Source organism: Halomonas sp. JS92-SW72 (genome assembly GCF_003547075.1).
Classification (GTDB): Bacteria; Pseudomonadota; Gammaproteobacteria; order Pseudomonadales; family Halomonadaceae; genus Halomonas; species Halomonas alkalicola.
Genome location: NZ_CP032147.1, coordinates 3,257,457 through 3,312,674, shown reverse-complemented (window position 1 = coordinate 3,312,674; position 55,218 = coordinate 3,257,457). Strand labels below are relative to the sequence as shown.

General features: G+C 70.6%; 54 protein-coding genes and 1 pseudogene (2 of these 55 running past the window's edge). 42 read left to right on the top strand and 13 right to left on the bottom strand.

The features are described 5' to 3' along the window. A protein-coding gene (locus D1793_RS15560) for a DUF2062 domain-containing protein (RefSeq protein WP_119022954.1) crosses the window boundary here: on the bottom strand, positions 1-241 show its 5' portion. Its footprint begins 302 nt before the window's first position; 241 of the gene's 543 nt are visible here — the first part of the coding sequence; its start codon is at positions 239-241; its stop codon lies off the left edge, out of view. A 135-nt stretch (positions 242-376) separates the two neighbouring features. Here D1793_RS15560 and D1793_RS15555 point away from each other — a divergent pair, with 135 nt between their 5' ends. From D1793_RS15555 to murB, 9 genes are all read left to right on the top strand, one after another. After that, on the top strand, positions 377-2,653 hold the full coding sequence (locus D1793_RS15555) for a DNA internalization-related competence protein ComEC/Rec2 (protein ID WP_240407692.1): 2,277 nt from the start codon (positions 377-379) through the stop codon (positions 2,651-2,653). A gap of 42 nt (positions 2,654-2,695) precedes the next feature. Beyond that, complete coding sequence (locus tag D1793_RS15550; RefSeq protein ID WP_169957976.1) at positions 2,696-3,394, top strand: MotA/TolQ/ExbB proton channel family protein; 699 nt, start codon at positions 2,696-2,698, stop codon at positions 3,392-3,394. Then, on the top strand, positions 3,391-3,828 hold the full coding sequence (locus tag D1793_RS15545; RefSeq protein WP_119022952.1) for a biopolymer transporter ExbD: 438 nt from the start codon (positions 3,391-3,393) through the stop codon (positions 3,826-3,828). Before D1793_RS15550 ends, D1793_RS15545 begins: the two co-directional genes overlap by 4 nt. Next, complete coding sequence (gene msbA / locus D1793_RS15540; RefSeq protein WP_119022951.1) at positions 3,825-5,585, top strand: lipid A export permease/ATP-binding protein MsbA; 1,761 nt, start codon at positions 3,825-3,827, stop codon at positions 5,583-5,585. Before D1793_RS15545 ends, msbA begins: the two co-directional genes overlap by 4 nt. 79 nt (positions 5,586-5,664) lie before the next feature. Then, positions 5,665-6,720 (top strand): tetraacyldisaccharide 4'-kinase, encoded by a 1,056-nt coding sequence (gene lpxK, locus D1793_RS15535; RefSeq protein ID WP_119022950.1) that lies wholly within the window; start codon positions 5,665-5,667, stop codon positions 6,718-6,720. Between the two features lie 10 nt (positions 6,721-6,730). Then, positions 6,731-6,940, top strand: a complete 210-nt coding sequence (locus tag D1793_RS15530; protein ID WP_119023720.1) for a Trm112 family protein — start codon at positions 6,731-6,733, stop codon at positions 6,938-6,940. Further along, on the top strand, positions 6,940-7,725 hold the full coding sequence (kdsB, locus tag D1793_RS15525) for a 3-deoxy-manno-octulosonate cytidylyltransferase (RefSeq protein WP_119022949.1): 786 nt from the start codon (positions 6,940-6,942) through the stop codon (positions 7,723-7,725). The genes D1793_RS15530 and kdsB overlap by 1 nt, the downstream gene beginning before the upstream one ends. After that, complete coding sequence (locus tag D1793_RS15520) at positions 7,725-8,201, top strand: low molecular weight protein-tyrosine-phosphatase (RefSeq protein WP_119022948.1); 477 nt, start codon at positions 7,725-7,727, stop codon at positions 8,199-8,201. The genes kdsB and D1793_RS15520 overlap by 1 nt, the downstream gene beginning before the upstream one ends. A gap of 5 nt (positions 8,202-8,206) precedes the next feature. Next, a complete protein-coding gene (murB, locus tag D1793_RS15515; protein ID WP_119023719.1) occupies positions 8,207-9,217 on the top strand; it encodes a UDP-N-acetylmuramate dehydrogenase in 1,011 nt (336 codons plus the stop codon). Between the two features lie 87 nt (positions 9,218-9,304). Here murB and rne read toward each other — a convergent pair whose 3' ends face one another. Beyond that, positions 9,305-12,766, bottom strand: a complete 3,462-nt coding sequence (gene rne, locus D1793_RS15510; protein ID WP_119022947.1) for a ribonuclease E — start codon at positions 12,764-12,766, stop codon at positions 9,305-9,307. Between the two features lie 553 nt (positions 12,767-13,319). On the opposite strand from rne, the gene D1793_RS15505 reads away from it, so the two are divergent. From D1793_RS15505 to sppA, 3 genes are all read left to right on the top strand, one after another. Then, positions 13,320-14,267, top strand: a complete 948-nt coding sequence (locus D1793_RS15505) for an RluA family pseudouridine synthase (RefSeq protein WP_119022946.1) — start codon at positions 13,320-13,322, stop codon at positions 14,265-14,267. A gap of 66 nt (positions 14,268-14,333) precedes the next feature. Continuing rightward, entirely contained in the window at positions 14,334-14,987 is a 654-nt protein-coding gene (locus D1793_RS15500) for an HAD-IA family hydrolase (RefSeq protein ID WP_119022945.1), read from the top strand. Between the two features lie 3 nt (positions 14,988-14,990). Beyond that, positions 14,991-16,097 carry a signal peptide peptidase SppA gene (gene sppA, locus D1793_RS15495; protein ID WP_119022944.1) on the top strand — a complete coding sequence of 369 codons (1,107 nt, stop codon included), beginning with the start codon at positions 14,991-14,993 and terminating at the stop codon, positions 16,095-16,097. Here the strand turns inward: sppA and D1793_RS15490 are convergent. After that, positions 16,089-16,670 carry a nucleoside triphosphate pyrophosphatase gene (locus D1793_RS15490; RefSeq protein ID WP_119022943.1) on the bottom strand — a complete coding sequence of 194 codons (582 nt, stop codon included), beginning with the start codon at positions 16,668-16,670 and terminating at the stop codon, positions 16,089-16,091. The two genes, sppA and D1793_RS15490, sit on opposite strands and share 9 nt — an antisense overlap. Before the next feature lie 102 nt (positions 16,671-16,772). Here D1793_RS15490 and D1793_RS15485 point away from each other — a divergent pair, with 102 nt between their 5' ends. The 17 genes from D1793_RS15485 to D1793_RS15405 all read left to right on the top strand — a co-directional run bounded on the left by D1793_RS15485 (position 16,773) and on the right by D1793_RS15405 (position 32,237). Further along, positions 16,773-17,300, top strand: a complete 528-nt coding sequence (locus D1793_RS15485; RefSeq protein ID WP_119022942.1) for a YceD family protein — start codon at positions 16,773-16,775, stop codon at positions 17,298-17,300. A gap of 32 nt (positions 17,301-17,332) precedes the next feature. Next, entirely contained in the window at positions 17,333-17,503 is a 171-nt protein-coding gene (gene rpmF / locus D1793_RS15480; RefSeq protein ID WP_023005526.1) for a 50S ribosomal protein L32, read from the top strand. A 43-nt stretch (positions 17,504-17,546) separates the two neighbouring features. Continuing rightward, entirely contained in the window at positions 17,547-18,662 is a 1,116-nt protein-coding gene (gene plsX / locus D1793_RS15475; RefSeq protein WP_119022941.1) for a phosphate acyltransferase PlsX, read from the top strand. A 5-nt stretch (positions 18,663-18,667) separates the two neighbouring features. Further along, a complete protein-coding gene (fabD, locus tag D1793_RS15470; RefSeq protein ID WP_119023718.1) occupies positions 18,668-19,636 on the top strand; it encodes an ACP S-malonyltransferase in 969 nt (322 codons plus the stop codon). A gap of 30 nt (positions 19,637-19,666) precedes the next feature. Then, complete coding sequence (fabG, locus tag D1793_RS15465; RefSeq protein WP_119022940.1) at positions 19,667-20,410, top strand: 3-oxoacyl-ACP reductase FabG; 744 nt, start codon at positions 19,667-19,669, stop codon at positions 20,408-20,410. Positions 20,411-20,541: 131 nt separating this feature from the next. After that, a complete protein-coding gene (gene acpP / locus D1793_RS15460) occupies positions 20,542-20,775 on the top strand; it encodes an acyl carrier protein (RefSeq protein ID WP_008956801.1) in 234 nt (77 codons plus the stop codon). A 197-nt stretch (positions 20,776-20,972) separates the two neighbouring features. Further along, positions 20,973-22,211, top strand: coding sequence for a beta-ketoacyl-ACP synthase II (gene fabF / locus D1793_RS15455; RefSeq protein ID WP_119022939.1), 1,239 nt, complete (start codon positions 20,973-20,975; stop codon positions 22,209-22,211). A 19-nt stretch (positions 22,212-22,230) separates the two neighbouring features. Next, a complete protein-coding gene (gene pabC, locus D1793_RS15450; RefSeq protein ID WP_119022938.1) occupies positions 22,231-23,046 on the top strand; it encodes an aminodeoxychorismate lyase in 816 nt (271 codons plus the stop codon). Positions 23,047-23,067: 21 nt separating this feature from the next. After that, entirely contained in the window at positions 23,068-24,075 is a 1,008-nt protein-coding gene (mltG, locus tag D1793_RS15445; RefSeq protein ID WP_119022937.1) for an endolytic transglycosylase MltG, read from the top strand. A gap of 10 nt (positions 24,076-24,085) precedes the next feature. Next, on the top strand, positions 24,086-24,727 hold the full coding sequence (tmk, locus tag D1793_RS15440) for a dTMP kinase (RefSeq protein ID WP_119022936.1): 642 nt from the start codon (positions 24,086-24,088) through the stop codon (positions 24,725-24,727). Beyond that, complete coding sequence (locus D1793_RS15435) at positions 24,718-25,716, top strand: DNA polymerase III subunit delta' (RefSeq protein WP_119022935.1); 999 nt, start codon at positions 24,718-24,720, stop codon at positions 25,714-25,716. The genes tmk and D1793_RS15435 overlap by 10 nt, the downstream gene beginning before the upstream one ends. A 14-nt stretch (positions 25,717-25,730) precedes the next feature. Beyond that, a complete protein-coding gene (locus D1793_RS15430) occupies positions 25,731-26,066 on the top strand; it encodes a PilZ domain-containing protein (protein ID WP_119022934.1) in 336 nt (111 codons plus the stop codon). A 12-nt stretch (positions 26,067-26,078) separates the two neighbouring features. Next, positions 26,079-26,927, top strand: a complete 849-nt coding sequence (locus D1793_RS15425) for a TatD family hydrolase (RefSeq protein ID WP_119022933.1) — start codon at positions 26,079-26,081, stop codon at positions 26,925-26,927. A 23-nt stretch (positions 26,928-26,950) separates the two neighbouring features. After that, a complete protein-coding gene (locus tag D1793_RS15420; RefSeq protein ID WP_119022932.1) occupies positions 26,951-27,508 on the top strand; it encodes a DUF1285 domain-containing protein in 558 nt (185 codons plus the stop codon). Beyond that, on the top strand, positions 27,505-29,721 hold the full coding sequence (locus D1793_RS15415; RefSeq protein WP_119022931.1) for an ATP-dependent helicase: 2,217 nt from the start codon (positions 27,505-27,507) through the stop codon (positions 29,719-29,721). Before D1793_RS15420 ends, D1793_RS15415 begins: the two co-directional genes overlap by 4 nt. Continuing rightward, complete coding sequence (locus D1793_RS15410) at positions 29,718-30,542, top strand: sulfurtransferase (RefSeq protein ID WP_119022930.1); 825 nt, start codon at positions 29,718-29,720, stop codon at positions 30,540-30,542. The genes D1793_RS15415 and D1793_RS15410 overlap by 4 nt, the downstream gene beginning before the upstream one ends. A 285-nt stretch (positions 30,543-30,827) precedes the next feature. After that, entirely contained in the window at positions 30,828-32,237 is a 1,410-nt protein-coding gene (locus D1793_RS15405; protein ID WP_240407691.1) for an extracellular solute-binding protein, read from the top strand. A 25-nt stretch (positions 32,238-32,262) separates the two neighbouring features. Here the strand turns inward: D1793_RS15405 and D1793_RS15400 are convergent, their stop codons facing one another. Beyond that, positions 32,263-33,069, bottom strand: a complete 807-nt coding sequence (locus tag D1793_RS15400; protein WP_119022929.1) for an SDR family oxidoreductase — start codon at positions 33,067-33,069, stop codon at positions 32,263-32,265. A 408-nt stretch (positions 33,070-33,477) separates the two neighbouring features. On the opposite strand from D1793_RS15400, the gene aroQ reads away from it, so the two are divergent. Further along, the gene (gene aroQ, locus D1793_RS15395; protein ID WP_119022928.1) at positions 33,478-33,921 is read left to right on the top strand and encodes a type II 3-dehydroquinate dehydratase; all 444 of its coding nucleotides are present in this window, start codon (positions 33,478-33,480) and stop codon (positions 33,919-33,921) included. A gap of 9 nt (positions 33,922-33,930) precedes the next feature. On the opposite strand, the gene D1793_RS15390 is transcribed toward aroQ, so the two are convergent. The 4 genes from D1793_RS15390 to D1793_RS15375 form a co-directional block, all read right to left on the bottom strand. After that, on the bottom strand, positions 33,931-34,374 hold the full coding sequence (locus tag D1793_RS15390) for a hypothetical protein (RefSeq protein WP_119022927.1): 444 nt from the start codon (positions 34,372-34,374) through the stop codon (positions 33,931-33,933). Positions 34,375-34,474: 100 nt separating this feature from the next. After that, a complete protein-coding gene (locus tag D1793_RS15385) occupies positions 34,475-34,789 on the bottom strand; it encodes an AzlD domain-containing protein (RefSeq protein WP_119023717.1) in 315 nt (104 codons plus the stop codon). After that, the gene (locus tag D1793_RS15380) at positions 34,789-35,499 is read right to left on the bottom strand and encodes an AzlC family ABC transporter permease (protein ID WP_119022926.1); all 711 of its coding nucleotides are present in this window, start codon (positions 35,497-35,499) and stop codon (positions 34,789-34,791) included. The genes D1793_RS15385 and D1793_RS15380 overlap by 1 nt, the downstream gene beginning before the upstream one ends. Further along, complete coding sequence (locus tag D1793_RS15375; protein WP_119022925.1) at positions 35,496-36,491, bottom strand: LLM class flavin-dependent oxidoreductase; 996 nt, start codon at positions 36,489-36,491, stop codon at positions 35,496-35,498. The genes D1793_RS15380 and D1793_RS15375 overlap by 4 nt, the downstream gene beginning before the upstream one ends. A gap of 195 nt (positions 36,492-36,686) precedes the next feature. Between D1793_RS15375 and D1793_RS15370 the strand changes: the two genes are divergently transcribed. From D1793_RS15370 to D1793_RS15350, 5 genes are all read left to right on the top strand, one after another. Continuing rightward, the gene (locus D1793_RS15370; protein ID WP_119022924.1) at positions 36,687-38,321 is read left to right on the top strand and encodes a BCCT family transporter; all 1,635 of its coding nucleotides are present in this window, start codon (positions 36,687-36,689) and stop codon (positions 38,319-38,321) included. Between the two features lie 105 nt (positions 38,322-38,426). After that, positions 38,427-38,627, top strand: coding sequence for a hypothetical protein (locus tag D1793_RS15365; RefSeq protein ID WP_240407690.1), 201 nt, complete (start codon positions 38,427-38,429; stop codon positions 38,625-38,627). 3 nt (positions 38,628-38,630) lie between these two features. Continuing rightward, the gene (locus D1793_RS15360; protein ID WP_119022923.1) at positions 38,631-39,329 is read left to right on the top strand and encodes an extensin family protein; all 699 of its coding nucleotides are present in this window, start codon (positions 38,631-38,633) and stop codon (positions 39,327-39,329) included. Between the two features lie 87 nt (positions 39,330-39,416). Next, positions 39,417-40,772, top strand: coding sequence for an MFS transporter (locus D1793_RS15355; RefSeq protein ID WP_119022922.1), 1,356 nt, complete (start codon positions 39,417-39,419; stop codon positions 40,770-40,772). Positions 40,773-40,784: 12 nt separating this feature from the next. Beyond that, positions 40,785-41,531, top strand: a complete 747-nt coding sequence (locus D1793_RS15350; protein WP_240407689.1) for a sulfite exporter TauE/SafE family protein — start codon at positions 40,785-40,787, stop codon at positions 41,529-41,531. A gap of 39 nt (positions 41,532-41,570) precedes the next feature. On the opposite strand, the gene D1793_RS15345 is transcribed toward D1793_RS15350, so the two are convergent. Next, positions 41,571-42,830: a homoserine O-acetyltransferase gene (locus tag D1793_RS15345; protein WP_240407688.1), complete on the bottom strand. Its 1,260-nt coding sequence runs from the start codon at positions 42,828-42,830 to the stop codon at positions 41,571-41,573. A gap of 118 nt (positions 42,831-42,948) precedes the next feature. On the opposite strand from D1793_RS15345, the gene D1793_RS15340 reads away from it, so the two are divergent. From D1793_RS15340 to D1793_RS15310, 7 genes and pseudogenes are all read left to right on the top strand, one after another. After that, entirely contained in the window at positions 42,949-43,473 is a 525-nt protein-coding gene (locus D1793_RS15340) for a TIGR02281 family clan AA aspartic protease (protein WP_119022920.1), read from the top strand. Between the two features lie 7 nt (positions 43,474-43,480). Continuing rightward, positions 43,481-44,509 carry a YihY/virulence factor BrkB family protein gene (locus tag D1793_RS15335; RefSeq protein WP_119022919.1) on the top strand — a complete coding sequence of 343 codons (1,029 nt, stop codon included), beginning with the start codon at positions 43,481-43,483 and terminating at the stop codon, positions 44,507-44,509. Then, the gene (locus D1793_RS15330) at positions 44,506-45,543 is read left to right on the top strand and encodes a nitronate monooxygenase (RefSeq protein ID WP_119022918.1); all 1,038 of its coding nucleotides are present in this window, start codon (positions 44,506-44,508) and stop codon (positions 45,541-45,543) included. Before D1793_RS15335 ends, D1793_RS15330 begins: the two co-directional genes overlap by 4 nt. Before the next feature lie 31 nt (positions 45,544-45,574). Then, positions 45,575-47,341 carry a VRR-NUC domain-containing protein gene (locus D1793_RS15325; protein WP_119022917.1) on the top strand — a complete coding sequence of 589 codons (1,767 nt, stop codon included), beginning with the start codon at positions 45,575-45,577 and terminating at the stop codon, positions 47,339-47,341. Then, positions 47,338-49,754, top strand: a pseudogene (locus tag D1793_RS15320) (ATP-dependent DNA helicase). The gene D1793_RS15325 and the pseudogene D1793_RS15320 overlap by 4 nt, the downstream one beginning before the upstream one ends. Before the next feature lie 10 nt (positions 49,755-49,764). Continuing rightward, on the top strand, positions 49,765-50,430 hold the full coding sequence (locus D1793_RS15315; RefSeq protein ID WP_119022916.1) for a cupin domain-containing protein: 666 nt from the start codon (positions 49,765-49,767) through the stop codon (positions 50,428-50,430). A gap of 109 nt (positions 50,431-50,539) precedes the next feature. Further along, positions 50,540-50,719, top strand: a complete 180-nt coding sequence (locus tag D1793_RS15310) for a PLDc N-terminal domain-containing protein (RefSeq protein WP_110070209.1) — start codon at positions 50,540-50,542, stop codon at positions 50,717-50,719. Positions 50,720-50,793: 74 nt separating this feature from the next. On the opposite strand, the gene D1793_RS15305 is transcribed toward D1793_RS15310, so the two are convergent. The 4 genes from D1793_RS15305 to D1793_RS15290 all read right to left on the bottom strand — a co-directional run. After that, positions 50,794-52,122: a hypothetical protein gene (locus D1793_RS15305; protein ID WP_162899986.1), complete on the bottom strand. Its 1,329-nt coding sequence runs from the start codon at positions 52,120-52,122 to the stop codon at positions 50,794-50,796. 88 nt (positions 52,123-52,210) lie between these two features. Next, positions 52,211-52,723, bottom strand: coding sequence for a hypothetical protein (locus D1793_RS15300; protein ID WP_119022914.1), 513 nt, complete (start codon positions 52,721-52,723; stop codon positions 52,211-52,213). A 365-nt stretch (positions 52,724-53,088) separates the two neighbouring features. Further along, entirely contained in the window at positions 53,089-54,339 is a 1,251-nt protein-coding gene (locus tag D1793_RS15295; protein ID WP_119022913.1) for a ribonucleotide-diphosphate reductase subunit beta, read from the bottom strand. A gap of 85 nt (positions 54,340-54,424) precedes the next feature. Then, positions 54,425-55,218: the end of a ribonucleoside-diphosphate reductase subunit alpha gene (locus tag D1793_RS15290; protein WP_119022912.1), read on the bottom strand. Its footprint extends 2,107 nt past the window's final position; the window shows 794 of its 2,901 coding nt (coding positions 2,108-2,901); its start codon lies beyond the right edge, outside the window; it ends in the stop codon at positions 54,425-54,427.

The window sequence follows — 55,218 nt, the reverse complement described above, 5'->3', positions numbered from 1 at the left end:
GGCCCACGGAGAGGGGCAGGTTGGCGCGCGCCAGCCAGGCGCCGAAGGCGGCCACCACCATCTGGAAGGGAATCGGCAGCATGGCGCTGAACAGGCCCACCGAAAAGGCGTTGGCCACACTGCGACGACTCAGCACCCACAGGGCGGGGTTGCCGATCAGGTGACTCATGAAACGCAGCGAGCGCTGGCGCCTGAGTGTCTCGGGGTGGGGCATGTAGCGCTGGAGAAAGCGGCGCGGCATGTCGTCGGGCTCGCGGCATCGTGACGCGAGCTATTATCCATACAAGAGCCTGCCTTTGCCATGACTGCGCTTCCACGCAGGGCGCCGGGCACGGGCAGACATGCACCCATCCGGAGCAAGGGAATGCGACCTGGAATGGCCATCCTCCTGGCCCTGGCCGTGCTCGCTGGCCTGGGACTGGGCAGCCAGCCGCCGCCGGGGCTGCTCGAGGGGCTGGGGCTCCTCGCCCTCGGCGCGCTGGCCAGGCGGCGACCGGCCGACTGGCTGCCCCTGGCGGCGCTGTTCGCCGTGATGGCCGTCGTGCTGCTGGCGCGCGGGGCGGTGCTGCCCGATGGGCTGCTGCGCGAGGATCTCGCCATCCAGGGGCGGCTGGTGGAGGTGACGGAGGAGGCGCGCCTGACCCGCCTCACCCTGGAGGTGAGCGACTGCCACCCGCTGGTCGCGGCGCGCCCCGCCTGCGACCGCCTGCGGCGCGTGCGGCTGAGCGCCTTCGAGGCGCCCCCCATGCAGCCCGGCGAGCACTGGGCGCTCACCGTGCGCCTGCGGCCGCCGGCGGGCTTCGCCAATCCCCACACCTTCGACTACGAGGCCTGGCTGTGGCGCGAGGGCATCCAGGCCACCGGCTATTTGCGCCATGAGCCGCCGCCGCGGCGGCTGGCCGAGTCCACGCCCGGCCTGCGCGAGCATGCCCTCTCCCATCTGGAGGGACGGAAGCTGCCTCCGCGCGCCGAGCGCTGGCTGGCGGCCCTGACCCTGGGCGCCGGCGAGCGGTTGACGGCCGATGACTGGGCCCTGCTCAACGCCAGCGGCACCACCCACCTGATGGTGATCTCCGGGCTGCATGTGGGGCTGGTCGCGGGGTTTGCCCTGCTGCTGGGCCGGGGAGCCGCACGGCTGACGAGCCCGGGGGGATGGCGCCTGGCGGTGTGGCCCTGGTGGATGGCCGGCGTCGCGGCGGCGGGCTATGCGACACTTGCCGGTCTGGAGCCCCCGGCGCTGCGCGCCCTGGTGATGGCGCTGGTAGGGCTGTGGGTCGCCAGCGGGCGCCACGCCCCGGGGCCCTGGCAGGGGTGGTGGCTGGCGCTGGCCGTGGTGCTGGCCATCGACCCGCTGAGCGCCTGGCGCCCGGGGCTCTGGCTCTCCTTCCTGGCGGTGGCGCTGCTGATCCTGGCCTGGCAGGGCCGGCCACGTCCCCGTGGCGTGCGCGGCTGGCTGTGGGCGCTGATCAGGACCCAGCTGCTGCTGGCGCCGCTGATGGCGGCGGCGGTGCTGCTGGCCTTCGCGCGGCTGGCCCCGGCCGCGCCGCTGGTCAATCTGGTGGCGGTGCCCGTGGTCAGCAGCCTGCTGGTGCCGCTGGGGTTGCTCGGCTGGCTGCTGGCACCGCTGCCGCCGCTCTCCGCGCTCTGCTGGTGGCTCTTCGCGCACCTGAGCGAGGCCCTGGCCCGAGGCCTGGAGGCCGCCGTGGTTTGGTTGCCGCTGTGGCTCCCCGAGCCGGCCCTGGTGACGCCCCTGGCGCTCTGCCTGGGGCTGATGGCGCTGCTCTGGGTACTGCCCGGGCTGGCCGGCCCGCTGCGCGCCACGGGCAGCCTGGCGCTGGCCGCAGTGGCGCTGAGCCTTGCGCCGGCGGGCATCCCCCCCGGCCAGCTGGAGGTGCGCGTGCTGGACGTGGGCCAGGGGCAGCTTGTGGAGCTGCGCACCGCCGGCTATCGGGTGCTCTATGATGCGGGGCCACGCTTCGCCTCGGGGTTCGTCCCGGTCAGCGTGCTGTGGCCGCCGGGTCAGCGCTTCGACGAGGTGATCGTCAGCCATGATGACATCGATCATGCCGGCGGGGTGGCGCTGCTGGCGGGGCGCCATCGCGTGGGGCGCTTCCTGGCGCCGCCTGGCGAGGAGATCGGCGTTCCCTTCGCTGCCTGCCGGCGCGGCGACAGCTGGGAGCGGGACGGCGTGCGCTTCCGTTTCCTGTGGCCGCCGGAGGAGATCGTCGCGCTCTCCAGCAATGACCGCTCCTGCGTGCTGGAGGCGAGCGTGGGCGAGCAGCGCCTGCTGATCACCGGCGATGTGGGGCGCCGGGTGGAGCGCGCCTTCCTGCTCGAGGCCGAGGCGCCGGTGACCCTGCTGGTGGCCGGCCACCACGGCAGCCACACCAGCTCCGGGCCCCAGCTGGTGCAATGGCTCACCCCGCGCCAGGTGGTCTACAGCGCCGGGCGGCGCAACGCCTTCGGCCATCCCCACGACGAGGTGGTCAGGCGCTTCCGCGGCGCAGGCAGCTGTCAGTGGAGCACGGCGCTGGATGGCGCGCTGACGTTCCGGCTGGGGGGCGATGCGGGGCGAGCCGTCGAGAGCACACGGCCACTGCCCTGGCGGCGGGGCGGTGTCGGAGCCGACTGCCTTGCGTTAGAATCGCCCTGAGTTCGGGATCACGGTTCACGGGGTATCTTCGAGGGAAAGCGCATGGACATGATGGAGGCCCTGATCGCCGGGGGCTGGCTGATGCTGCCACTGCTCGGCTGTTCGCTGCTTGCCACGGTGATCATCATCGAACGCCTCTGGACCCTGCGTGCCGGGCGCATCGCGCCCCGGGGGCTCGGCCAGGAGGTCTGTACCCTGGTCTCCCGTGGCCAGGTCAACCTCTACTGGCTGGAGAGCCACTCGCCGCTGGGCGGCGTGCTGGCCGCGGGGCTGCGCAACGCGCGCCTCGGCCATGAACAGGTGCGGGCGCGTCTGCAGGAGGCGGGCACCGCGGTGATCCATGACATGGAGCGCTTCCTGAGCCCCCTCGGCACCATCGCCGCCATCGCCCCGCTGATCGGGCTGCTGGGCACCGTGGTGGGTATGATCGAGGTCTTCTCGGTGATCGTCGCCGGCGACGGCGCCAGCCGCACCGCCGATCTCGCCGGCGGCATCTCCCGCGCCCTGGTGACCACCGCGGCGGGCCTGACCGTGGCGATTCCCGCCCTGATGTTCCACCGCTACTTCCTGCGCCGGGTCGAGGACATCACCGTGCGCATGGAGGAGCAGTCGGGCCAGGTGGTGGAGTTCCTCGCCCACTACGGCGGCGAGCTGACCCTGGCCGAGCGCCACGAGGCCGCCGCCGAGGAGGAGCGCCTCGAGGCCGACGGGCGGATGGCGCCCCGGGTGAAGCGCTCGTGAGGTTTGCGCGTACCCGCCGCGACCCGGTGGAGGTCAACCTCACGCCGCTGATCGACGTGGTGTTCCTGCTGCTGATCTTCTTCATGGTCTCCACCACCTTCGAGACCCGTCAGGCGCTGGAGCTCGAACTGCCCGAGACGACCAGCGGGGCCGCCGCCGAGGTCTCGCCGGTCACCCTGGTGGTCACCGCGGCCGGCGTCTACCGCCTCGGCGAGCGCGAGCTGACGTCGGCCGAGCTGGCCTCGGCGCTGGCCGCCGAGGCCGAGCAGGCCCGCGAGCACGGCCTGGTGGTGGAGGCCGATGGCCGCGCCAGCCACGCCGATGTGGTCCGCGTGCTCGATCAGGCCGGCCTGCAGGGCATCGAGCGGGTGCGCATCGCCACCACCGAAAGCCGCACCGGCGAGACCATTTCCCCACAAGCGGAGACGCCGTGAATCAGGACGGGACCCCCCAACACTCCGGCTGGACGCTCTACAAGCGCCTACTGAGCTATGTGCGCCCCCACTGGCGCTCCTTCGGCCTGGCCATTGTCGGCTACGTCATCTATGCCGCCTCCAGCACGGCACTCGCCGAGATGATGAAGCGTCTGATCGATGGCATCCAGAATCCCGATGCCACCTTCCGGCTCTTCCTGCCGCTGTTCGTGGTGGGCATGTTCGCCGCCCGGGGCCTCGGTACCTTCCTCGGCACCTACTTCATGAGCAACGTGGCGCGCAACGTGGTCCACGCCCTGCGCTGCAACGTCTTCAACCATATGCTCCATCTCCCGGGGCGCTTCTTCGACAGCCACTCCAGTGGCCACCTGATCTCGCGGGTCACCTATCATGTGGAGCAGGTCACCGGCGCGGCCACCAAGGCGCTGACCATCCTGCTGCGCGAGGGGCTCTTCGTCCTCGGCCTGGTGGGCTACCTGCTGTGGACCAACTGGATGCTGACGCTGCTCTTCCTGACCGTCACGCCGCTGATCGGCGGGGTGGTCAGCTACGCCAGCAAGCGCTTCCGGCGCATCTCGACGCGCATCCAGGCCTCCATGGGGGACGTCACCCACGTGGCCTCCGAGGCGCTCTCCGGCTACCGGGTGGTGCGCACCCACGGCGCCGAGGGCTTCGAGAAGGCGCGCTTCGCCGCGGCCAGCGAGTACAACCGCCAGCAGAGCATGAAGGAGGCGCTGACCAAGGCGGTCAGCACCCCGGTGATCCAGCTGCTGGTGGCCCTGGCCCTGGCGGTGCTGGTGTGGCTGGCCATGTCGCCGGCGCTGATGGACAACATGACCGCCGGCGAGTTCGTCGCCTTCATCACCGCCGCCTCGCTGATGGCCAAGCCGGTGCGCCAGCTCACCGAGATCAACAGCGAGATCCAGAAGGGGCTGGCCGCCGCCGCCGAGCTGTTCGGTTTGCTGGAGGTGCCCGCCGAGCGGGACGAGGGGCACCACGAGCCGGGCCGGCTGGTCGGCAGGGTCCGCTTCGAGGGCGTGCGCTTCCGCTACGGCGAGGGCCAGCCCGAGGTGCTCAAGGGCATCGACCTCGAGGTGGCGCCGGGCGAGATGATCGCCATCGTGGGCCGCTCGGGCAGCGGAAAGTCGACCCTGGTGGGGCTGCTGCCGCGCTTCTACCGGCCCACCGAGGGGCGGGTGCTGGTCGATGACGTGCCCCTGGACGACTACCGCCTGACGCCGCTGCGCCGCCAGATCGCCCTGGTCTCCCAGCAGGTGACCCTGTTCAATGCCAGCATCGCCGACAACATCGCCTATGGCGTGCCCGACGCCGACCCCGCGGCCATCGAGGCCGCCGCCCGGGCCGCCCATGCCCACGAGTTCATCGAGCGCCTGCCCGGCGGCTACGCCACCGTGGTGGGCGATAACGGCGTGATGCTCTCCGGCGGCCAGCGTCAGCGCCTGGCCATCGCCCGGGCGATCTTCAAGGACTCGCCGCTGCTGATCCTCGACGAAGCCACCTCGGCGCTGGACACCGAGTCCGAGCGCCATATCCAGGCGGCCCTGGAGGAGGTGTGCCGCGGGCGCACCACCCTGGTGATCGCCCACCGTCTCTCCACCATCGAGCGCGCCGACCGGATCCTGGTCATGGAGCAGGGCGAGGTGATCGAGCAGGGTAGCCATGCCGAGCTGCTGGCCCGCGACGGCGCCTACGCCGCGCTGCACCGCCTGCAGTTCCAGGAGGCCGACCCCGCATGAAAGGCCCGCAGGCATGCCGGCCGGTGATGGCCACGGCAGCGTCGCTGCATCGCTTGCCGTGCCGGGAGGCCGGCCCCGCATGAGCGGACTGGGCGAGCGCTGGCTGGCGGCCGCCTATGGGGGGGCGCCCTGGCTGGCGCTGCTGCGTCCCCTGGAGGCTCTCTACCGCGCCGCGGTGGCGCGTCGCACCGCCGCCTATGCCGAGGGGCACCGCACGGTGTGGCGGGCTCCGGTGCCGGTGATCGTGGTGGGCAACCTGACGCTGGGTGGCACCGGCAAGTCGCCGCTGGTGGCCTGGCTGGTGCGCCACCTCGTCGAGCGCGGCCATCGCCCGGGCATCCTCTCCCGCGGCTATGGCGGGCAGAGCGACGCCTATCCGCTGTGGGTCGATGACCGGACCCCCGCGGCGCAGTGCGGCGACGAGCCGCGCATGCTGGCCGACCAGACCGGGGTGCCGGTGGTGGTGGACCCGGACCGTCCACGCGGGGCAGGCAGGCTGCTGGCGGCGGGCTGTGACATCCTGGTCAGCGACGATGGCCTCCAGCACCTGGCCCTGGGGCGCGACCTCGAGCTGGTGGTGGTGGATGGGGCGCGGGGCTTCGGCAACGGCCGCTGCCTGCCGGCGGGGCCGCTGCGCGAGCCGCTCTCGCGACTGGCCAGCGTCGATGCGGTCGTGATCAATGGCGAGCCGGCCTTCGTCCCGCCGCCGGGGGCCTTCACGATGACGCTGGCCCCGGTCGCCTGGCGCCGGCTCGATGACGGCACGCGGCGTTCGCTTGCGCCGCTGCCCTTCGCGGGGCCGGTCCATGCGGTGGCGGGCATCGGCCGCCCGGCGCGCTTCTTCGAGGCCCTGGCCGAGCTCGGCGTCGAGGCGATGGCCCACCCCTTCGACGACCACCACGCCTATCGCGCCGAGGAGCTCGCCTTCGCCGACGGTCGCCCGCTGGTGATGACCGCCAAGGACGCCGTGAAGTGCCGTGACCTGGCACCCCGCGACAGCTGGGTGCTGGAGGTGGCGGCCACGCCGGATCCCGCCTTCGTCCGCTGGCTCGAGGCGCGGCTGGCCGCCCTGGACGCCGCGGCGCCCGACATGAATTCGCGAGCCGGCAGTGCGCCGGCTCACCACCAGGAGTGAGGTGAACATGATGGACAAGGAACTGCTGGCCATGCTGGTCTGCCCGCTGTGCAAGGGCAAGCTGAAGTACCAGCGCGAGGCCGAGGAGCTGCACTGTCTCTATGATGGCCTGGCCTATCCGGTGCGCGACGGCATCCCGGTGATGCTGCCCGAGGAGGCGCGTCAGCTCTCCGCCGACGAGAAGCTCCGCGCCTCCCCTGGACGCACGGGGGAGGCGTGATGGCCGAGCGCGACTTCATCGCCGTCATTCCGGCGCGCTTCGCCTCCTCGCGCCTGCCCGGCAAGCCCCTGGCCCAGATCGCCGGCCGGCCCATGGTGGCCCACGTCTGGCAGCGCGCCTGCGAGAGCCGCGCCGCCCGGGTGGTGGTAGCCACCGACGATGGCCGTATCGAACAGGCCATGCGGGCCGAGGGCGCCGAAGTGGTGATGACCCGCGCCGACCACCCCTCCGGCACCGACCGCCTGGCCGAGGTGGCCGAGCGGCTGGGCCTGGCCGATGACGCTGTGCTGGTCAATGTCCAGGGCGACGAGCCGCTGATCCCGGCGACGCTGATCGACCAGGTGGCCGACCGGCTGTTCGACGACCCGGAGGCCTCCATCGCCACCCTCGCCGAGCGGATCAGCGACGTGGAGAGCCTCTTCAATCCCAACGTGGTGAAGGTGGTGCGCGCCCTCTCCGGGCGGGCGCTCTACTTCTCGCGGGCCCCCATCCCCTGGGACCGTGACGCCTTCGCCGCCCGCCCCGAGCTGCTCGAGACCGACGCCTGGCTGCGCCATATCGGTCTCTACGCCTATCGCGCCGGCTTCCTGGCCGAGTATCGCGACTGGGTGCCGTCGCCCCTGGAGCGGCTCGAGCACCTGGAGCAGCTGCGCGCGCTCCATCACGGCCACGCGATTCAGGTGGCCCTGGCCAGGGAGCCGCATCCCGCCGGGGTCGATACCGCCGAGGACCTGGCCCGGGTGAGGGCCCTGCTGGACGCCGTCGAACGCGGGGGAGGGGAGTGATGCGGGTACTCTTCGTCTGCCTGGGCAATATCTGCCGCTCGCCCACCGCCGAGGGGGTGTTCCGTCGCCTGCTCGATGAGCGCGGCCTGGCTCACCGGGTCGAGGTCGACTCCTGCGGCATCGCGGGCTGGCACGAGGGCAAGGCGCCGGATCCGCGTACCCGCGAGGCGGCCGCCCGCCGCGGCATCGATCTCTCGACGCTGCGTGCCCGCCAGCTGGATGATGCGGACTTCGACGCCTTCGACTACCTGCTGGCCATGGACCACGACAACCTGGCGGCCATGCGGGCCCGAGCCCCCGCGACCCTCGACGCCCATCTCGGGCTCTTCCTCGCCTTCGCCGGCATGCCGGATCGTGCGGTGCCCGACCCCTACTATGGCGGTGAGCAGGGCTTCGAGGAGGTGCTCGACCTGGTGGAGCAGGGGGCCCGCGGCCTGCTGGCCGAGATCGAGGCGCGGCTGGAGCGCCGCCCTTGAGTCCGCTGGCTTATCCTGCGCGTGACCTGGCCTCGTCGAACACCCTGGGCCTGCCCTGCATGGCGGAGCATTTCGTCGCGCCTGCAAGCCTGGCCGAGCTGCAGATGGCCCTGGCGGATGCGCGTGCCCGAGACTGGCCGCTGACCCTGCTCGGCGGCGGCAGCAACCTGATCCTTCCCGAGCGCCTGCCTGGGCTGGTCATCCGGCCTGCCATGGCGGCCTGGTGGCTCGAGGAGGGTGAGGAGGACGAGGTGCGGGTCCACGCCGAGGCGGGGGTGGTCTGGCACGCGCTGGTGATGGCCCTGGCGCGCCTCGGCCTGTGGGGCACCGAGAACCTGGCGCTGATTCCCGGCCACTGCGGGGCGGCGCCGATCCAGAATATCGGCGCCTATGGCGTCGAGCTCTGCGAGGTGCTGGAGGCGCTGCAGGTGGTGGATCTCGCGGACGGCCGTGAGCGCTGGATGACGCCGCAGGAGTGCGCCTTCGGCTACCGCGACAGCATCTTCAAGGGGCCTCTCGCGGGGCGGGTGGTGATCACCCGGCTGGTGCTTCGGCTGTCGCGCACTGCGCGGGCGCACCTGGGCTATGGCGATCTGGCCAGTCGGGTGGGGAAGGCCCCGAGGCCGCTGTCAGTGGCCGAGGCGGTGTGTGCCATTCGCCGCGAGAAGCTGCCCGACCCCGCGGTGCTCGGCAACGCCGGCAGCTTCTTCAAGAACCCGGTGGTGTCGCAGGCGCTGGCCGGGCGACTGCTGGCCGAGCACCCCGAGATGCCCCACTTCCCCCAGCCCGACGGGCGGGTCAAGCTGGCCGCCGGCTGGCTGATCGACCGCTGCGGCCTCAAGGGCCTGCGCGAGGGGCACTTCGGGGTGCATGAGCGCCAGGCGCTGGTGCTGGTCCACTTCGGTGGCGGCAGTGCGGCGGAGCTGCTCGGCTTCGCCGAGCGGGTGGCGAGCCGCGTGCACGCGCGCTTCGGCGTGACCCTGGAGCGGGAGCCCCGGTTGGCCGGCGAGCGCTGATGGCCTGACGCGATGGCCATGCCATAACGACCGCGCCCGCAGCCATGGCTGCGGGCGCGGTCGTCTCAAAGAGGGTCAAGCGGGACCTCAGCCCTGCTTGCCCTCCTGGGCCTTGGCCTCGAGCTCGCGACGGCGGATCTCGCGCGGGTCGTTGTGCGCGCGGCGACGACGGCGGTTGGCGCGGCGCTCCTCCGGCGTCTCGTCGGCCTTGGCGTCGGCCTTCGGTGCCTCGGCCTTGGCTTCGACGGGCTTCGGTTCTGCTTTGGGCGCTTCGGCTTTAACCTCGGCCTTGGCCTCGACCGGTGCTTGCGCCGCCGGCTTCGGTGCCTCGGCTTTTGGCGCGTCGGGTTTGGGTGCCTCGGCTTTCGGCGCGTCGGGCTTGGGTGCCTCGGCCTTCGGCGCGTCGGGCTTGGGTGCTTCGGCCTTCGACGCGTCGGGCTTGGTCGCCTCGGCCTTCGGCGCGTCGGGCTTGGGTGCCTCGGCCTTCGGCGCGTCGGGCTTGGGTGCTTCGGCCTTCGGCGCGTCGGGCTTGGGTGCCTCGGCCTTCGGCGCGGCGGGCTTGGGCGCCTCGGCCTTCGGCTCGGCGGCTTTCGGTGCCTCGGCCTTCGGCTCGGCGGCTTTCGGTGCCTCGGCCTTCGGCTCGGCGGGCTTGGGCGCCTCGGCCTTCGGCTCGGCGGCTTTCGGTGCCTCGGCCTTCGGCGCTTCGGGCTTGGGTGCCTCGGCCTTCGGCGCGGCGGGCTTGGGTGCCTCGGCCTTCGGCGCGGCGGGCTTGGGTGCCTCGGCCTTCGGCGCGGCGGGCTTGGGTGCCTCGGCCTTCGGCGCGGCGGGCTTGGGTGCCTCGGCCTTCGGCGCGGCGGGCTTGGGTGCCTCGGCCTTCGGCGCGGCGGGCTTGGGTGCCTCGGCCTTCGGCGCGGCGGGCTTGGGTGCCTCGGCCTTCGCCGCGGCGGGCTTGGGCGCCTCGGCCTTCGGCTCGGCGGCTTTCGGTGCCTCGGCCTTCGGCGCTTCGGGCTTGGGTGCCTCGGCCTTCGCCTCGGCGGGCTTGGGCGCTTCGGCCTTCGCCTCGGCGGGCTTGGGCGCTTCGGCCTTCGCCTCGGCGGGCTTGGGCGCTTCGGCCTTCGCCTCGGCGGGCTTGGGTGCCTCGGCCTTCGCCTCCGCGGGCTTGGGTGTCTCGGCCTTCGGCGCGTCTGGCTTGGGCGCTTCGGCCTTTACCTCGGGCTTGGGCGCCTCGGCTGCCGTTTCCGGCTGGGCCTCGGCCACCTGGGCCTGGAGGCGCTGCTGCTCCTCCTGGGCCTTCGGGCTGATGGCGTGCTGACGGCTGCGGCTGCGCGGGTTGTTGCGGGTGCGCTTGGGCTTGCCGTCGTCCACCGGCGCCTCGGCCCTGGGCGCGTCGCTCTTCGCCTCTACCGGCTTCTCGGCCGGGCGCTCGTCACGCCTGTCGCCGCCGCGTTGGCGACGCGCGTCGTCGCGGGGTTTCTCATCGCGCTTGGGTGCCTCCGGCTGACGCGCTTGACGGGCATCGTCCTGGCGGCCGCGCCCACGGCCGCCGCGGCCACCGCGGTTGTCGGCGGACTCGGCCCTGCCGTCGCCGCGCTCGCTCTCCTGGCGCGGCGCGCCGCGGCGCTCCTCGCTGCGCGGGCGGCGCTGACGCTGATTGCGCCCGCTGCGCTCGTCGTCGCGCTGCGCGGGCTTGCGGGCGCCCTGGTCAGCGCGTGACTCCTCGCCGCGGGCGGCGGGGGCCTTGCCGCTATCGGCAGGCGCTTCGTCGCCGCCGAGCAACTTGGCCAGGCCCTTGACCAGGCGGCCCAGCACGCCGGCCTGGGGCTCGGCGACCGGCTGCTGCACCGCGGGCGGGCGGGCCGGCGCCCTGGCTGCCGGGGCAGGGGGCTTGGCGGGGGCCTTGGGTGCCGGGGCCTCTTCCTGCTGCAGGGAGGCGGGGGCCGGCTCGTGGTGGATGACCGTCTTCACCGCGGCCTCGGTGCGCTGCACCGGCTTGCCGAAGGTGGGTTCCGGCTCGCGGCCGACCTCGGTGTCGGTGGAGAGCTCGAAGCTGGAGAGGGAGGCGGAGCCCTCCTCGTCCACGTGGTCGTCGCGCAGACGCTGGACATCGTAGTGGGGCGTATCCATGTCCGGGCTGGGCAGCAGTACCACCCGCACGCCCTGGCGACGCTCGATGTCGGCCAGCACGTTGCGCTTCTCGTTGAGCAGGTAGGTGGCTACCGGCACCGGGAGGATGGCGCGGATCTGGGCGCTGCGCTCCTTCATGGCCTCTTCCTCGATCAGGCGCATGATCGAGAGGGAGATGGAGCGGACGTCGCGGATGGTGCCCTGGCCGTCGCAGCGCGGGCAGACCACGCCGCTGGTCTCGCCGAGCGACGGGCGCAGGCGCTGGCGGGACATTTCCATCAGGCCGAAGCGCGAGATGCGGCCGATCTGCACCCGGGCGCGGTCCAGCTTCAGCGCATCCCGCACGCGGTTCTCGACCTCGCGCTGGTTGCGTGCCGGGCTCATGTCGATGAAGTCGATCACCACCAGGCCGCCGATATCGCGAAGACGCAGCTGGCGGGCGATCTCGTCGGCCGCCTCCAGGTTGGTCTGCAGGGCGGTCTCCTCGATATCGCTGCCGCGGGTGGCGCGCGCCGAGTTGATGTCGATGGAGACCAGCGCCTCGGTGTGATCGATGACGATGGAGCCGCCGGAGGGCAGCTTCACCTCACGCTCGTAGGCGGTCTCGATCTGCGACTCGATCTGGAAGCGCGAGAAGAGCGGCACCTCGTCGACGTAGAGCTTGATCTTCTGCTGGTAGGAGGGCATCACCTGGCGGATGAAGGCCAGCGCCTCCTGGTGCACCGCCTCGCTGTCGATCAGCACCTCGCCGATGTCCTGGCGCAGGTAGTCGCGCATGGCGCGGATGATGACGTTGGACTCGCGGTAGATCAGGAAGGGAGCGGAACGCTTGCCGGCCTCGGCGGTGATCGATTCCCACACCTGGACCAGGTAGTCCAGGTCCCACTGCAGCTCCTCGGGGGAGCGGCCGATGCCGGCGGTGCGGACGATCAGGCCCATGCGGTCGGGGATGGTGAGCTGCCCCATGGCCTCCTTGAGCTGGCTGCGCTCCTCCCCCTCGATGCGGCGCGAGATGCCGCCGGCCTTGGGGTTGTTGGGCATCAGTACCAGGAAGCGACCGGCCAGGCTGATGAAGGTGGTCAGCGCCGCGCCCTTGTTGCCGCGCTCCTCCTTGTCGACCTGGACGATGACCTCCTGCCCCTCCTTGAGCACCTCCTTGATGCTGGGGCGGCCGGAGGCGGGCTCCTTGACGAAGTACTCGCGGGAGATCTCCTTCAGCGGCAGGAAGCCGTGGCGATCCGCGCCGAAGTCGACGAAGGCGGCTTCCAGGGAGGGCTCGATGCGGGTGATCTTGCCGCGGTAGATATTGGCTTTCTTCTGTTCCCGGGCACCGGATTCGATGTCCAGGTCGTAGAGGCGTTGTCCATCGACCAGCGCGACGCGCAGCTCTTCGGGCTGGGTCGCATTGATGAGCATCCGTTTCATGTTGTCTCGCACTATGGGGTGCCGGCGAGTACGACGTGGCGAACCTCTGTGTGCTGCGTGCCTGTGCTCAGCGTATCGCAGGAATACGCATATCTACGGCCGTGGCGGTTCGATGACGACGCGTCACGGCACGAGTTGTTGAGTACGGGGCGGAGGCAGGACATGTCTCGGTGGGGGTCACCCATCCGGCCCTGCGGTCACCGCCAACACCTGGCATTCATCGATTCGCCGCCGCCGGTCTCCGGCACGCTGTTGAACGTGTCCCGTGGCCTGCCGAGGTTCCATGACGGGGGAAACATCGGGGGGATCCGGGCGTGGCGCTGTATCGCTGTAGTTCCGTTGCTGCGGGCGGCGGGACGTGTCGACGTCGTCGCGGCCTGATCTTTTCGCTCCGGCCTGCGTGTCTGTCGGGCAGGCGCCAGAGGGCCTGGTTTGGCCCATTGGAGCGAATTGGCAATATAACAGCAACCGGGCCGCGCCAGCAATTGGCGCGCCGGGAAGCCCACTGCGATAGAATGCGCCTTTTGGCAGTTTCCGGCAGTGGAGTCTCGGCATGGCCGAAGGGCGCGACGTACAGTGGGTCGAGGTGACGGAAGGTCAGGATGGCCAGCGGGTCGACAATTTCCTGATGACCCGGATCAAGGGGGCGCCGCGGGCGCTCATCTACCGCATCGTGCGCAAGGGCGAGGTGCGGGTGAACAAGAAGCGCGTCAAGCCGGACACCCGCCTGGCGGTCGGTGATCTGGTGCGCATCCCGCCGCTCAAGCTCTCGCCCCGCGAGGCGGTGCGGGAGGTGAGTGACAACCTGCGCAACCTGCTGGCCGGCAGCGTGCTGGTCGAGGGGCGCGACTGGCTGGTGATCAACAAACCGGCGGGGCTCGCCGTGCACGGCGGCAGCGGGGTCAAGATCGGCCTGATCGAGGCGCTGCGCCAGGTGCGCGAGGACCTGGACTTCCTGGAGCTGGTGCACCGGCTGGATCGCGACACCTCCGGCTGCCTGCTGCTGGCCAAGTCGCGTCCGGCGCTGCTGGCGCTGAACGAGGCCCTCAAGCAGCAGCAGATGGACAAGCGCTACCTGGCCCTGGTGGCCGGTCGCTGGCCGGCGCGGCGAGACTACGTGGCGGCGCGGCTGGACCGCTACACCCTGGCCAACGGCGAGCGTCGGGTGCGGGTGGATCCGGCTGGAAAGGTCTCCCGCACCCGTTTCGCGGTGCGCGAGGCCTTTCCGAGGGTGACGCTGCTGGAGGCCGAACCGGTTACCGGGCGGACCCACCAGATCCGCGTGCATGCCGCCCATGCCGGCCATCCGCTGCTGGGCGACGACAAGTATGCCAGTCGCGACAGCCAGCGGCTCGGCGAGTCCCTCGGCGTGACGCGGCTCTTCCTGCACGCCGAATCGCTGAGCTTCCCCGAGCCCACCAGCGGGCGGCCGGTACAGATCAAGGCGCCGCTGCCCGAGGAGCTCTCGGCGGTGCTGGCCCGGGCCCGTCGCGACGCCTGAGCCCCGCTCGACTCTATTCAACGACCCGATTCATCGACCCCGGGGTTTGACCACACGGAGAGGACAATGCGCTATCGACTGGTGATCTTCGACTGGGATGGCACTCTGATGGACTCGGCGGCGCGCATCGTCGACTGCATGCAGGCGGCGTCGCGGGATGCCGGCTGGGGCGAGCTCTCTCCCCAGAGCATCCGCAACATCATCGGCCTGGGGCTGCCCGAGGCGATCGCCACCCTGTGCCCCGGCATCGATGCGGAGCGCGCCGAACTGCTGCGCAGCCGCTACTCCTGGCACTTCGTCGAGGGCAGCGACACGCCCATGCGCTTCTTCTCCGGGGTGGAGGCGGGGCTTGCCGACCTGCACGGCCGTGGCGGGCAGCGTCTGGCGGTGGCCACGGGCAAGAGCCGCCGAGGCCTCGACCGCGTCTTTCGCGAGAGCGGCAGCGGTCGCTGGTTCCACGCTAGCCGCACCGCCGATGAGACCCGCTCCAAGCCGCACCCGCAGATGCTCGACGAGCTGCTGGCCCAGCTCGAGGTGGACGTGGCGGAGGCGGTGATGGTGGGGGATACCGAGTATGACCTGGAGATGGCCCGGGCCATCGGCATGGACCGGGTAGCGGTGACCTGGGGGGTGCATGCGCCCGCGCGGTTGGCGGCCAGCCGGCCGACCTTCACCGCCGAGGCGGTGCCCGAGCTCTTCGACTGGCTGCAGGGAAGGTAAGGCATGAGTGACGACGACCAGAAGCGTGGTACCACGCAGGACCCCTGGACCCAGGGGGCGGAGCGCAGCCCCGAACAGGCCCGCGCGGAGCGCGAGGCGCGCCGCACCCCGGCGGAGCCGGTCGCGGCGCAGGCCGAGAGCGCCGAGGCCCTGCGCGAGCGCCAGCGCCTCCAGCAGCTGGAGATGATGGATCGCTGGATCGGCGGGGTGCTGACGGAGCAGCGCCGCGCGCGACGCTGGAAGCTCTTCTTTCGCTTCCTGTTCGCGGCGCTGATCCTGGCCTCGCTCTCGGCGACCCTCTACAGCCTGGTGGCCGGCCCCCCCGGCAGCAGTGCCGCGTCCGGGCCGCACCTGGGCGTGGTCAAGGTGCGCGGCGTGATCGATTCGGAGTCGCCGGCCAGTGCCGAGCGCATCATCACCGGGCTCAATCGCGCCTGGGAGGCCGAAGAGAGTGTGGCGGTGGTGCTGCAGATCGACAGCCCCGGCGGCAGTCCGGTGCAGTCCCAGCGCATCTTCGACGAGATCATGCGGCTGCGCGGCGAGGGCGACAAGCCGATCATTGCGGTGATCGAGGATGTGGGGGCCAGCGGCGCCTACTATATAGCCGCGGCGGCCGACGAGATCCTGGTGGCTCCGGCCAGCCTGGTGGGGTCCATCGGGGTGATCTCGGCCAGCTTCGGCTTCGAGGAGGCGATCGAGCGCCTGGGCGTGGAGCGTCGCGTCTTCGCCGCCGGTGACAACAAGGCCTTCCTCGACCCCTTCTCGGAGCTGGCGCCCGAGCAGCGTGACTTCTGGCAATCGGTGCTGGCCACCACCCACCGCCAGTTCGTCGAGGCCGTGCGCGAAGGGCGGGGCGATCGCCTGAGCGAGGACGAGCGACTGTTCAGCGGCTTGGTGTGGAACGGCGAGCAGGCCGTGGCGCTCGGCCTGGTGGACGGCATCGGCAGCCTGGGCGGCCTGGCCCGGGAGCGGCTGGTCGAGCCCAGGGTGCGGGACTACACCCCGCGCCTGGATCCCTTCGAGCGCTTCTCCCGCCAGTTCGGCCGCGTCGCCATGGAGCTGCTGGGCGTGCCCCGCGCCGATTCGCCGCTGCGCTATCAGCTACCCTAGCGGGTCGAGGCCTGCCTCCCGCAGCATGGCGCAGAGGCGGATCAGCGGCAGGCCGATCAGGGTGTTGGGGTCGTCGCCCTCGAGCTTCTCGAACAGGGCGATCCCCAGCCCCTCCATGCGAAAGCTGCCGGCGCACTCCAGCGGCAGCTCCTTCTCCACGTAGCGGGCGATCTCGCCCTCGCCGAGCCGGCGAAACACCACGTCATAGGTCTCGTGGGTCACCCGGTGGCGCCCACGGCGCGTGTCCAGCAGGGCCAGGCCGGTCAGGAAGCGCACCCGCTGTCCGGAGAAACGCGCCAGCTGGCGTCTCGCGGCGGCTGCATCGGCAGGCTTGCCGAGGATCTCGCCGTCGAACAGGGCCACCTGGTCGGAGCCGATGATCAGGTGGTCGGGCCACGCCTCGGCCAGGGCCTGAGCCTTGCCCAGCGCCAGTCGGTGCACCAGGGTGGCGGGCGCCTCCCCCGGGTAAGGGGTCTCGTCGATGTCGGGGCTCTGCCAGGCGTAGGGGATTTCCAGGCGATCCAGGAGCTGGCGGCGCCAGCGAGAACCTGAGGCGAGGACGAGTCGTGGCATGGGGGCTTTTCCGGTGGCGGATGGATGATCGAGGGTAGCATGAGCCGAACGGTCAACGGCGGCTTTGACAGGGGAGGGGGGAGTGCCTATCATTGCGCGCCTATGTTGACCACACGACTTCCCAGCAGGGTCGAGCCCTACAAGCTTGCAGCCCGCGCCGAGCGACTCGAGGGCCTGATGGCCCTCGCCGATTTTGCACGTCTGGCCGAAGAGGTCGGTGCCCAGACCGGCGATATTCGCGTCACCCTCGATTTCGGCATCGACGCCCAGGGACGCCGAGTGATCCATGGCCGCCTGGAGGCCGACCTGCAGCTGCCGTGCCGGCGCTGCCTGTCGCCCCTGGCGCAGCATGTGGAGAGCGAGTTCCTGCTGGGGATGGTCACCAGCGACGACCTGGCCGCCGAGTTGCCGAGCACTCATGAGCCGGTGCTGGTGGAAGACGAACAGCTGAACCTGCTGACGGTGGTCGAGGACGAACTGATCCTCAGCCTGCCTCAGGTGGTTTACCACGATGAGGCCGACTGTGAGGTCTCTCGCGACCAGCTGACCAGCGGGGAGGATGCCGTGGCATCCCGGGAGCCCGCAGCGAGCCCCTTCGATGTGCTCAGGCACCTCAAGGGCAAATCCTGATTCATCATCGTTTTACTCTGGAGTGACATCCCATGGCAGTTCAACAGAACCGCAAGACCCGTTCCAAGCGCGGCATGCGTCGTAGCCACGACGCCCTGAGCGCTCCGGCCCTGTCCCAGGACAAGGAAACCGGTACCACTCACCTGCGCCACCACGTCTCTCCGGACGGCTTCTACCGTGGTCGCAAGGTCGTCGACGCCTGAGGCGACGACGCATCTCTCGGTGACGCCTGGCCGCTGACTCCCCGTGCGAATCGCCATCGATGCGATGGGCGGTGACCTCGGTCCCCGCGCCACCGTGCGAGGAGCGGCCAGTGCGGCCCTCCAGGACTCCCGTCTCTCGCTCCTGCTGTTCGGCCCGCGTCGACAGCTGGAGGGAGAGATCTCCTGCCTGCCGCGGCGTCTCGTCGCGGCTGGTTCGCGTCTGGAGGTCGTGGATGCCGCCGAGGTAATCGCCCCCGGCCAGCGCCCCGCCGACGCCCTGCGCCATGGCCAGGCCAGCAGCATGGCCAGGATGCTGGCCGCGGTAGCGGCCGGCGACGCCGCGGCGGGGGTCAGCGCCGGCAACACCGGTGCCCTGGTGGCGCTGGGGCGCCAGGCGCTGGGCACCGTGGCCGGCATCCCGCGTCCGGCGATCAGCACGGCCATTCCGACCCGCAGCCAGGGGCGCTGCTACCTGCTCGATCTGGGGGCCAACGTCGAGGCCTCCGCCGAGCGGCTGGTGGATTTCGCCCTGATGGGCGAGCTGATGGCTCGTCATGTGGACGGGATCGAGGCCCCCAGGGTGGCGCTGCTCAACGTCGGCGTCGAGGGCACCAAGGGCACGGCCAGCGTTCGCGAGGCCGATGCGCGGCTGCGTGCCCTCGGCGGACTCGACTATCGTGGCTACGTGGAAGGCGACGGCATCTTCGCCGGCCAGGTGGACGTGGTGGTGTGCGACGGCTTCGTCGGCAACGCCGTGCTCAAGGCCAGCGAGGGGCTGGCGCGCATGCTGGTGGCGCGGGTCCAGGCGACCTTCGAGGCCCACTGGAGCAGCCGCCTGGTCGGGGCCTTGGCGCGGCCGGCGCTGCGCCGCCTCAAGGGCGAGCTGGATCCGGTGCGCTACAATGGCGCCAGCCTGCTGGGCCTTGGCGGCATCGTGGTGAAGAGCCACGGCGGTGCCGATGCCGCTGGCTTCCACTATGCGGTGCTGCGGGCGGTCCAGGAGGTGCGGCATGACCTGCCGCGCTGCCTGGCGGCGGGTCTGGCCCCACGGCGGGGCGTTGGCGAGTCGATCGGCAGGGCCGGTCGAGTCGCCAGCGATCCCGACATCCTCACGCCGGGGATTTCCGGTGGTGATGACAGCCAACAAGAGCAAAGGTGACCAAGATGACTCAATCCCTCGCCCTCGTGTTCCCCGGGCAGGGTTCCCAGCAGATCGGCATGCTGCGGGAGCTGGCGGAACGCTACAGCGTGGTGCGTACCTCCTTCGAGGAGGCCTCCGACGCGCTGGGCTATGACCTCTGGCAGGTGGTGCAGGAGGGGCCGGCAGACGCCCTCAATGCCACCGCCTGTACCCAGCCGGCCCTGCTCACCGCCAGCGTCGCCATCTGGCGGGTCTGGCAGGAGCTGGAGGGGCCGCGCCCCGGTGCCATGGCCGGTCACAGCCTCGGCGAGTACAGCGCCATGGTGTGCGCCGGCGTGATGAGCTTCGCCGAGGGCGTCAAGCTGGTGCGCCTGCGCGGCGAGGCGATGCAGGCGGCGGTGCCGGTGGGTCAGGGCGCCATGGCGGCGATCCTCGGTCTCGAGGATGGCGTGGTGGAGCAGGCCTGTGCCGAGGCCGCCCAGGGCGAGGTGGTCTCCGCGGTCAACTACAATGCCCCCGGTCAGGTGGTGATCGCCGGCGGCAGTGCCGCCGTGGAGCGCGCCATCGCCGCCTGCCAGGCGGCCGGTGCCAAGCGTGCCATGGCGCTGCCTGTCTCGGTGCCCTCCCACTGTGCGCTGATGGAGCCCGCCGCCGAGCGCCTGGCCGAGGCGATGGCCGCCATCGAGCTGCGTGCCCCGCGCTATACCGTCTTCCAGAACGTCGATGCCCAGGCCCACGCCGATACCGAGACCCTGCGTACCCGGCTGATCGAGCAGCTCTATCGCCCGGTGCGCTGGACCTCCTGCGTCGAGGCCATGGTCGAGGGCGGCGCTGAGGTGTTCATCGAGTGCGGGCCCGGCAAGGTCCTCACCGGCCTCGGCAAGCGCATCGCCCGGGGCAGCAAGGGGCTGGCCGTCAACGACCCGGACAGCCTCGAGGCGGCCCTGGAGCTGGCCCGCAGCGTCGCCAACGGCGGCTCGACCAACGGCTGAACCATTCCTCAGGACGAAGGCGAAAACACCATGACAACCGAAACGAGAGTTGCTCTGATCACCGGCGCCAGCCGCGGCATCGGCCGGGCCATTGCCCATGAGCTGGGCCGTCAGGGGCGCATCGTGATCGGCACCGCGACCAGCGATGCCGGCGCCGAGAAGATCGACGCCGATCTCAAGGCCCAGGGGATCCAGGGCGCCGGGCGCCGGCTCGACGTCACCGACGCGGCCAGCGTCGAGTCCCTGGTCAAGGCGGTCACCGAGGAGTTCGGTGCGCCGACCATCCTGGTCAACAATGCCGGGATCACCCGCGACAACCTGCTGATGCGCATGAAGGAAGAGGAGTGGAGCGACGTCGTCGATACCAACCTCACCTCAATCTATCGCGTCAGCAAGGCCTGCCTGCGCGGCATGACGCGGGCGCGCTTCGGTCGCATCGTCAACATCAGTTCGGTGGTGGCCACCATGGGCAATCTGGGGCAGACCAACTATGCCGCCGCCAAGGCGGGCATGGAGGGGTTCACTCGGGCCCTGGCCCGCGAGGTCGCCTCCCGCGCCATCACCGTCAATGCGGTGGCCCCGGGCTTCATCGCCACCGACATGACCGAGGCGCTGCCCGAGGAGCAGCACAAGATGCTGCTGGGCCAGATTCCCCTGGCGAGGCTGGGTCAGCCCGAGGAAATTGCCGCGGCGGTGGGCTTCCTCACCGGCGACACGGCGAGCTACATCACCGGCGAGACGCTGCACGTCAACGGCGGGATGAACATGCGTTGAGACCCTTCAGGGGCGGCGGTTGCGCCGGCCCCGGGGCGTCTATAAACTACCCCGCAGCTTCCGTCTGCGGATCTGGAACCCCAACGGCTGGTCATCTGGACGGCCAATTTGAACGACTGGAGTACGTCATAATGAGCACCATCGAAGAGCGCGTGAAGAAGGTTGTGGCCGAGCGCCTGAACGTCAAGGAAGAGGACATCCAGAACAGCTCCTCCTTCACCGAGGACCTGGGCGCCGACTCCCTGGATACCGTCGAGCTGGTCATGGCGCTCGAGGAAGAGTTCGATACCGAGATCCCGGACGAAGAAGCCGAGAAGATCACCACCGTCCAGGAAGCCATCGACTACGTCAACGCCCACCAGTAAACCTGGTGGCGGTCGATGCCGCCTGACGCGGGGAACCTTTTCCCCGGAGAAAAGCCGCCTCGCAAGGCGGCTTTTTCGTGGCAGGGTGATACGAGGCTTGTCAGGGCAGCGCAGGGCGGGGAGACTCGGTATAATGCGCGCAAAGGACGGCTCCTCGCGGGGGAGCCCTGTCATACTGGATGTCTGGAGGAACACTGATGGCACGTAGAAGGGTAGTGGTGACCGGTCTGGGGCTGGTCACGCCGGTGGGGAATAGCGTCGAGGAGAGCTGGTCCAACATCAAGGCCGGCAAGAGCGGTATCGCCCCCATTGAGCACTTCGATGCCAGCGGCTTCAATACCCGCTTCGGCGGCTCGGTGAAGGACTTCGACATCAGTCCCTACCTGAATCCCAAGGAGGCCCGCAAGATGGACCTCTTTATCCAGTACGGGGTGGCGGCAGGGGCCCAGGCGATTCAGGATTCCGGGATCGAGTGCACCGAGGAGAACGCCGCGCGCATCGGCGTGGCTATCGGCTCCGGCATCGGCGGCCTGCCGATGATCGAGCACAACCACAGCGCCATGCTCAAGAGCGGCCCGCGGCGCATCTCGCCCTTCTTCGTGCCCGGCTCGATCATCAACATGATCTCCGGCAACCTGGCCATCCAGCACGGCTTCCGCGGCCCCAACATCGCTATCACCACCGCCTGCACCACCGGCACCCACAACATCGGCTATAGCGCCCGCACCATCGCCTACGGTGACGCCGACGTGATGATCTGCGGCGGGGCCGAGATGGCCACCACGCCGCTGGGCCTGGGCGGTTTCTCCGCGGCGCGAGCGCTGTCGACCCGCAATGAGGCGCCCGAGGCGGCCAGTCGCCCCTGGGATCGTGACCGCGACGGCTTCGTGCTCTCCGATGGCGCCGGGGTGCTGGTGCTGGAGGAGTACGAGCACGCCAGGGCGCGCGGTGCGACCATCTACGCCGAGCTGACCGGCTTCGGCATGAGCGACGACGCCTATCACATGACCGCGCCGCCCGAGGACGGCAGCGGCGCGGCGCTCTCCATGGCCAATGCCGTCAGGGATGCCGGCATCGATGCCTCGGCCATCCACTACATCAATGCCCATGGCACCTCCACCCCGGCCGGCGACCTGGCCGAGAGCCGCGCCGTGGAAAAGGTGATGGGCGCGGCGGCGAAGTCCGTGGCGGTGAGCTCCACCAAGTCGATGATCGGCCACCTGCTGGGGGCCGCCGGCGCCGTGGAGGCGATCTTCTCGATCCTGGCCATCCGCGACCAGGTGGCGCCGCCCACCATCAACCTGGACAACCCCCAGGAGGGCTGCAACCTCGACTACGTGCCGCACACCGCTCGCGAGATGAAGATCGACGTGGCGCTGTCGAACTCCTTCGGCTTCGGCGGCACCAACGGCACCCTGATCTTCTCCCGGGTCTGACCCGGGGGTAGGCAAGCCGATGCGTGACGGGCAGGGTGGCTGGCCGCTGGACGACCGCGGGGCCGCCTACGGCGACGGCCTGTTCGAGACCGTGCTGCTGCGCGATGGCCGTCCGCTGCTGTGGGATGAACACCTGGCGAGGCTGGTGCGCGGCTGCCATGCCCTGGGCATTCCGATGCCCGCCGAGCGTGAGTTGGCCGCCCCTCTGGCCGAGGCGGGGCCGGGGCTCGTGGTACTCAAGCTGGTCCTGACTCGCGGCAGCGGTGGCCGCGGCTACCGCCCGCCCGCGTCCCCCGAGCCTCGCCTGCGCTGGCAGCTGGCGACCTTCGCTCCCGCGGAGAGCCGCTGGCGGGAGGGCGTGCGAGTGCGACACTGCCGCCTGCGGCTGGGCATCCAGCCGGCGCTGGCGGGCCTCAAGCACCTCAATCGCCTGGAGAATGTGCTGGCCCGTTCGGAGTGGGAAGACGAAGCAGTTGCCGAGGGACTGCTCTGCGACAGCGATGGCCGGCTGGTGGAGGCGACCGCCATGAACCTCTTCTGGCAGCGTGACGGCCGCCTGGAGACGCCGCGCCTCGACCGCTGCGGCGTGGCAGGCACCCTGCGCGAGGCCCTGAGGGAGCGCCTTTCCCTCGCCGAGGTCGATGCCGGGCCCGAGGCGCTCATCGCGGCCGAAGCGGTGTGGCTCGGCAACTCGGTGCAGGGGATCTGGCCGGTGGTGCGCCTCGATGATGCCGATGGCGTCGAGCGGCAGCGCTGGTCCCTTGCGCCGCTGCACCGGGGCTTCCAGGCCGAGGCCCATCGCCTGCTGGGCTATCCACTGCCCGATCCGACCTGACCTGAGATGATGAGGACGCCGATGCTGCGTGTGCTGAAGTTCCTGCTGGTGCTGGCCATCCTGGCCGCTGGCGCCCTGTTCGGTGGTTACCGCTACTGGGAATCCCGGCTCGAGGCGCCCATCGCGGTGAGCGAGCCAACCCTCTACGAGGTGCCCCGCGGCGCCGGCTACAACCGGGTGGTGGCCGACCTGGCCCAGCGCGGAATGATCGAGGACGACTGGGCCTTCCGCCTGCTGACCCGCCTGGAGCCCGACAGCGTGCCGCGCCTGCGCGCCGGCGAGTACATGCTGGAGCCGGGCATGAGCGGGCGCGAGCTGGTGGCGCTGCTCGGCAGCGACCGGGTGGTCACCTACCCGCTGACCATCCCCGAGGGCTGGACCTTCCGTCAGATGCGCCAGCTGCTGGACAACGCTCCCAAGCTGGAGAACCGCACCGCCGGCCTCTCCGACGAAGAGGTGATGGCGCTGCTGGACCGCGAGGGCGTCTATCCCGAGGGCTGGTTCTTCCCCGACACCTACCGCTACCACAAGGGGGTGAGCGACGTGGAGATCCTGCGCCAGGCGCTCACCCGCATGGAGGCGATCCTCGAGGAGGTGTGGGAGGGGCGCGCCGACGACCTCACCATCGAGTCGCCCTACGAGGCGCTGATCATGGCCTCGCTGATCGAGCGTGAGACCGGTGCGCCCGAGGAGCGCCGCGAGATCGCCGGCGTCTTCAAGCGGCGCATGCAGACCGGGATGCGCCTGCAGACCGACCCCACCGTGATCTACGGCATGGGCGAGCGCTACGAGGGCCGCATCACCCGCGCCGACCTGCGCGAGGCGACTCCCTACAACACCTACGTGATCGACGGCATGCCGCCGACGCCCATCGCCATGCCGGGCCGGGCGTCGTTGGAGGCTGCGGTGGATCCGCTGCCCGGCGACACCCTCTACTTCGTCTCCCGGGGCGACGGTACGCACCACTTCTCGCGCACCCTGCGCGAGCACAACAACGCGGTGAACCGGTATATCCGCAATCGCCAGTAAGGAGACCCAGATGGCCGTGCGCGGACGCTTCATCACCCTGGAGGGGGGCGAGGGGGTCGGCAAGTCCACCAACCTGGCCCGGGTGGTCGCCTGGCTCGAGGCCCGAGGGCTCGAGGTGGTGCAGACTCGTGAACCCGGCGGTACCCCGCGGGCCGAGGCGATCCGCCGCTTGCTTCTCGACCCCGACGTCGAGGAGCCGCTGGACGTCGATGCCGAGCTGCTGCTGGTCTTCGCCGCCCGCGCCCAGCACCTGGCGCGGGTGATTCGCCCCGCGCTCGAGCGCGGCGCCTGGGTGGTCTGCGACCGTTTCACCGATGCCACCTTCGCCTACCAGGGCGGCGGGCGGGGCATCGACCCCGCGCGCATCGCCGAGCTGGAGCGCTTCGTGCAGCGGGGCCTCGCCCCCGACCTGACCCTGCTGCTGGACATGCCCATCGAGGCGGCCCGCGCGCGCGTGGCCCTGCGCGGCGAGACGCCGGATCGCTTCGAGCGCGAACGCGGCGAGTTCTTCTCGGCGGTGCGCCAGGCCTACCTGGCCCGCGCCACCGCCGCCCCCGAGCGTATCGCTGTGGTGGACGCCTCGCGCCCCCTGGCGGCGGTCGGGGAGCAGATCGATGCGCTCCTGGCCCAGCGGGTGTCGGCATGGCGGTAGCGTCCTCGGTCGGCCAACCGCTGCCCTGGCTGGCGCCGCGCTTCGCCGAGCTGACGCGCCTGGCCGAGTCGGGCCGGCTGCCCCATGCGCTGCTGATCTCGGGGCCGCGCGGGGTAGGCAAGCGTTCCCTGGCCGACGCCCTGGTCGCGCGCACCCTGTGCGCCGCCCCCGGTGAGAGCGCCTGCGGCAGTTGCCATGGCTGCCGCATGCTGGCCTCGGGCTATCACCCCGACCTGCTGCGCGTGGAGCCGGAGGAGGGCAAGCGCCAGATCCGCATCGATGTCATCCGCGAGGTCAACGCCTTCGTGGCCCAGACCCCACAGCAGGGCGGCTACCGTGTGATCCTCATCGCCCCGGCCGAGGCCATGAATCTGGCTGCCGCCAACGCCCTGCTCAAGAGCCTGGAGGAGCCTGGGGAGCGCACCCTCTTCGTGCTGCTCGCCGACATTCCCTCGCGCCTGCTGCCCACCATCCGCTCACGCTGTCAGCACTGGAGCCTGGCGGTGCCCGGGGAGGCGGCCTGCCTGCCCTGGCTGGCCGACCGACTCGGCGACGAGCAGGAGGCCCGCTTCTGGCTGGGGCTCGCCGGCGGGCTGCCCCTGGCCGCCCTGGCCCAGGCCGAACCGGCCTCCCGGGCGCTGCGCCAGCAGCTGGTCGAGACCTTCGAGGCGCTGGTTCGCGGCGCCGAGCCGGTGGCCGAGGCCGCCCGGCTGGAGCGTCAGTCGGCGGAGGCGATCCTGTGGTACGGTATCGCCTGGCTGGAGGACCTGATCCGGCTGGGGCTCTCGGGGCAATCCGGCGAGCTGCGCAATCCCGATCTGCTGCCGCTCTACCGCCAGGCGGTGAAGAACGCGCGACTGCGCGACTGGTTCCGCCTGCTCGACTACGCCCGGGAACAGCGTCGCCTGCTGGCCGCGGGCGGTAATCCCAACCCCCAGCTGGTGCTCGAAGCCTGGCTGGTGCGCTGGTCCGCGCTGCTGCGCTCGTGAACGAGGAGAGGCCCATGGCTGCCCAGAAGGCCCTGTCGCTGAATATCCAGGATGTCCAGACCCTGCTCTCGGCCTACATGCCGATGCTCGAGCGGGGGGGCATCTTCGTGCCCACCCGGGAGCGCTACGAGCTGGGGCAGGAGATCTATCTGCTGCTCACCCTGCCCGGCGAGAGCGATCGGGTTCCGGTCACCGGCCAGGTGGTGTGGGTCTCCCCGGAAGGGGTCAGCGGGCGCCGCATGCCCGGCGTCGGCATCCACTTCAGTGCCGGTGACCAGTCGGTGCGCGACCGCATCGAGAACCTGCTGGCCGGCCATCTGGACAAGGGCGCGCCCACCTACACGCTGTAATCAAGGACCCCCATGTTTGTCGATTCCCACTGCCATCTCGATCGCCTCGACCCCGCGACTCATGGCGGCGACCTCGCCGCCACCCTGGACGCCGCCCGCGCCCGCGGGGTGAAGCAGTTCCTGGCCATCGGCGTGACCCTGGAGGAGCTACCCGGCATCGCCGCCATCGCCCGGGCCCATGACGACGTGGTGATCTCCGCCGGGGTTCACCCGCTGCACAGCGTCGCCGAGGAGCCGAGCCTCGAGGCGATCAAGGAGGCCGCCGAGCGCTTCGGCGCCGTGGCCATCGGCGAGTGTGGCCTGGACTACCATTACCTGGAGAAGGCGCCGGACAAGGTGCCCTCCCGCGAGGTGCAGCGCGAGCGCTTCCGCCGCCAGCTGATCGCCGCGACCGAACTCGAGCTGCCGGTGATCATCCACACCCGGGAGGCCCGCGAGGAGACCCTGGCGATGATCCGCGAGCACACCGACCCGGCCATCGGCGGCGTGCTGCACTGCTTCACCGAGGATCTCGACATGGCCCGGGAAGCGGTGCGCCACGGCTTCTGCATCTCGCTCTCCGGCATCGTCACCTTCCGCAATGCCGAGGCGCTGCGCGAGGTGGCGCGCAAGGTGCCGCTGGACCGGCTGCTGATCGAGACCGACAGCCCCTACCTGGCGCCGGTGCCCTATCGCGGCAAGCCCAACGAGCCGGCCTGGGTGGTGGAGGTCGCCGAGTGCATTGCCGCCGAGCGCGGCATCAGCGTGGAGGAGGTCGCCATGCAGACCACCGCCAACTTCTACCGCCTGTTCCGGGCCGCGGCCCCCGAGGCGCCCGCCGAGCTGCGCGAGACGCTGCGCGGCGCGGGCCTGCTGGGCTGATTCACTGCAAGGCTGGAGCCGCCATGAACCTCGACCCGCTGCTGGCTCAACTCGATCCTGAGGGCGAGATCCCGCCGGTGGATCGCTGGCATCCCGAGCATGTCGGCGAGATGGACCTGGTGATCGTCGCCGACGGACGCTGGCTCCACGAGGGAGCCCCGATCGCACGTCCGCGACTGGTGCGGCTGCTCTCGACGATCCTGCGCCGCGAGGATGACGGCCGCCATGCTCTGGTGACCCCGGCCGAGAAGCAGTTCATCCGGGTGGAGGATCGTCCCTTCGTGGTGGTGGACGCCGACCCGGATGCACAGGGTACCTGGTGGCTCACCACCAACGTCGGCGACCGTCTGGCGCTGGGCGAGGACCATCGCCTGTCGCTGAGCGAGACGCCTGCCGGCGAGACGGTGCCCGAGGTGCCGGTACGCTTCGGCCTCGCCGCGCGCCTCGGGCGCAACGTCTACTACCGGCTGGTGGAGGCCGCCGAGCACCGCCCGCTGCAAGGCGGCGGCGAGGAGCTGGGCCTGGTCAGCGCCGGCGTTTGGCAGCCCCTGGGGCGCCTGGACAGCGGCGACACGGCGTGAGGCTGACCCCCGAACAGCGTGCCGTCGTCGAGCACGGTGGCGGTCACGCACGGGTGGCGGCGGTGGCCGGCTCGGGCAAGACCACCACCATGGTGGCCCGGGTGCTGCAGCTGCTGGCCCGGGGCGTGGCGCCGGAACGGATCCTGGTGCTGATGTTCAACCGCTCGGCCCGCGAGGATTTTCAGGCGCGCCTGGCCGCCATGGCACCTGCCGGGCAGCCGCTGCCCGACGTGCGCACCTTCCACTCCCTGGGCCACCGCCTCACCGCCAGCCTGACCCGCTGGGGGGCGCTCTCGCCGCGCACGCTGCTCACCGCCGACTGGCAGGCCGAGCGGCTGCTGCGCCAGGCCACCCAGCGCGCCCTGGTCGACAGCCCCGAGGCGGGGGAGGCGGCCCTGGACGCCGAACGCCTCGAGGCCCTGGCCCACTTCTGCGCCCTGGTGAAGGCCGAGATGCTGCCGCCGGCGGAGCTCTACGCGCGGCTCGATTTCGGCGAGGCCACCGAGCACTTCGTGGCGGCCTTCGACCACGCCGAGGCGCTGCTCGACGACCATGGCCTGATGGGCTATGCGGACCTGCTCTACCGCCCGCTGCGCGCCCTGGAGGCCGACGACCGGCTGCGCAGTCGCGTGCAGGGCTTTCTCGACCACGTGATCATCGATGAGTACCAGGACATCAACGTCGCCCAGCAGCGCCTGCTGGCGGTGCTGGCCGGTGATCGCGCCGAGGTGATGGCGGTGGGCGACGCCAACCAGTGCATCTACGAGTGGCGCGGCGCCCATCCGGACACCATGCTGGAGCGCTTCACCGCCACCTTCGGTGCCGCGCTAGACTACCCGCTCTCCACCACCTTTCGCCATGGCCACGCCCTGGCCCTGGCCGCCAACCACGCCATCGAGGCCAATCGGCGCCGCCCCGACCAGCTCTGCCTGGCCGCACCGGGCAACCCGAAGACCCGCCTGGCCCAGGCTCAGGGCAGCCGCGCCCTGCTCGAGACCCTGACGACCTGGCAGGGGGATGGCCGTCGGCTCAACGAGGCCTGCGTGCTGGTGCGCAGCTGGTCGCTCTCGGTGCCGCTGCAGCTGGCGCTGCTCCGCGAGGGGATACCCTTCCGGCTCTCGCGCCAGGATCGCTTCGTCTTCCGCCTGCCGCTGGTCCAGGCCCTGGCCGGCTACCTGCGCCTGGCGCGGGAACCGGCCCTGCTGGCAGATCCCGCCCACCTGGCGCTGCTGCTGAGTCAGCCGACCCCCTTCGTGGCCCGGGAGCGACTGGAGCGCCTCGCCGCCGTGCTGGCCGACACCCAGCGCTGGCCGGAGCGCCACGACCCGCTGCTGGCCGGCCTCAAGCCTCACCAGCAGCGCACCCTCAAGAAGCGTTGGGCGCTGCTCTGTGAGCTGCCCAAGCGCTCGGCCTGGCCGCCCGCGCGCCTGCTCGAGCACGTGGTGGAGGCGGTGGAGGCCGAGAAGGTGCTCAAGCGCGCCGCGGCCCGGCGCGACAAGGGCGAGGAGGACGTGCGCCTGCTCGACGTGCTGCTGGAGCAGGCCGCCGAGCTCGGCAACGACCCGGCGGCCTTCATCGAACTGCTGCAGCGGCCGGTGCAGAGCGATGCACAGGGCGTGCTGATCACCACGGTGCACGGCGCCAAGGGGCTGGAGTGGCCGCTGGTGGCGCTGGCCGGGGCCAACGAGCAGGACTTTCCCCACTACAGCCGCGACAACCCCTTGACCGCCCAGCGCCTGGAGGAGGAGCGCCGGCTCTTCTACGTGGCCATCACCCGGGCCCGGGAGCGGCTGCTGCTGCTCCACGACGGCGGCGACCACCGGCCGAGCCGCTTCCTGGCCGAGAGCGCCTTGGAGGAGTGCCAGCGGGTGGCCGAGCGGCTTGACGAGGAGCCGCCAGCGTCGGCCGCCAGGGCCGAGGCGCCCCTGGCGGTGTCGCGGCCAGCGCTGGTCGAGCGCTATCTGGCGAGGCTCGGCACCTCGCTGCCGCTTGCCTCGGCGGCCTCGTCGGGGGTGGCCGAGGGTGCCGTCGACTATCGCGCCTTCGACGTGGGGCAGCGCCTGCGCCATGCTGTCTTTGGTGAGGGCGAGATCGACCTGGTGGAGGGCGACCCGGACAACCCGGTGATCGAGGTGCGCTTCCGCCATGCCGGCCGCCGGCGCCTGATCGCGCGCCGGGCGCCCATCGAACTGCTGGAAGGAGACCGCCCATGAGCCCCCCCTTGATCACCGCTTCCGAACTGGCCGAGGCCCTCGACAGTCGCCTGCCGCCGAGGCTGCTGGACTGCCGCGCCCGCCTGGGCGACCCCGATGCCGGCCACACCCTGTGGTGGGAGGCCCACCTGCCCGGCAGCTACCACCTCGACCTGGACCGCGATCTGGCGGGCCCGCCGGGGCAGGGCGGTCGTCACCCGCTGCCGACCCGCGAGGCCTTCACCGCGACGCTGCAGCGCCTCGGCATCACCCCCGAGGTGCCGGTGGTGCTCTATGACGATATGGGGGGGCAGCTGGCCGCGGCGCGGGCCTGGTGGATGCTGGCTTGCTGGGCCGGCCATCCGGAGACTCGGGTCTTCGACGGCGGCATCAAGGCCTGGCTGGGGGCCGGTGAGGAGCTCTCGGAAGGCGACCGGGCCGCGCCGCCTGCCAGTCACTGGTTGCCGGAGTTCCGTGACGACCGGTGGGTGGACGCCACCGGGCTTCAGTCGGGCGAGGCGCTGCTGGTGGATGCGCGTAGCCGCGAGCGCTTCCGCGGCGAGGTCGAGCCCATCGATCCGGTGGCGGGTCACATCCCCGGGGCGGTGTGTCGACCCAGCGCCGACAACCTGACCCCCTTCGGTCGCTTCAAGCCCGCCGCCGAGCTCGCCCGGGAGCTGCCGGAGGCCGAGGCGGTGATCGCCTACTGCGGCTCCGGCGTCACCGCCTGCCATAACATCCTGGCCTACGCCGTGGCCGGCCGCCCGCTGCCGCGGCTCTACCCCGGCTCCTGGAGCGAATGGATCCGCGACCCGTCGCGGCCCTTGGCCACCGGCGAGTAGCATCCGTACCCACAAGCCTCGATGAGGCTCGAGGCTACTGGTGGAAGCAGCGATCAGTCCCTGAGGTCATGAGCTCCCTTCGGGGGCACAACGAATTGCGCTCCCGCGGGGGGAGCGCAAGAGTAGGGATCACACTCTCCGGGCCTGAAACCTGAGAGCGTCTGGCCGGCCCGGTGCAATATCCGGGCCAAGCGCGGGATAGAGAGCATCATCAAGCGCGGGCTGATCCTGTCACGGCCCAGGACGAAATCGGGCAAGTCGGTCTCCCTGCACCCCTCGCCGATTATGATCGAGGAGTGGGAGGCCTATGCACACCGGATCAAGGGCCTGCTGGGCCCCCTGTTCGGCGTGGACCCCGAGTCGGAGACCGGGCGCCGGATCTTCCTCGATGCGGCCGCGACGGATCGCGTGATCTCACCGCCGGCGGTGCTCTCGGCGCGGCTTGAACTGAAGGGCGGACTGCGTGGGCTCATCCACGCCGATCCCACCTTCATGGCGATGCACAATCTCAAGCAGCAGCTGGAATCCATCTTCGGCCTGGAGATTCACAACTCCGCCAGGTCCATCGATGACCTGCTGGAGGCGATCCTCACCAATGCCGGCCGGGCGAAGTCCCGCTACGACCTGGTGGCCTGCGACCTGCCCTGGTTCGGGGAGCTGGCCTCGAAGGGCATCCTGATGCCGCTCGACCGCTTCATCCGGCGCGATGCCTTCGATCTCTCAGACTTCCATCCTGTCGCCGTACAGAGCACGCGATACGCCGGCCAGCAATATGGCATTCCCCTGCAGACCACCCCGGAACTGCTCTGCTACCGGAAGGACATCCTCGAGGAGGCTCAGCTCGAGCCGCCGACGACGACCGAAGAGCTGATCAAGGCGGCCAGGCGTCTGCATGACCCTGCCCGGGGGCGTTACGGCATTGCCTGGAATGCCGCGCGCGGCACGCCGCTGGGTCACACCTTCAGCTTCCTGATGGCCAAGTTCGGCCAGCCGATCATCAATCTTCGCCGCGGCGAGGGGGGCTATGATTTTCAACAGGCCTCCGGAGAGGAACTGCGGCCGATGTTCCTGTCGGATGCCGCCTACCGGGCCTGCGAGTACATGCTGGATATCCTCAAGTATTCGCCTCCCAATATCCTCAACATGGCGTGGTACGAGCGAGCCCAGTCCTATGCCTCCGGCGAATCCTGCATGGCCTACTGCTACACGCTGCTGGCGCCGCTCATCGAGTTCGATCGCCGGTCGCCGGCCTGGGGCAAGACGGGCTACCTGCCGCACCCGATCGGCAACCATGGCCGCGCCATCACCCCGATCGGGGGCTATGCCCTGGCCATTCCCGCCAACCTCTCCGAGGAGCGTATCGAGGGCGTCTGGACGGCCCTGCGCCACCTGACCTCGGCCAACATGTCCAAGCTCTATATCCTGAACGGCAGCCTGGTGACGCCGCGCTTCAGCGTCAGCCGCGACCCGGAGGTCTCGGCGCTGTCGCCGCTGATCGGGATCGTGGATGACATGGCGAGGCAGGACATCCTGCAGGCCTGGCCGAGGCCTCCCGTGCCGGGCATCACCGACCTGATCAGCATCGCCGGACACGAGATCTTCGAGGTGCTGGACGGGCGGCGCTCCATCAAGAAGGCCCTGTCCTTGGCGCAGGACAGGGCCGATCGAGTGATGCGGGACAGGGGGTTCTACTGAGCCATCGGCGTGCTTCCCGGTGGCATCACTGCAGGATCATGCCGCCGTCGATCATCAGCAGCTGGCCGGTCATGTAGTCCGATTCGGGGCTGGCCAGGAAAGAGGCCGTGCCGACCACGTCTTCCGGGTAGGAGTAGCGCTTCATCAGGATCATCTTCTCGGCGAGCTCGTCCATGGACTGGCCCTGCTTGTCGAACTTGCCGATGCTGACCAGGTCCTTGTCGAGCTGTTCCCACAGCTCGGTGCGCACCACGCCGGGGCCATAGCCGTTGACGGTGATGTTATGGTCGACCAGCGCCTTGGCGCCACCGTTGATCATGGCCAGCACCGCATGCTTGCTGCAGGAGTAGGGCACCACGTCATCGAAGGCCTGGCGGGAGAGGATGGAGCCCACATTGAGGATCTTGTAGGGGCCGTTCTCCTTGCCCTGCGCGATCATCTGCTTGGCGGCTTCCTGCATGCCGAGCAGACAGCCCAGCGCATTGACGTCCATGATCTGATGCCAGTTCTCCTCGGTGATGTCGAGGAACATCAGCGGCTTGTTGATGCCGGCATTGTTGACCATGACGTTGAGGCTGCCGAAGGCATCGACGGTGGCCTGAACGGCCGCCTTCACCTGGCCACGATCGGTGACGTTGAGCTTGACCGCGATGGCCTTGCCGCCGTCCCTTGCGTTGATGCGCTGGGCCACTTCCTCGCAGCCCTCGATGTTCAGGTCGGTCACGCAGACGTTGGCACCCTGGGCGGCATAATGTTCGGCAACGGCCGCGCCCATGCCGCGTGCGGCGCCGGTAATCAGGCAGTTCTTTCCTGCCAAGCGAGTCTTGTCCATCGGGTCACCTCTTTGGAGTTGTTGAAGGCGAAGGCATGGCGACATGCCATGTCGATTGTTGACCCCTGCATCGGGAGGCCGGGCTGGGCGTTGCGGTTGACGCTTGCGCTGCCGGGCATGAATGCCCCGCATCACGAGGTCCCGCCGTTGCCTTGCTGATCCGCATTGTCGGCAGGGCAGGGAGGAATTCACAGCGGGGGCAGGGGCCAATCTGACCAGATTGGATGTTTCGGAGTGGAGAGGCCGTTTCGGCGAAGGGCGCCGCCTTTGCCGCCCGATGGGGGAGGGAAGGATGCCGATTCGCTGCCTTGCAACCCGTGGGGCCGCGACACACAATCAGCCGATCGAGGAGCGGCGCCCTGGCGGCCTTCCTGGACACTCGGATTTCACGGCGTGGGAGACTGACGAATGAGTCAGCGCAAGATACTGGTACTGCACGGCCCCAACCTCAACCTGCTGGGTACCCGGCAGCCGGAGATCTACGGCCACGAGACCCTCGAGGACATCAACAACGGGCTCTATGAGCGGGCGGCGCTGGAGGGCTGGGAGGTCAGCTGCCGGCAGAGCAACCACGAGGGAGAGCTGATCGACTGGATCCAGGCGGCACGCCTGGATGGCACCGCCGCCATCATCATCAACCCGGCGGCCTACACCCATACCTCGGTGGCGATCCTCGATGCTCTCAACGCCTTCGAGGGGAGGGTGATCGAGGTGCACCTCTCCAACGTCCACCAGCGCGAGAGCTTTCGCCACCACTCCTACGTCTCGCTGCGCGCCGACGGGGTGATCGCAGGCCTCGGCAGCCAGGGCTATCGCGCCGCCCTGGAGGCGGTGATGCGCCAGCCCGGCTGAGGCCGGGCGTCAGTCGCGGCGGGGCTCGCGCTGGGCCGGGTCATCGCCCCTGGCCTCGTCGCCCTTCACCACATAGTCCCCTTCCAGCACCTGCTGCTCGCGGTAGCTGCCGTCGGCGCCGCGGGTCTCGCGGTAGCGGGTCTCCCGGTAGTGGAAGCCGCTGCCGACGTCCTCGGCCTGGTCGGCGCGCATCTTCTCCATGCGTTTCTTCAGGCGGTAGCGCAGCAGCGGCATCAGCGCCCAGCCGAGCAGCAGGAAGAAGAGCCCCAGCACCATGGCGACGATCATCATGGCGCCGAACAGCAGCCAGGCCAGCAGCATCTTCAGGCTGTCCAGCAGGCCGCCGCTGCGTCGCTGCCGGGCGCGCTGCTGCCACGCCTGGGCGGTGCGCCAGGCGACGTTGTGCTGGAAGTCTCGGCGCGGGTCCTGATCGCGACCTCGGGAATCGGACATCACTCTCTCCGTTGGGCGGCGCACGGCGCCGCAGGACATGGCGCCCCTGCAGGGGACTGCCCCTTGGAAAGCGCGCGGGGCGCTTCGTTCCGAGGAGGGATCAGGATGCGACCAGGCGCCACAGCGCGGCGGTGAGGATGCCGGCGGTGATCGCCGGTAGCGGCTTGCGCAGCGCCAGCATCACCACGGCCGTGGCGATCAGCGCCATCCGGGCGCCGCCGTCGCCGTTCACGGCCATGGGGGTGATCACCGCCACCAGCACCGAACCGGCCATGGCGTTGATGAAGCGCTCCACCCGCGGGCCGATGGGCACCCGGGCCATCACGAAGACCCCGCCGGCGCGGGTCAGGTAGGTGGTCAGCGCCATGATCAGGATGGCCAGCAGCACGCCGCCGTTGGCGGCCGTCAGGGTCATCATCTCCTCTCCTTGGCCGCGGGGGGCAGCAGCAGGCCCACCAGGCCGCCGGCCAGGGCCCCGACGATCACATGGGCGTGGGGGGGCAGCCAGGCCATCGCCGCCAGGGCGGCGATGGCCGCGGCACCCCAGGGCAGCAGCACCCCGGGGTCGCGCTTGTCACCCACCAGCATGGCCAGCAGGAAGCAGCCCATGATGGCGTCGAGCCCGAAGCGCTCGGGCTCGCCGATGCCGCTGCCGAAGGCCACGCCGAGACCGGTGCCGATCATCCAGGTGATCCACAGCGCCAGCCCGCCGCCCACCAGGATGCCCAGGCGTGCCGCCGGGGAGCCGCCGCTCATGGCCATGGCCCAGTTGGCATCGCTGAGCAGGATCAGGCTGGTGTAGCGCCGTCCGGCAGGCAGCTCGCGCAGGTGGGGGTAGAAGGCAGCACCCATCAGCAGGTGGCGGGCGTTGATCGCCAGGGTGATGGCCACCAGCGGCACCAGCGGGATGCTGTCGCCCCACAGCTCGAGGGTGGCGAACTGGGCCGCGCCGGCGAACACCAGGCCGCTCATCAGCAGCGTTTCCAGGCCGGAGAGCCCCTGTTGCAGGGCCGCGACCCCGAAGGCGAGCCCGAAGACGATGACGAACAGCGACAGCGGGGCCATGCGGCGGAAGCCCTCGACCAGATGGCCGACCCCCGATCGAGACGCGGCGGGTTCGGTCATGATCGCCACACCTCGGCGACGATCTCGTAGCTTCTCAGGCGGTCCTCCAGGGCGAACACATCGGTATTGAGCATCAGCTCGTCGGCGCCGGTCTGCGCGAGGAAGGCCTCCAGCCCATCGCGCACGGTCTCGGGGCCGCCGACGATGGCCGCTCCCAGGAACTGCTGCAGCTGGCTCTCCTCCAGGGGCGTCATCGCCAGATGCTCCACCGGCGGCTTCGCGCAGGTACGCTGGCCGCGGATCATGCCCAGAAACTTCTGACGGGCGGTGGTGGCGAGATACTCGGCCATGGCGTCATTCTCGGCGGCGATCACCGGCAGGCCGACCATGGCGTGGGGCCGCTCTAGCACCGCGGAGGGTCGGAAGTTGTCGCGGTAGAGGCGCAGTGCCTCGAACAGGTAGCCCGGGGCGAACTGGGCGGCGAAGGCGAAGGGCAGCCCCAGGCGAGCGGCCAGCTGGGCGCTGTAGCCGCTGGAGCCGAGCAGCCAGATCGGCACCTTGGTGCCCTGGCCGGGCACCGCACGCACCCGCTGGCCGGGCCGCTCGTCATCCAGGAAGCCCTGCAGCTCCTCGAGGCGCTGGGGGAAGTCCTCGACGCCGGCATAGGGGTCCCGGCGCATGGCGGCCATGGTGGCGCCGTCGGAGCCCGGGGCGCGACCCAGGCCCAGGTCGATGCGCCCGGGGTAGAGGGTCTCCAGGGTGCCGAACTGCTCGGCGATCACCAGGGGCGGGTGGTTGGGCAGCATGATGCCGCCGCTGCCCACCCGGATGTGCCGGGTGGCGCCCGCCACGTGGCCGATCAGCACGGCGGTGGCGGCGCTGGCGATGCCCTCGATGCTGTGGTGCTCGGCGAGCCAGAAGCGGGTGTAGCCCAGCCGCTCGGTCAGCTGCGCCAGGGCGACGCTCTCCCGGAAGCTGTCCGACGCGCTGCCACCCTCGCGGATCGGGGCAAGATCGAGTACGGAGAGAGGCGTGTCGGCGAGACGGGGCATGGTTCCTCCAGAATGTTAGCCTGCTGATGAAGCCTACCATGGGGGCCGCCGGACCGCCGTGCAATCCTCCTGGTCGAGTGTGCCGCGCCGCTGGCCTGGCCGAGAGGCGGTGGTGGCCACGAGCGTCGCCATGGTAATGCTGGGCCAGGCTGGTAGAGTATTTATTGTACAACTCCTTCACAAAAGGACTCTCTGATGGCAGACCATGGAGGAAAGACGGTCTTTACCGTCTCTGCACTCATCATCCTGGCGCTCGTCGCGGTCGGGGCGGCCTTCCCCGAGGGCTTCGGCAGCGCCGCCAGTGCCGCCCTGGCTGGCGTGACTCAGCTGTTCGGCTGGTTCTATCTCTTTTCCGTATTCGGCTTCGTGATCTTCCTGCTGGGCCTGGCCTTCAGCAAGTACGGCAAGATCCGCCTCGGCCCCCAGGACAGCACCCCGAGCTACAGCTTCTTCTCCTGGGTCAGCATGCTGCTGGCCGCCGGCTTCGGCGTGGGCCTGGTCTTCTACGGCATGGCCGAGCCGATGTTCCACTACATCGACCCGCCCTACGGCGACGTGCCGGCCGAGACCACCGACTCGGCCCGCTACGCCATCCAGTACGCCTACTTCAACTGGGGCATCCACCAGTGGGCGGCCTTCTCGGTGGTAGGACTGATCATCGCTTACTTCCAGTTCCGCAAGGGGCAGGCCGGGCTCGTCTCCTCGGTGCTCTCCTCGGTGACCGCCAAGCATCCCAGGGCGCGCCGCTACGCCCCGGCCCTGGATATCTTCGCCGTGGTGGCCACGGTGATGGGGGTGGCGACCTCCCTGGGTCTCGGCGTGCTGCAGATGAACGGCGGGCTCAATGCCGTCTTCGGCCTGCCGGAGTCGGTGCTGTGGCAGTTTCTGATCCTCTTCGTGATGTTCCTGGCCTACATGGCCTCCACCTGGTCGGGCCTGGACAAGGGGATCAAGCGCCTCTCCAACCTCAACATGGTGCTCTGCATCGGCCTGATGCTCTACGTGCTGGTGACCGGCCCCACGGTGGCCATCCTCGAGACCATCACCCTGGGGATCGGCGACTACCTGCAGAACTTCATCGGCATGAGCCTGCGCATCTCCCCCTACTCGGACAATACCTGGGCGGCCAGCTGGACCATCTTCTACTGGGCCTGGGTCATCGCCTGGTCGCCCTTCGTGGGCACCTTCGTGGCGCGGGTCTCCCGCGGCCGCACCATCAAGCAGTACGTGTTCGGCGTGCTGATCGTGCCGCCGCTGCTGGCCTGCCTGTGGATCGGCGTGTTCGGCGGCGCGGCGCTCAACATGGAGCTCAATGGCGACGTGGGGCTGGCCGCGGCCACCCAGGCCAACATCACCGTGGCGCTGTTCGAGATGTTCGCCCTGATGCCCTTCAGCGGCCTGCTCTCGGTGGTGGCGATGATGCTGATCTTCATCTTCCTGGTGACCTCGGCGGATTCCGCTTCCTACATCGTGGCCCAGATGACCGACAACGGCTCCATCAACCCGCCGCTCTACAAGCGGGTGATCTGGGGCGTGCTGATCGCTGCGATCTGCCTGACGCTGATCGCCGCCGGCGGCCTCACCGGGCTGCAGTCGGCCTCGGTGCTCGCGGCACTGCCCTTCACCTTCATCCTCTACGGTATGGTGGTGGTGCTGGTGCGCGAGCTGCGCGCCGACCGCCGCGCGATGCTTACCCAGCTCTATCGCCGCCACGGCGAGACCCCGGTGGGCGCCGACGCCTTCGAGGCGGAGCTGCTGGGCGAGGAGGAGCGCCTGCGCCGCGCGCCCAACGTGGTCAACCGCCGCATCAACCGCCGCGAGGGGATGTAGCGACGCGTGGGGGCGGGCAGTGGCGGCGTCCTTGGCGTCGCCGCCACTGGCCTGGCGGCGGCGCAGGCCGTAAGCTCAGGGAAATGGTGAAAACGGACTTCGACCATGTCGCTTCTGCCCACTGCCCGCGCCCCCCGCCGCGGGGCCACCCGACGACGCCAGCCACGGCGTGGCCAGCGCCTGCCCGGCGGGACTGGGCTCGGTCGCTGGCTCGATCGCTGGCTCGACCGCCTGGTGGATATCGCCGTGGTGGTGGCGCTGGTGGTGGGCGCCACGGCCCTGCTCCTGACCCTGGTGACCCGGTAGGACATGCGGGGCCTGCTGCTTCTGATCCTGCTGGCCGGCGCCCTGGCGCTGGCCTGGTGGCAGTTCGAGGCGCTGATCCCGCGCCACTGGCACCCCGCCGAGCCGCTCCACATCGATGACCCCCTCACCCCGGTGACGCAGTGGAAGCTGCGTCGCCTGGCCGACGACCGCGAGGGGTGCCTGGCGGCCCTGGCCACGGCGCCGGAGGGCGAGCTTTCGTTCACGCCTCTCGAGGACCATGAGCCCGTGGCGGGCTGCCCGTTGGCCAACGTGGTGCGCCTGGAGGCCAGCGGCGTCGACTTCAATGCAAGCTTCGTGGCGAGCTGCCCGCTGGCGCTTGCCTGGACGCTCTTCGAGCGCCAGCGCCTGCAGCCCGCCGCGGAATCGGTGCTGGGCAGCCGCGTGGCGAGAGTGGAGCACCTGGGCAGCTTCGCCTGCCGCAACGTCTACGGCCGGGAGGAGGGGCGGCCCAGCGAGCACGCCACCGCCGAGGCGCTGGACGTGGCCGCCTTCCGGCTGGCCGACGGGCGCGAGATCCGCCTGATCGACCACTGGCACGACGAGGGTGAGCGAGGCGAGTTCCTGCGCGAGGCCCGGGACGGCGCCTGCGACCTCTTCGGCAATGTGCTGGGGCCGGATTACAACCAGGCCCACGCCGACCACTTCCACTTCGGCATGCGCGGCTTCCGGCTCTGCCGCTGAGCGGCGCCATGCACCTCGGCGGCTCGAGATGGTGCGCTTCTGGCCCATGCTGCTAGGCTTGCCGTCTCGACCCGCAAGGACAGCCCCATGTCACCCCTGACCAGCGTCACACCGCCGCGGACCCGCGCCTCGCCCAAGGAGATCCTCGGCTGGGCGATGTTCGACTTCGCCAACCAGGCCTACACCCTGCTGATCATCACCGTGGTATTCGGCGAGCTCTTCACCACGGTGATCGTCGGCGACCGCGGCGATGGCTACCGGCTGGCCAACTTCCTGTGGAGCCTGGCGCTGGCGGTGAGCTACCTGCTGGTGGTGGTCACCGGCCCCCTGTGCGGGGCGGTGATGGACTACCAGGCCTCCAAGAAGCGCTTCCTGTTCGCAAGCTACCTGGCCACCGTGGCCACCACCGCCATGCTCTACTTCGTGGCGCCGGGCTACGTGGTGCTGGGGCTGCTGCTGATCGTGGTCTCCAACTACGCCTACTCCATGGGGGAGTCCTTCATCGCCGCCTTCCTGCCCGACCTGGGGCCGTCGGAGGATCTCGGCAAGATCTCCGGCTTCGGCTGGGCGCTGGGCTACGTGGGCGGGCTCTTCGCCGCGGGCTTCACCCTGGTGGCGCTGGGCGAGGCCACCGCGGAGAACTTCGAGCGCATCCGCTGGGTGGGGCCCTTCGCGGCGGCCTTCTTCCTGGTCACCGCCATTCCCACCTTCCTGTGGGTGAAGGAGCGCGGCACCCCCCAGCCGCCGGGCAAGCCCTACCGGGAGATCGCCTGGGAGCGGGTCTCCACCACCCTGCACGAGCTCCGGCGCTTCCGGGACCTCGGCATCTTCCTGGTCTCACTGCTCTTCTCCATGGCCGGGGTCTACATCATCATCGCCTTCGCCTTCATCTACGGCGCCCAGGTGATCGGCTGGGACGAATCGATCCGCAACCTGATGTTCATCATCGTGCAGATCACCGCGGCGGCAGGCGCCCTGGGCTTCGGCTTCATCCAGGACCGCATCGGCACCAAGGTCACCTACCTCTTCACCCTGGGGCTCTGGGTGGCGGCGATCCTGGCCATCTGGGCGACCCCGGAGGTCACCGCCTTCCTCAACGCGCGCTTCGCCCTCGACTGGGAGGCCCAGCACCTGTTTCTCTTCGTCGGCTGCCTGGCGGGGCTCTCGCTGGGTTCCAGCCAGTCGGCCAGCCGCGCCCTGGTGGGGCTCTTCTCGCCCACCCGCAAGGCCGCCGAGTTCTTCGGCTTCTGGGGCTTGGCCAACAAGCTGGCCGGGGTCTTCGGCATCGTGGCCCTCGGCCTGCTGCAGACGGTGGTGGGACTGCAGGCCTCGATCCTGCTCTGCGCCGCGCTCTTCATCGTCGCCATCCTGATCTGCCTGGGCGTCGACCAGGCCCGCGGCCAGCGGGCGGCGGCGGAGTGGGAGGCGCGCAATGGCCGCTGAGGGGCGCGAGTGATGGGAGAGCCGCTCATCCTGCTGCTTGTCGCCGCCACCTTCCTGGTAGCCGGCGGCGTCAAGGGCGTGATCGGCATGGGCATGCCCACGGTGTCGCTGGCGCTGCTGGCCGCCACCCTGGGGCTGCAGCCCGCCATGGCGCTGCTGCTGGCGCCCACCCTGATCACCAATGTCTGGCAGGCGCTGGTGGGCGGCTACCTGGGGCGCATCGTCAGGCAGCTCTGGCCCTTCCTGCTGGCCTCGGTGGTGACGGTGTGGCTGGGGGTGAGCATCCTGGCGCGGGTCGAGGTGCGCTGGCTCTCTGGGCTCCTGGGCGTGCTGATCGTTTTCTATGCGCTCGCCGGGCTGTTCAACCTGGGCCTGGCGAGGCTGGTCGGCGGCGGGCGTCATGCCGCGCCGGTCAACGGGGCTCTGACCGGCCTCCTGACCGGCATGACCGGCTCCTCGGTCTTTCCGGGCGTGGCCTACCTGCAGTCCCTGGGCCTGCCGCGGGAGATGCTGATCCAGGCCATGGGCGTGCTCTTCGTGGCCACCACCCTGGCGCTGGGCCTCGCCCTGGGCGGCCAGCGCCTGCTCAGCATCGAGCTGGGTCTGCTCTCCCTGGCGGCGGTGGTGCCGGCGCTGGTGGGCATGCGGCTGGGGCAGTGGCTGCGCGGGCGCCTCTCGGAGGCGACCTTCCGGCGCGCCTTCCTCAGCGGCCTGCTGGCCATGGGCAGCTACCTGCTGGTGCGGGCCCTGGCGGGCTGAGCCGCCAGGGCGCCGGAATCGCGCTGCATGACCCTGCCATCACTCCGCCAGGAAGGCGCGCAGGCGATCGCCTGCCTGGTCGATGGCCACCACGCCATCCAGGTGGCCGCGGGTGCCCGTGAGGGGAATCAGCTCCACCGGGGTGCCGTCGGCGGCGATCAGCTCGGCGGTGCGCCGCACGCTCTGGGGAGCGAAGACCAGGTCATCCTCGCTGTAGAGCATCAGGGTCGGCGCCTCGATGGCGGCCAGGCCCGCTGCCAGGCTCTCGCCGTAGCCGGCCATGAAGGTCTGGTTGGCGCGCACCAGGTAGAGCAGGTGGTTGGCGTCGGCCACCTCGGCGCGAGCCGTGGCGATGTCGTCAAGGGTCTGCTCGATGGCGTAGCGGGCGTCGAGATCCCGGGCGGGGTCCGCATCCTCGTCGGCCCAGCTGCGGTCGAAGGTCTCGTTGGCCCACTGCCAGTGGTTGGCGTTGAGGGTCACCAGCTTGAGCGCCTCGCGCAGCCCATCCAGCGGGGGCTCGCCGTCGTAGTAGTCCCCGCCGTTCCAGTTGGCATCCACGCGGATCGGCGCGGCCCAGGCGGCGAGGGTGGCCAGCAGCCAGGGGTCGGCCTCGCCGGCGCCGATCACCGGAATCAGCCGCTCGACCCGCGCCGGGTAGGTGCTGGCCCACTCGTAGGCCTGCAGCGCCCCCATGGAAGCGCCCATCACGGCGTGCAGCCGCTCGATGCCCTGGCTCTCCAGCAGCGCCTTCTGGACATCGACGAAGTCGCCGATGGTCACCACCGGGAAGTCCAGGCCCCAGGGCTCGCCGGTCTCGGGGTGGGGCGAGGCCGGGCCGGTGGTGGTCACGTTCGGGTCATTGGCGTTGAGGTTGACCAGGGTGTCCGAGGCGATGATGTAGTACTCGTCGGTATCCAGCGGCTTGCCGGGACCGATGATGCTGTCCCAGTAGCCGGCGGGGCCCTCCTCCTCGTAGCGGCCGGCGGCGTGGCTGGTGCCAGAGAAAAAGTGGGTGATCAGGATGGCGTTGTCCCGGGCCTCATTGAGGGTGCCGTAGGCCTCCCAGCCCACCGCCAGGTCCGCGATGGTCTCGCCGCCGCGGGTGGTGTATTCCTCCATCTCGAAGACCTGCTTCTCGACCAGGCCATCCCAGGCGTGGGCCGCGCCCGCCATCAGCAGCGCCGCCCCCAGGCAGAAGCCGGCGGCCAGGGCCTTAAGGGGGAGAGGAGAGGGGGGGTGACAGGAAGAGTGGGAATGATGGGCGATCGAGGGAGTCGAAAGCTGAGTGCTGTCCTGCATGGGGCGTTATCCTTGTGATTGCGCGGGTGTCCGGCCGGACGGCATTCAGTACAGTCAGGGAGGAGTGAGGTGTCAACGCGGGAGTGTCACAGGCCACCAACGCCCCGGGAGGCGTGCCATGAGCGATGACAACAGGACGGTCCGGCGCACCGGGCTCGGCATGATGCTGCTGTTCTGGATGCTCTTCATCGGGGCCGGGACCTGGTGGTTCCACGGCTTCCTGGAGAGCCAGCGCAACCCCAACGCCCACCTGGTCAACGCCGTGAACGGCGAGAGCTCGGTGGTGCTGGAGCGCAACCGCGCCGGCCACTTCCTGGCCACCGGGCGCATCAACGGCGAGCCGGTGGAGTTCCTGCTCGATACCGGGGCCACCTACGTGGCCGTCTCCTCGGCGCTGGCCGAGCGCCTGGGCCTGGAGGCGACCGGTAGTGCCTGGTTCAATACCGCCAACGGCCGGGTGCGCGGCGAGCTCACCACCCTCGACGAGGTGAGCCTCGGCGGCTTCGCGGCCCGCGAGGTGCGCGGCTCCATCAGCCCCGGCATGGAGGGCGAGGTGGCGCTGCTCGGCATGAGCTTCCTCAACCGCTTCGACATCGAGATCCGCGACGCCCGCATGGTGCTCCATCCCGCCGGTTCCAACTGAGGACGTCATGACCCTATCGCGACGCGGCCGGCGCGCCGCCAGGCCCGCACAGATTCCCGGTCCCGGCTGGCTCGACATCCTCTGGCGCGTCAAGGAGCAGCTGGCCGACGACCGCGTCGGCCTGCTGGCCGCCGGCATCGCCTTCTATGCCCTGCTCTCGGTGTTTCCCGCCATCGCGGCGGTGATCTCCCTCTGGGCCCTGGTGCTCGACCCCCAGGACATGGCACGCCAGATCGCCGAGCTGGCACGCTTTGTGCCGCCAGAAGCGGCGGGGCTGATCGAGGAGCAGGCCCGCGAGATCGGCGACAACACCCCCACCGGCCTCAGCCTGACCGCCCTCGGCAGCCTGGCGGTGGCCCTGTTCGCGGCCTCCAAGGGAGTGCGCGGGCTGATCATCGCCCTCAACCTGGTCTACGGCGAGGAGGAGCGGCGCGGTCCGCTGGGCCGCCAGCTGGTGGTGGCCGCCCTGACCCTGGGGCTGATCGCCCTGACCCTGGTGAGCCTCGTGGTGGTGGCGCTCTTTCCCCTGGCCAGCGGCCAGCTCGGCCTGACGGGTGCCCCGGCCCTGCTGGCCGGCCTGGCGCGCTGGTCGGTGCTGCTGCTGGTAATGATGGCGGTGATCGCGGTGCTCTACCGCTTCGCCCCCTACCGCCGCTTGCCGCGCTGGCAGTGGGTCAGCGTGGGCAGCGTCACCGCCACCCTGCTGTGGATCCTGGGCTCTGCCGGCCTCTCGCTCTACGTGGGGCGCATGGCCACCCTGAGCCAGCTCTACGGCTCCCTCGGTGCCGTGGTGGTGCTGATGCTGTGGTTCTGGCTATCGGCCTTCGTCGTCTTGCTGGGCGCCGAGATCAACGGTGAAATGGAGCGCCAGACCCGCCGCGACACCACCGTCGGCGAGCCCCGGCCCCTGGGCGAGCGCGGCGCCTTCGTGGCCGACACCCTGGGGCCCCGTCGGCCCTGGCGCCGCGATGGCAAGGGCGATGATTCACCCGACGTGACACCCGACGTTCCACACCAGCCAGGAGAGCCCCGATGAGCCTGACCCAGACCCTCGGCATCACGCTGCCGATCCTCCAGGCCCCCATGGCCGGCGCCCAGGGCAGCGAGTTGGCCATCGCCGTGGCCCGAGCCGGCGGCCTCGGCGCGCTGCCCTGCGCCATGCTCGCGCCCTCGGCCATGGCCGAGGAGCTTGCCGCCTTTCGCGCCGCCACCTCGGCCCCCGTCAACGTCAACTTCTTCTGCCATGCGCCGCCCGCACCGGATGCCGCCGCCCAGACTCGCTGGCACGAGGCGCTTGCCCCCTACTACGCCGAGTTCGGTCTCGACATCGGCGCGGTGCCGGCTGGGCCGGGGCGGCGCCCCTTTGACCACGAGGCCTGCGAGGCCATCGCGCCCTTCCGCCCCGAGGTGGTGAGCTTCCATTTCGGCCTGCCCGAGGCCGCGCTGCTCGAGCGGGTCAAGGCGTGGGGCGCCAGGGTGCTCGCCTCGGCCACCACGGTGGCGGAGGCCGAGTGGCTCGCGGCCCACGGCGCCGATGCCATCATCGTCCAGGGGCTGGAGGCGGGCGGCCACCGCGGCATGTTCCTGGCCGAGGCGATCACCACCCAGGTGGGCACCTTCGCGCTGCTGCCCCAGGTGCGCGAGGCCGTCGACCTGCCGCTGATCGCCGCCGGTGGCATCGCCGATGCCCGCGGCGTGGCGGCGGCCCGGGCGCTGGGGGCCGAGGCGGTGCAGGTGGGCACCGCCTTCCTGTGCTGCCCCGAGTCGACCATCTCGGCGATCCACCGCCGGGCGCTGATGAGCCAGGCGGCCCGCCACACGGCGCTGACCAACCTCTACAGCGGCCGTCCGGCCCGGGGCATCGTCACCCGCCTGATGCGCGAGCTGGGGCCGATGGGCAGCGCCGCCCCCGCCTTCCCCCTGGCCACCGCCGCCATCGCCCCGCTGCGTGCCGCCGCCGAGGCCTCCGGCAGCGGCGATTTTTCACCGCTCTGGGCGGGCCAGAACGCCAGCCGCTGCCGTGAGGTGCCTGCCGCCGAGGTGGTGGCCGCGCTGGTGGAGGGGCTGTGAGCCGGGCAGTGGCGGCTGATATCATGGATGGATGACCAGTAACTCGCCCGCCGCCTCCCTCGCGGACCCCTTCTACTACCTGACGAACTTCGAGTTCGTGCTGGGCTGGGTGACCGAGCGCCATGGCGACCTCTTGAGCGACGAGGAGCTGGCCTTCCTGGCCGAGTTCGCGGCGCTGCCCCGGGCCTCCCGGGCGCTTCTGGTGCGCATGGTGATGCGCCGCGGCGAGCACTTTCGCACCTCGAAGCTCGTCTATCCCGAGATCAGCGCCGAGGTCAGCGCCGATACCGCAGACAGAGCCGAGACCGGCGACAGCGCCGCGAGCGACCCTGTCGAGGCGGCCCTGGCGCCCCTGGTGGCCGCCGGCCTGGTCGAGGCGGCCCCCGCCCTCTCCCTGGAGACCCTCTTTGCCCAGCTGCGCCTTCCCGAGCTGCGCGTGGCCCTGGCCGAGGAGGTTCGCGCCGCGGGCCTGCCGGCCTCCCTGGGCAAGGGGGCGCTCTTCGACGCACTGGCCCCGCGGCGCCTCGAGGCGCGCCCGCTCGCAGAGTGGTGGCCGGCGGCGCCGGATCGGGTGGTGCACCTCACCGTGATGGCCACCTGCGACCTGCTGCGGCTGATGTTCTTCGGCAACCTGCGCCAGGACTGGTCCGACTTCGTGCTCGCCGAGCTCGGGGTGCAGCGCTTCGAGCGGGTGCCCTTCAGCGCCGACTCCCGCGCCTTCCGGCAGCGCGAGGAGGTGGATGCCTACCTGGCCCTGCACCGGCTGCGCGAGCGGCTCGACGCCGGCGAGCCCGCTTCGATGCTGGCTGCCGAACTGCCTCCGGTGCCGGCGGACAACCCCTGGCTGTCGGCGCGGCGACGGCGCCTAGCGCTCGCCCTGGGGCGCCAGGCGGAGCGTGACGGAGAGGGCGAGCGGGCCCTTGGGCTCTACCGCCAGGCGGGCTGGCCGGCGGAGGCCGGCAGCGCCGAGGCGCGCATCCGCCACCTGCGCCTGCTGGAGCGCCGGGGCGAGCACGCCGAGGCCCATGCCCTGTCGGAAGCCCTGGCCGAGGCCCTCGCCGGCGGGTCACCGGGGGAGGCGGAGGCCCAGGCCCTGGCGCGGCTGCGCCCCCGGCTGCGGCGCCGACTGGGACTCACACCGCTGCCCCGGGAGGCGGCGCCTGATCCCGAGCGCCTCGCGCTCTGCCTGCCGCGCTCTTCCAGCGTCGAGCGCGCGGTGGGCGAGCACCTGGCCCGTGACCACGCCCCGGTGGCCTACGTGGAGAACACCCTGCTCACCGGGCTCTTCGGCCTGCTCTGCTGGGAGGCGCTCTTCGCGCCCCTGCCCGGCGCCTACTTTCACCCCTTCCACAGCGGCCCGGCGGACCTCTACCGGGAGGGGTTCGTGGCCCGCCGCCGCGACCGCTTCGACACCTGCCTGGCGCGCCTCGACGACGGCCTCCACCGTCCGGCGATCCTCGCCACCTGGCGGGAGAAGCAGGGGCTCGCCAACCCCTTCGTGCACTGGGGGGCGCTGGACGAGGCGCTGCTGTCGCTCTCGCTCGACTGCCTGCCCGCCGAGCACCTGCGCGCCTGCTTCGAACGGCTGCTGGGGGACCTCAAGGCCAATCGCGCCGGCCTGCCGGACCTGATCCAGTTCTTCCCCGAGGCGCCCGCCGGGGAGCCCCGCTACCGGCTGATCGAGGTGAAGGGCCCCGGCGACCGCCTGCAGGACAACCAGCGCCGCTGGCTCGCCTTCTTCCGGGAGCACGGCATCCCCGTCGCGGTCTGCCACGTGCGCTGGGCGGACCCCGCATGAGCGGACCTTGCATAAGTGAGGCGCGACGCCTGCGGGTGGCGGTGCGCACCCTGTGCGACTTCACCGCCCGGGAGGGGGACCTCGACCACCGCTTCACCCCGGCGCCCAGCGCCGAGGAGGGCATCGCCGGCCACGCCGAGATCGCCCGCCGCCGCGGCGAAGGCTACCAGCGCGAGGTGGCACTCGCCGGCGTGGTCGAGGGGCTCGAGGTGCGCGGGCGCGCCGACGTCTATGACCCGGCCGCCCGCTGCCTGGAGGAGGTGAAGACCCATCGCGGCGACCTCTCGCGCATGGCGGCCAACCAGCGCGCCCTGCACTGGGCCCAGGCGAAGGCCTACGGCGCCCTGCTCTGCGCCGAGCGGGGCCTGGCCGAAATCACCCTGGCGCTGGTCTACCTGGAGGTGGGCAGCGGTCGGGAGACCCGCCTCGAGCAGCGCTGTGATGCCGCCGAGCTGTGGGCCTTTCTCGCCGCGCTCTGCCGGCGCTACCGCGCCTGGGCCAAGCAGGAGGCGGCGCATCGCGCGCGGCGGGATGCCGCCCTGCAGGGGCTCGCCTTTCCCCATGCCGACTTCCGCCCCGGGCAGCGGGCACTGGCCGAGGGCGCCTACAAGGCCGCGGCCACCGGCCGCTGCCTGCTGGCCCAGGCCCCCACCGGCATCGGCAAGACCCTCGGCACCCTCTTTCCCCTGCTCAAGGCGATGCCCCGCCACGACCTCGACCGGGTGCTGTTTCTCACCATGAAGACCCCGGGGCGCGCCCTGGCGCTGTCGGCGCTTCGCCAGCTGGAGGCGAAGGGTGAGGCGGGAACCACAGCGGAGCCGGGCGGCGGACCCTCGGAAGCGGGGCCTGAGCGACTGCCGCTGCGGGTGCTGGAGCTTACCGCCCGGGAGAAGGCCTGCGAGTACCCCGGCCGAGCCTGCCACGGCGAGGCCTGCCCGCTGGCGGCGGGCTTCTACGATCGCCTGCCGGCGGCGCGCCAGGCAGCGGTCGAGCGCGGCTGGCTGGATCGCGAGGCGCTGCGCGAGGTGGCCCGCGAGCAAGGCGTCTGCCCCTACTACCTGGGCCAGGAGCTGGCGCGCTGGTGCGATGTGGTGGTGGGGGACGTCAACCACTGGTTCGACGCCAACGCACTGCTCCACGGCCTGGCGACGGCCAACCGCTGGCGGGTGGGTCTGCTGGTGGACGAGGCCCATAACCTGGTGGAGCGGGCCCGGGGCATGTACAGCGCCGAGCTCGACCAGCGCCGGCTCGCCCGCCTGCGCCGCAGCGCGCCGCCGGCGCTCTCCCGGCCGCTGGCGCACCTGGCCCGCCAGTGGCAGGGCGTGGTGAAGGAGGCGGGGCTGGCCGAGGCCGGCGAGCCGGGGCGGCCGGCCTATCGGGTGTTGGAGGGCGTGCCCGAGGCCATGGTGGGCGCCCTGCAGGGGGCGGCCAGCGCCATCACCGACTACCTGGGCGAGCACCCCGAGGGGGGCAGCGTCGAGCTCCAGGAGCTGCTCTTCGAGGCGCTGGCCTTCACCCGCCTGGCGGAGGCCTTCGGCGACCACTCGCTCTGCGACCTGGCCCGCCACGGCCGCGGCAGGGCCCTGCTGGGGCTGCGCAATCTGGTGCCGGCGGACTTCCTCGCCCCGCGCTTTGCGGCGGCTCACGCCGCGGTGCTCTTCTCGGCGACCCTGGCCCCGCCCGGCTACCATCGCGATCTGCTGGGGCTACCGGCACAGACGGTCTGGCAGTCGGTGGCCTCGCCCTTCGCCGCCGGGCAGCTCGAGGTGCGCATCCGCGCCGATATCTCCACCCGGCTGCGGGATCGCGAGGCCTCGCTGTCGCCCATCGTCGCCGAGCTGGCCGGCCAGTACCACCGCCGCCCCGGCAACTACCTGGCCTTCTTCAGCAGCTTCGCCTACCTGGAGCAGGCGCGTGTGGCCTTCGCCGAGGCGCATCCGACGATTCCCATCTGGACCCAGGTGCGCGGGATGGGGAGCCCGAGCGCGACGCCTTCCTGGCCCGCTTCACGCCGGAGGGGCAGGGCATCGGCTTCGCGGTGCTGGGCGGCGCCTTTTCCGAGGGGATCGATCTGCCGGGGGAACGGCTGATCGGCGCCTTCGTCGCCACCCTCGGCTTGCCCCCCTTCGACGACTTCAACGAGGCCCTGAAGGCGCGGCTTCAGGCCCGCTTCGGCCGCGGCGACGACTACGCCTACCGGGTGCCGGGGCTGATCAAGGTGGTGCAGGCCGCCGGCCGGGTGATCCGCGGCCCCGAGGACCGCGGTACCGTGGTGCTGATGGACGACCGCTTCGCCCGGCCCGAGGTGCGCGCTCGGCTGCCGGTGTGGTGGCCGCTGCCGGGAACGCTGGGCGATGCCGGCGGTCCGACCCACACGGCGGGGCCCTCGTCCGGCCCTGCAAGCCAACCCTGAGGAGAGTGCCATGCGACTCAATGCCGACTTCGACCAGCGGGTGGTGGTCACCCCCGAGGCCTACCGCTGGGTCGACTCGCCCATGGCGGGGGTCGAGCGGATGATGCTCGATCGCATCGGCGAGGAGGTGGCCCGCGCCACCTCCCTGGTGCGCTATGCGCCCAACAGCACCTTCCCGTCCCATGAGCATGGCGGCGGCGAGGAGATCCTGGTGCTGGAGGGCGAGTTCGCCGACGAGCACGGCCGCTACCCGGCGGGCAGCTACCTGCGCAACCCCATCGGCACCGCCCATGCCCCCCGGGTGGGGGAGCAGGGCGCGACGATCTTCGTCAAGCTGCACCAGTTCTCGCCCGAGGATACCGAGCAGAAGGTGATCGATACCCGCTCGGCCGAGTGGCGCCCGGGGCTGGTGGAGGGGCTTTCCGTGATGCCCCTGCATGACTTCGAGGGCGAGCACGTGGCGCTGGTGCGCTGGGCGCCCAACACCCGCTTCCAGCCCCACGCCCACTGGGGCGGCGAGGAGATCCTGGTGCTGGAGGGCGTCTTCCACGACGAGCTCGGTGCCTATCCCGCCGGCAGCTGGCTGCGCAGCCCCCATCGCAGCCAGCACACGCCCTTCACGGGCGAGGAGGGCGCGCTGCTCTACGTGAAGGTGGGCCACCTGCTGCCGGACTGAGCGCGCGAACGCCCCGTCACATTTCGCTACCCGGCTTCCTTTGTCTCCCGGTGGTGCGCTGTGCTACCCATGAAAGGGGCAATTCGCCGAATGGACAAGGAGAAGTCGAATGGGAATCGAAGTGACCGGCCTGCTGGGCCTGATCTGGCTGATCATCGTGATCTGGGCCGTCGTCAAGGTGGCCAAGAGCTCGGCCGGGCCCGTGGCCAAGCTGCTGTGGATCCTGATCCTGCTGTTCTTCCCGCTGCTCGGGCTGATCATCTGGTTCCTGCTGGGGCCAAAGGGGTAGCCGCCATGCCTCACCATGGCGATGCAAGAGCAGCGGGCCGCCCTCGGGCGGCCCGCTCGCGTTGGCGGCAACTCCTATCCGGTCGGCGCTGCCGCCTTGCCCTGCAGGCGCTCCAGCACGTTGACGCCGATGAAACCGCTCAGGGCGCCGGTCAGGAAGGCACCGGCCTCGGTGGCGACCACCGCCACCGGCAGGGCCAGATAGCCGACGCCGAGCACGCCCGCCACATAGGCCACCAGTGCCACCAGGACCCCTTCGAACAGGCGCAGGGGTGTCTGACCCTGGGGGGCGCCCTTGACGAAGCGCCGGCCAAACCCGCCCAGGGCGCCACCGAGCAGGGTGGCCAGCATCGGCCCCCAGGGAAAGCGCTGTTGGATGGTGGCTTCACCGCTCAGGCCGCCGGCGACGGCGCGCACGGTCAGCGGTGTCAGGCCGGAGGAGCGCAGCTCGAAGGAGGCCGTCGACTGGTCCGGCGCCAGCCGCAGCTCGCCGGGCTCGGGCGTCGCGGGTCCGTCTACCGTCAGGGCGATATGCGTGGGGCGAGTGGCCGGCAGAGGGGCGCCATGTGGCGCGATCTGCTCGACGTTGACGGTCATCCTGGCCAGCCCGAGCCCCATCATGCGGGTCGATTGCGGCCGCACGTCCAGCCGCGGCAGTGCGGCGAGCTCCAGGTTGACGTCCGAGAGAGTGGACCGAACCTCCAGGGTGGGGGTTGGCGTCGAGGGCAGAAACTCCAGTACCAGCGAGCGTTCGTTGACCAGCCCGGGCGCCTCGATCATCAGGGGAGGAAGCGTCTCCCGCGTGGTGAGACCCTGCAGTCGTACACGGATTTCGATGGGGCGCTCGAGGGCCTGCTCGGGGTCGATCGTCCCCTCGTCGGAGGGGTGAACGCCGAAGCTGAGTTCGGTGTGGTAGCTGCCGCTCAGCGGATTCCAGGTGGCGGGAATCGGACTCGCCACGGCGGTGAGGCGCAGCCAGGTGGCGGGCCTGGGAGGTAGCGGCGGCAGCGGGGCAATCCCCAACCCGGGGGGCAGGATCACCTCGGCGACCGGCTCGTCGGTGGGTAGGATGAGCCCGCCTGGCAATATCTCCCGGGTATCCGCGGTGAGGCGACGGGTCTCGATCTCGTCGCTCTTGACCACGAAGGGGCCGGTTACCGGCGCGCTGAGGCTGATGCGCCCCGGCTCCTGCAGGGGCGCTATCTCGGCGACGATCTCGCGGCCCTCGAGATCCATGACCCTCAGGCTCTCAGGGCTGTGCTCCCAGGCGAACGAGACATGCTCGCTGGGCACCGGCCGGGCCGTGTCGACGGGGGGTGGTGTCTGCGCCCAGGCAGCCGGCGCGGCGGCTAGGCCGATGGCCAGGAGGAGGGCGTGCCAGGCACGATGGGCTGCTGAGGGCATGGCGACTCTCGCCGTTGGGCAAGCTGGTTCTCAGTATAGTCGTATCGCAGTGCGGGCCCCCTGGCGCCCTGGCCGGTATCGTCTCGTCTTACAGGCAAAGCCCTTCGTCGCCGACGCCGCGACCGCAGTGGTAGCGGACCTCCAGGTACTCGGCGTGCCAGCCGTCGGCCTCCTCGTGCATGGTGAGCCGGTAGTCCTGGCCCAGCACCGCATCGTCCTTGAAGCCCCACATGAGCACTACGCCAACAGCCGCTTCCCCGTTGCGCTGGAGACGCTGGGTCTGCTCCCAGTGCCCTTCGCCCAGGGGCGAGAGCCGCTCCTGCTCGGCGACCAGGGCCGCGAGCAGCGCGGCGGGGGAGTCCTTGGTGGCGGGGAGAGGCATATCGCTGGCCTCCCACTCGGTGGTGCCGGGGCTGAAGCCGAGCCCCTCCGGCAGGCGCTCGATATGGGCTGAGAGCCGTGGCTGGGCCGAAAGGCCGTCGCTGTCCCACAGCGGAGCGGAGGGCGCGGAAGAGGCCGCGGAGGCAGAAAACGAGGCCGAGTTGGTGCCTGCATCGCTTCCCGGCACGGCGCAGCCCGCAAGCACCAGGCCCAGGGCCATGGCGAAGCCGGCGCCCGCGTGGCCCCGTCCGCCTGGCGCTGGGCGGCATGCCCTGGCCTTCCGGGCCGTTGTGGGGGGATGGCGTTTCGGGGCCGGGGGCATCGGGATACGAGATACCGAGATAGGCGTCGTCGGGACAGGCGTCGTCGAGATAGGGGGCGTGAACATGGAGCTCTCCGGTCAGGGCGCCGCGGGGGAGGCGAAGGGGCGACCCCCACAGTCTGGGTCCGCCTCTCGCCGACTGCCAGCGTCGCCATCCCGGTTGCCCGGGGTTTGCCCGCCCGAAACGACGATCGCCGCCCCCGCTGGGGGCGGCGATAGAAGCCGCTGGTATCTCGCCGGTGCCGAAGCGCCGGGGGTTGGGCTCAATCCCAGCTCAGCGCGCCGCCCACCTGGTACTCGGTGACCCGGGTCTCGAAGAAGTTCTTCTCCTTGCGCAGGTCGATGATCTCGCTCATCCACGGGAAGGGGTTCTGGGCGCCGGGGAACTGCTCCTTGAGGCCGATCTGGGCCAGGCGACGGTTGCAGATGAAGTGCAGGTACTCCTCCATGATCGCCGCGTTCATGCCCAGCACGCCGCGGGGCATGGTGTCCCGGGCGTAGGCGATCTCGAGCTCGGTGCCCTCGAGGATCATCTGGGTCACCTCGTCCTGGAACTCGGGGGTCCAGAGGTGCGGGTTCTCGATCTTGATCTGGTTGATCATGTCCACGCCGAAGTTAAGGTGCATGGACTCGTCGCGCAGGATGTACTGGAACTGCTCGGCGACGCCGGTCATCTTGTTGCGCCGACCCATGGAGAGGATCTGGCTGAAGCCGCAATAGAAGAAGATGCCTTCGGTGACGCAGTAGAAGGCCACCAGGTTGCGCAGCAGCTCCTGGTCGGTCTCCGGGGTGCCGGTGTTGAAGTCTGGACGGGCCAGGGACTGGGTGTGCTTGAGGCTCCAGGCGGACTTGGCGGCCACCGAGGGCACCTCGCGGTACATGTTGAAGACCTCGCCCTCGTCCATGCTCAGCGACTCCACGCAGTACTGGTAGGCGTGGGTGTGGATCGCCTCCTCGAATGCCTGGCGCAGCAGGTACTGGCGGCACTCGGGGTTGGTGATCAGCCGGTAGAGCGCCAGCACCAGGTTGTTGGCCACCAGCGAATCGGCGGTGGAGAAGTAGCCGAGGCTGCGCTCGACGATGCGCCGCTCGTCCGCGGTCAGGCCGTCCTGGCTCTTCCACAGGGCGATGTCGGCGTTCATGTTCACTTCCTGGGGCATCCAGTGGTTGGCACTGCCGTCCAGGTACTTCTGCCAGGCCCACTCGTACTTGAACGGCACCAGCTGGTTCAGGTCCGCGCGGGCGTTGATCATCTGCTTGTCGTCGACCTGGATGCGCGCCGCGCCCATCTCCAGCTCCTCGAGGCCGGCGGCCACGTCGAGTGCCTCCAGGGACTGGCGGGCGCGCGCCAGACGGTCGCCATCGGCCACCTGATAGTTGCCGCGGCTCTCGGCAACGCTCTCGGGCTTGGCGGCCGCCGGCTGCGGCTTGGCGGCAGGGGCCGGGGTGGGTTCGGCCTTCGGCGCCTCGGCAACGGCATTTTCGTCTTCGTGGAACTCGTCCCAGTTCAGCATCTGTCTCTCTCCCGGTGACACTCCGGATGAATTCGGGGTTGACGAGAGGGAGGCGGGGCCTTCCCTCTCGCTAGGCGCTAGGCGCTTATTGGCAGGCCTCGCAGCCCAGTTCATCGATCTCGGCGGCGCTGGGGGCACGCGAGCCGGCGCCCGCCTTGCCGGTCAGGAAGTCCTCCACGCCGCGGGGCTCGGTAGCCTTCGGTGCCGGGTCGGCGGCCGGTGGCTGGCCCGGTGCGGCATTGCTCACCGCGTTGAGGTTGCCGCGCTCCACCGTGGACTTCTCCACCGCGGTGGCGCCCAGGGCGCGCAGGTAGTAGGTAGTCTTGAGGCCGCGGAACCAGGCCATGCGGTAGGTCACGTCGAGCTTCTTGCCGGAGACCCCCTTGATGTAGAGGTTCAGCGACTGCGCCTGGTCGATCCACTTCTGGCGGCGTGCCGCGGCTTCCACCAGCCATTTCGGCTCCACCTCGAAGGCGGTGGCGTACTTGGCCTTGAGGTCCGCCGGGATGCGCTCGATGGGCTGGGCCGAGCCGTCGTAGTACTTGAGGTCGTTGATCATCACCTCGTCCCACAGCCCGCGCGCCTTGAGATCGTTGACCATGTAGGCGTTGACCACGGTGAACTCGCCGGAGAGGTTCGATTTCACGTAGAGGTTCTGGTAGGTCGGCTCGATCGACTGGGTCACACCGCAGATGTTGGAGATGGTCGCGGTGGGGGCGATGGCCATCACGTTGGAGTTGCGCATGCCCTGCTGGGCGATCTTGTCGCGCAGGACGCCCCACGCCTGGGTGGCGCTCTCGTCGAGCTCGATGTACTTCTCGCCGCGTTCGGTCTTGAGCTTCTGGATGGAGTCGATGGGCAGCACGCCCTGGCTCCACA

Excerpts from the sequence above, each read along its gene's own strand:
- fabF (WP_119022939.1), top strand. The coding sequence starts at position 20,973 with ATGGCACGTAGAAGGGTAGTGGTGACCGGTCTGGGGCTGGTCACGCCG.
- D1793_RS15500 (WP_119022945.1), top strand. The coding sequence starts at position 14,334 with ATGCGCTATCGACTGGTGATCTTCGACTGGGATGGCACTCTGATGGAC.
- D1793_RS15305 (WP_162899986.1), bottom strand. The coding sequence starts at position 52,122 with ATGCCCTCAGCAGCCCATCGTGCCTGGCACGCCCTCCTCCTGGCCATC.
- D1793_RS15360 (WP_119022923.1), top strand. The coding sequence starts at position 38,631 with ATGCGGGGCCTGCTGCTTCTGATCCTGCTGGCCGGCGCCCTGGCGCTG.
- D1793_RS15380 (WP_119022926.1), bottom strand. The coding sequence starts at position 35,499 with ATGACCGAACCCGCCGCGTCTCGATCGGGGGTCGGCCATCTGGTCGAG.
- D1793_RS15505 (WP_119022946.1), top strand. The coding sequence starts at position 13,320 with ATGGCCGAAGGGCGCGACGTACAGTGGGTCGAGGTGACGGAAGGTCAG.
- D1793_RS15325 (WP_119022917.1), top strand. The coding sequence starts at position 45,575 with ATGACCAGTAACTCGCCCGCCGCCTCCCTCGCGGACCCCTTCTACTAC.
- fabD (WP_119023718.1), top strand. The coding sequence starts at position 18,668 with ATGACTCAATCCCTCGCCCTCGTGTTCCCCGGGCAGGGTTCCCAGCAG.
- kdsB (WP_119022949.1), top strand. The coding sequence starts at position 6,940 with ATGGCCGAGCGCGACTTCATCGCCGTCATTCCGGCGCGCTTCGCCTCC.
- acpP (WP_008956801.1), top strand. The coding sequence starts at position 20,542 with ATGAGCACCATCGAAGAGCGCGTGAAGAAGGTTGTGGCCGAGCGCCTG.
- pabC (WP_119022938.1), top strand. The coding sequence starts at position 22,231 with ATGCGTGACGGGCAGGGTGGCTGGCCGCTGGACGACCGCGGGGCCGCC.
- D1793_RS15430 (WP_119022934.1), top strand. The coding sequence starts at position 25,731 with ATGGCTGCCCAGAAGGCCCTGTCGCTGAATATCCAGGATGTCCAGACC.
- D1793_RS15410 (WP_119022930.1), top strand. The coding sequence starts at position 29,718 with ATGAGCCCCCCCTTGATCACCGCTTCCGAACTGGCCGAGGCCCTCGAC.
- D1793_RS15420 (WP_119022932.1), top strand. The coding sequence starts at position 26,951 with ATGAACCTCGACCCGCTGCTGGCTCAACTCGATCCTGAGGGCGAGATC.
- D1793_RS15310 (WP_110070209.1), top strand. The coding sequence starts at position 50,540 with ATGGGAATCGAAGTGACCGGCCTGCTGGGCCTGATCTGGCTGATCATC.
- D1793_RS15350 (WP_240407689.1), top strand. The coding sequence starts at position 40,785 with ATGGGAGAGCCGCTCATCCTGCTGCTTGTCGCCGCCACCTTCCTGGTA.
- D1793_RS15555 (WP_240407692.1), top strand. The coding sequence starts at position 377 with ATGGCCATCCTCCTGGCCCTGGCCGTGCTCGCTGGCCTGGGACTGGGC.
- D1793_RS15390 (WP_119022927.1), bottom strand. The coding sequence starts at position 34,374 with ATGTCCGATTCCCGAGGTCGCGATCAGGACCCGCGCCGAGACTTCCAG.
- D1793_RS15355 (WP_119022922.1), top strand. The coding sequence starts at position 39,417 with ATGTCACCCCTGACCAGCGTCACACCGCCGCGGACCCGCGCCTCGCCC.
- D1793_RS15365 (WP_240407690.1), top strand. The coding sequence starts at position 38,427 with ATGTCGCTTCTGCCCACTGCCCGCGCCCCCCGCCGCGGGGCCACCCGA.
- D1793_RS15425 (WP_119022933.1), top strand. The coding sequence starts at position 26,079 with ATGTTTGTCGATTCCCACTGCCATCTCGATCGCCTCGACCCCGCGACT.
- D1793_RS15375 (WP_119022925.1), bottom strand. The coding sequence starts at position 36,491 with ATGCCCCGTCTCGCCGACACGCCTCTCTCCGTACTCGATCTTGCCCCG.
- D1793_RS15435 (WP_119022935.1), top strand. The coding sequence starts at position 24,718 with ATGGCGGTAGCGTCCTCGGTCGGCCAACCGCTGCCCTGGCTGGCGCCG.
- tmk (WP_119022936.1), top strand. The coding sequence starts at position 24,086 with ATGGCCGTGCGCGGACGCTTCATCACCCTGGAGGGGGGCGAGGGGGTC.
- aroQ (WP_119022928.1), top strand. The coding sequence starts at position 33,478 with ATGAGTCAGCGCAAGATACTGGTACTGCACGGCCCCAACCTCAACCTG.
- D1793_RS15405 (WP_240407691.1), top strand. The coding sequence starts at position 30,828 with ATGATCGAGGAGTGGGAGGCCTATGCACACCGGATCAAGGGCCTGCTG.
- D1793_RS15385 (WP_119023717.1), bottom strand. The coding sequence starts at position 34,789 with ATGACCCTGACGGCCGCCAACGGCGGCGTGCTGCTGGCCATCCTGATC.
- D1793_RS15490 (WP_119022943.1), bottom strand. The coding sequence starts at position 16,670 with ATGCCACGACTCGTCCTCGCCTCAGGTTCTCGCTGGCGCCGCCAGCTC.
- fabG (WP_119022940.1), top strand. The coding sequence starts at position 19,667 with ATGACAACCGAAACGAGAGTTGCTCTGATCACCGGCGCCAGCCGCGGC.
- D1793_RS15345 (WP_240407688.1), bottom strand. The coding sequence starts at position 42,830 with ATGCAGGACAGCACTCAGCTTTCGACTCCCTCGATCGCCCATCATTCC.
- D1793_RS15340 (WP_119022920.1), top strand. The coding sequence starts at position 42,949 with ATGAGCGATGACAACAGGACGGTCCGGCGCACCGGGCTCGGCATGATG.
- D1793_RS15330 (WP_119022918.1), top strand. The coding sequence starts at position 44,506 with ATGAGCCTGACCCAGACCCTCGGCATCACGCTGCCGATCCTCCAGGCC.
- sppA (WP_119022944.1), top strand. The coding sequence starts at position 14,991 with ATGAGTGACGACGACCAGAAGCGTGGTACCACGCAGGACCCCTGGACC.
- D1793_RS15335 (WP_119022919.1), top strand. The coding sequence starts at position 43,481 with ATGACCCTATCGCGACGCGGCCGGCGCGCCGCCAGGCCCGCACAGATT.
- rpmF (WP_023005526.1), top strand. The coding sequence starts at position 17,333 with ATGGCAGTTCAACAGAACCGCAAGACCCGTTCCAAGCGCGGCATGCGT.
- D1793_RS15370 (WP_119022924.1), top strand. The coding sequence starts at position 36,687 with ATGGCAGACCATGGAGGAAAGACGGTCTTTACCGTCTCTGCACTCATC.
- D1793_RS15295 (WP_119022913.1), bottom strand. The coding sequence starts at position 54,339 with ATGCTGAACTGGGACGAGTTCCACGAAGACGAAAATGCCGTTGCCGAG.
- D1793_RS15485 (WP_119022942.1), top strand. The coding sequence starts at position 16,773 with ATGTTGACCACACGACTTCCCAGCAGGGTCGAGCCCTACAAGCTTGCA.
- D1793_RS15550 (WP_169957976.1), top strand. The coding sequence starts at position 2,696 with ATGGACATGATGGAGGCCCTGATCGCCGGGGGCTGGCTGATGCTGCCA.
- D1793_RS15315 (WP_119022916.1), top strand. The coding sequence starts at position 49,765 with ATGCGACTCAATGCCGACTTCGACCAGCGGGTGGTGGTCACCCCCGAG.
- mltG (WP_119022937.1), top strand. The coding sequence starts at position 23,068 with ATGCTGCGTGTGCTGAAGTTCCTGCTGGTGCTGGCCATCCTGGCCGCT.
- D1793_RS15520 (WP_119022948.1), top strand. The coding sequence starts at position 7,725 with ATGCGGGTACTCTTCGTCTGCCTGGGCAATATCTGCCGCTCGCCCACC.
- D1793_RS15400 (WP_119022929.1), bottom strand. The coding sequence starts at position 33,069 with ATGGACAAGACTCGCTTGGCAGGAAAGAACTGCCTGATTACCGGCGCC.
- D1793_RS15300 (WP_119022914.1), bottom strand. The coding sequence starts at position 52,723 with ATGGCCCTGGGCCTGGTGCTTGCGGGCTGCGCCGTGCCGGGAAGCGAT.
- D1793_RS15530 (WP_119023720.1), top strand. The coding sequence starts at position 6,731 with ATGGACAAGGAACTGCTGGCCATGCTGGTCTGCCCGCTGTGCAAGGGC.
- lpxK (WP_119022950.1), top strand. The coding sequence starts at position 5,665 with ATGAGCGGACTGGGCGAGCGCTGGCTGGCGGCCGCCTATGGGGGGGCG.
- rne (WP_119022947.1), bottom strand. The coding sequence starts at position 12,766 with ATGAAACGGATGCTCATCAATGCGACCCAGCCCGAAGAGCTGCGCGTC.